This window comes from Paenibacillus sp. DMB5 (assembly GCF_001517085.1).
In the GTDB taxonomy this organism is placed as follows: Bacteria; Bacillota; Bacilli; order Paenibacillales; family Paenibacillaceae; genus Paenibacillus_AQ.
In genome coordinates this window covers 1-50,003 of sequence record NZ_LRAC01000150.1, presented here as the reverse complement: position 1 = coordinate 50,003, position 50,003 = coordinate 1, and the positions used below count along the sequence as shown (strand labels likewise).

General features: G+C 53.6%; 48 protein-coding genes and 1 pseudogene. 13 read left to right on the top strand and 36 right to left on the bottom strand.

Translation table 11 applies throughout. The features are described 5' to 3' along the window. Positions 1-313: 313 nt before the first annotated feature. The 3 genes from AWJ19_RS27025 to AWJ19_RS27015 all read right to left on the bottom strand — a co-directional run bounded on the left by AWJ19_RS27025 (position 314) and on the right by AWJ19_RS27015 (position 2,956). Positions 314-1,294 carry a zinc-binding dehydrogenase gene (locus tag AWJ19_RS27025; protein ID WP_068728308.1) on the bottom strand — a complete coding sequence of 327 codons (981 nt, stop codon included), beginning with the start codon at positions 1,292-1,294 and terminating at the stop codon, positions 314-316. A 124-nt stretch (positions 1,295-1,418) separates the two neighbouring features. Beyond that, positions 1,419-1,670 carry a hypothetical protein gene (locus AWJ19_RS27020; protein ID WP_068728307.1) on the bottom strand — a complete coding sequence of 84 codons (252 nt, stop codon included), beginning with the start codon at positions 1,668-1,670 and terminating at the stop codon, positions 1,419-1,421. Positions 1,671-2,098: 428 nt separating this feature from the next. Next, positions 2,099-2,956, bottom strand: coding sequence for an AraC family transcriptional regulator (locus tag AWJ19_RS27015; RefSeq protein WP_068720640.1), 858 nt, complete (start codon positions 2,954-2,956; stop codon positions 2,099-2,101). Between the two features lie 82 nt (positions 2,957-3,038). On the opposite strand from AWJ19_RS27015, the gene AWJ19_RS27010 reads away from it, so the two are divergent. Next, positions 3,039-4,979, top strand: a complete 1,941-nt coding sequence (locus tag AWJ19_RS27010) for a family 20 glycosylhydrolase (RefSeq protein ID WP_068720638.1) — start codon at positions 3,039-3,041, stop codon at positions 4,977-4,979. A gap of 12 nt (positions 4,980-4,991) precedes the next feature. Here AWJ19_RS27010 and AWJ19_RS27005 read toward each other — a convergent pair whose 3' ends face one another. Beyond that, a complete protein-coding gene (locus AWJ19_RS27005; RefSeq protein WP_068720636.1) occupies positions 4,992-5,315 on the bottom strand; it encodes a hypothetical protein in 324 nt (107 codons plus the stop codon). 117 nt (positions 5,316-5,432) lie between these two features. On the opposite strand from AWJ19_RS27005, the gene AWJ19_RS27000 reads away from it, so the two are divergent. Both AWJ19_RS27000 and AWJ19_RS26995 read left to right on the top strand, forming a co-directional pair. Next, positions 5,433-6,410: a hypothetical protein gene (locus AWJ19_RS27000; RefSeq protein WP_068720634.1), complete on the top strand. Its 978-nt coding sequence runs from the start codon at positions 5,433-5,435 to the stop codon at positions 6,408-6,410. 68 nt (positions 6,411-6,478) lie between these two features. Next, a complete protein-coding gene (locus AWJ19_RS26995) occupies positions 6,479-6,721 on the top strand; it encodes an NHLP leader peptide family RiPP precursor (protein ID WP_068720800.1) in 243 nt (80 codons plus the stop codon). Between the two features lie 21 nt (positions 6,722-6,742). Here AWJ19_RS26995 and AWJ19_RS26990 read toward each other — a convergent pair whose 3' ends face one another. The 3 genes from AWJ19_RS26990 to AWJ19_RS34335 all read right to left on the bottom strand — a co-directional run bounded on the left by AWJ19_RS26990 (position 6,743) and on the right by AWJ19_RS34335 (position 10,668). Further along, positions 6,743-8,659, bottom strand: a complete 1,917-nt coding sequence (locus AWJ19_RS26990) for a HAMP domain-containing sensor histidine kinase (RefSeq protein ID WP_068720633.1) — start codon at positions 8,657-8,659, stop codon at positions 6,743-6,745. Positions 8,660-8,770: 111 nt separating this feature from the next. After that, positions 8,771-9,808 carry a HAMP domain-containing sensor histidine kinase gene (locus AWJ19_RS34340; protein WP_128083710.1) on the bottom strand — a complete coding sequence of 346 codons (1,038 nt, stop codon included), beginning with the start codon at positions 9,806-9,808 and terminating at the stop codon, positions 8,771-8,773. Further along, positions 9,793-10,668 (bottom strand): hypothetical protein, encoded by an 876-nt coding sequence (locus AWJ19_RS34335; RefSeq protein WP_128083709.1) that lies wholly within the window; start codon positions 10,666-10,668, stop codon positions 9,793-9,795. Before AWJ19_RS34335 ends, AWJ19_RS34340 begins: the two co-directional genes overlap by 16 nt. A gap of 246 nt (positions 10,669-10,914) precedes the next feature. On the opposite strand from AWJ19_RS34335, the gene AWJ19_RS26980 reads away from it, so the two are divergent. Together AWJ19_RS26980 and AWJ19_RS26975 are read left to right on the top strand one after the other, a co-directional pair. Next, on the top strand, positions 10,915-11,094 hold the full coding sequence (locus tag AWJ19_RS26980) for a hypothetical protein (RefSeq protein ID WP_068720629.1): 180 nt from the start codon (positions 10,915-10,917) through the stop codon (positions 11,092-11,094). 20 nt (positions 11,095-11,114) lie between these two features. Beyond that, on the top strand, positions 11,115-11,717 hold the full coding sequence (locus AWJ19_RS26975) for a hypothetical protein (protein WP_068720627.1): 603 nt from the start codon (positions 11,115-11,117) through the stop codon (positions 11,715-11,717). Positions 11,718-11,819: 102 nt separating this feature from the next. Here AWJ19_RS26975 and AWJ19_RS26970 read toward each other — a convergent pair whose 3' ends face one another. Continuing rightward, positions 11,820-13,058, bottom strand: a complete 1,239-nt coding sequence (locus tag AWJ19_RS26970; RefSeq protein ID WP_068720625.1) for an MFS transporter — start codon at positions 13,056-13,058, stop codon at positions 11,820-11,822. Between the two features lie 146 nt (positions 13,059-13,204). Between AWJ19_RS26970 and AWJ19_RS26965 the strand changes: the two genes are divergently transcribed. Next, positions 13,205-13,936, top strand: coding sequence for a peptidylprolyl isomerase (locus AWJ19_RS26965; protein ID WP_068720798.1), 732 nt, complete (start codon positions 13,205-13,207; stop codon positions 13,934-13,936). Positions 13,937-14,060: 124 nt separating this feature from the next. Here the strand turns inward: AWJ19_RS26965 and AWJ19_RS26960 are convergent, their stop codons facing one another. The 8 genes from AWJ19_RS26960 to AWJ19_RS26920 form a co-directional block, all read right to left on the bottom strand. Next, the gene (locus AWJ19_RS26960; protein ID WP_068720623.1) at positions 14,061-15,155 is read right to left on the bottom strand and encodes a Glu/Leu/Phe/Val dehydrogenase; all 1,095 of its coding nucleotides are present in this window, start codon (positions 15,153-15,155) and stop codon (positions 14,061-14,063) included. A gap of 213 nt (positions 15,156-15,368) precedes the next feature. Next, entirely contained in the window at positions 15,369-15,698 is a 330-nt protein-coding gene (locus AWJ19_RS26955) for a hypothetical protein (RefSeq protein ID WP_068720621.1), read from the bottom strand. Positions 15,699-15,737: 39 nt separating this feature from the next. Then, complete coding sequence (locus AWJ19_RS26950; protein ID WP_068720619.1) at positions 15,738-16,439, bottom strand: pirin-like bicupin family protein; 702 nt, start codon at positions 16,437-16,439, stop codon at positions 15,738-15,740. 223 nt (positions 16,440-16,662) lie between these two features. After that, positions 16,663-17,310, bottom strand: a complete 648-nt coding sequence (locus AWJ19_RS26940) for a nitroreductase family protein (RefSeq protein WP_068720615.1) — start codon at positions 17,308-17,310, stop codon at positions 16,663-16,665. A 147-nt stretch (positions 17,311-17,457) separates the two neighbouring features. Further along, positions 17,458-17,895 (bottom strand): Rrf2 family transcriptional regulator, encoded by a 438-nt coding sequence (locus AWJ19_RS26935; protein ID WP_068720613.1) that lies wholly within the window; start codon positions 17,893-17,895, stop codon positions 17,458-17,460. A 161-nt stretch (positions 17,896-18,056) separates the two neighbouring features. Continuing rightward, positions 18,057-18,989 carry a manganese-dependent inorganic pyrophosphatase gene (locus tag AWJ19_RS26930; protein WP_068720611.1) on the bottom strand — a complete coding sequence of 311 codons (933 nt, stop codon included), beginning with the start codon at positions 18,987-18,989 and terminating at the stop codon, positions 18,057-18,059. Between the two features lie 115 nt (positions 18,990-19,104). Beyond that, positions 19,105-20,523: an RtcB family protein gene (locus AWJ19_RS26925; protein WP_068720609.1), complete on the bottom strand. Its 1,419-nt coding sequence runs from the start codon at positions 20,521-20,523 to the stop codon at positions 19,105-19,107. Between the two features lie 1,383 nt (positions 20,524-21,906). Beyond that, positions 21,907-22,734 (bottom strand): AAC(3) family N-acetyltransferase, encoded by an 828-nt coding sequence (locus AWJ19_RS26920; RefSeq protein ID WP_068728306.1) that lies wholly within the window; start codon positions 22,732-22,734, stop codon positions 21,907-21,909. Positions 22,735-22,976: 242 nt separating this feature from the next. Between AWJ19_RS26920 and AWJ19_RS26915 the strand changes: the two genes are divergently transcribed. Continuing rightward, the gene (locus AWJ19_RS26915) at positions 22,977-23,963 is read left to right on the top strand and encodes a ring-cleaving dioxygenase (RefSeq protein WP_068728305.1); all 987 of its coding nucleotides are present in this window, start codon (positions 22,977-22,979) and stop codon (positions 23,961-23,963) included. A 118-nt stretch (positions 23,964-24,081) separates the two neighbouring features. Here the strand turns inward: AWJ19_RS26915 and AWJ19_RS26910 are convergent, their stop codons facing one another. Both AWJ19_RS26910 and AWJ19_RS26905 read right to left on the bottom strand, forming a co-directional pair. Beyond that, positions 24,082-24,765, bottom strand: a complete 684-nt coding sequence (locus tag AWJ19_RS26910) for a hypothetical protein (protein ID WP_068728304.1) — start codon at positions 24,763-24,765, stop codon at positions 24,082-24,084. A 125-nt stretch (positions 24,766-24,890) separates the two neighbouring features. After that, complete coding sequence (locus AWJ19_RS26905) at positions 24,891-25,574, bottom strand: YjjG family noncanonical pyrimidine nucleotidase (RefSeq protein WP_068728303.1); 684 nt, start codon at positions 25,572-25,574, stop codon at positions 24,891-24,893. Between the two features lie 128 nt (positions 25,575-25,702). Between AWJ19_RS26905 and AWJ19_RS26900 the strand changes: the two genes are divergently transcribed. Continuing rightward, a complete protein-coding gene (locus AWJ19_RS26900) occupies positions 25,703-26,671 on the top strand; it encodes an MraY family glycosyltransferase (protein WP_082708148.1) in 969 nt (322 codons plus the stop codon). Between the two features lie 74 nt (positions 26,672-26,745). Here AWJ19_RS26900 and AWJ19_RS26895 read toward each other — a convergent pair whose 3' ends face one another. The 12 genes from AWJ19_RS26895 to AWJ19_RS26845 form a co-directional block, all read right to left on the bottom strand. Next, the gene (locus AWJ19_RS26895) at positions 26,746-27,261 is read right to left on the bottom strand and encodes a mismatch-specific DNA-glycosylase (RefSeq protein ID WP_068728302.1); all 516 of its coding nucleotides are present in this window, start codon (positions 27,259-27,261) and stop codon (positions 26,746-26,748) included. A 107-nt stretch (positions 27,262-27,368) separates the two neighbouring features. After that, positions 27,369-27,845, bottom strand: a complete 477-nt coding sequence (locus tag AWJ19_RS26890; RefSeq protein ID WP_347231167.1) for an RNA 2'-phosphotransferase — start codon at positions 27,843-27,845, stop codon at positions 27,369-27,371. Between the two features lie 23 nt (positions 27,846-27,868). Further along, complete coding sequence (locus AWJ19_RS26885) at positions 27,869-30,484, bottom strand: polynucleotide kinase-phosphatase (protein ID WP_068728301.1); 2,616 nt, start codon at positions 30,482-30,484, stop codon at positions 27,869-27,871. Continuing rightward, the gene (locus tag AWJ19_RS26880; protein WP_068728300.1) at positions 30,481-31,926 is read right to left on the bottom strand and encodes a 3' terminal RNA ribose 2'-O-methyltransferase Hen1; all 1,446 of its coding nucleotides are present in this window, start codon (positions 31,924-31,926) and stop codon (positions 30,481-30,483) included. Before AWJ19_RS26880 ends, AWJ19_RS26885 begins: the two co-directional genes overlap by 4 nt. Before the next feature lie 2 nt (positions 31,927-31,928). Then, positions 31,929-32,780, bottom strand: a complete 852-nt coding sequence (locus AWJ19_RS26875) for a nucleotidyltransferase domain-containing protein (RefSeq protein WP_068728299.1) — start codon at positions 32,778-32,780, stop codon at positions 31,929-31,931. 91 nt (positions 32,781-32,871) lie between these two features. Then, positions 32,872-33,042 (bottom strand): hypothetical protein, encoded by a 171-nt coding sequence (locus tag AWJ19_RS35430; RefSeq protein ID WP_157890096.1) that lies wholly within the window; start codon positions 33,040-33,042, stop codon positions 32,872-32,874. 154 nt (positions 33,043-33,196) lie between these two features. Then, the gene (locus tag AWJ19_RS26870; RefSeq protein WP_068728298.1) at positions 33,197-35,206 is read right to left on the bottom strand and encodes a DUF6449 domain-containing protein; all 2,010 of its coding nucleotides are present in this window, start codon (positions 35,204-35,206) and stop codon (positions 33,197-33,199) included. Then, the gene (locus AWJ19_RS26865; RefSeq protein ID WP_068728297.1) at positions 35,160-36,062 is read right to left on the bottom strand and encodes an ABC transporter ATP-binding protein; all 903 of its coding nucleotides are present in this window, start codon (positions 36,060-36,062) and stop codon (positions 35,160-35,162) included. Before AWJ19_RS26865 ends, AWJ19_RS26870 begins: the two co-directional genes overlap by 47 nt. Next, a complete protein-coding gene (locus tag AWJ19_RS26860; protein ID WP_068728296.1) occupies positions 36,055-36,441 on the bottom strand; it encodes a GntR family transcriptional regulator in 387 nt (128 codons plus the stop codon). The genes AWJ19_RS26865 and AWJ19_RS26860 overlap by 8 nt, the downstream gene beginning before the upstream one ends. Positions 36,442-37,036: 595 nt before the next feature. Next, positions 37,037-37,627: a polysaccharide deacetylase family protein gene (locus tag AWJ19_RS26855; RefSeq protein ID WP_068728295.1), complete on the bottom strand. Its 591-nt coding sequence runs from the start codon at positions 37,625-37,627 to the stop codon at positions 37,037-37,039. Beyond that, positions 37,578-37,871: a hypothetical protein gene (locus tag AWJ19_RS34945; protein WP_068728294.1), complete on the bottom strand. Its 294-nt coding sequence runs from the start codon at positions 37,869-37,871 to the stop codon at positions 37,578-37,580. Before AWJ19_RS34945 ends, AWJ19_RS26855 begins: the two co-directional genes overlap by 50 nt. A gap of 20 nt (positions 37,872-37,891) precedes the next feature. Continuing rightward, positions 37,892-38,167 carry a hypothetical protein gene (locus AWJ19_RS26845; RefSeq protein WP_068728293.1) on the bottom strand — a complete coding sequence of 92 codons (276 nt, stop codon included), beginning with the start codon at positions 38,165-38,167 and terminating at the stop codon, positions 37,892-37,894. Between the two features lie 509 nt (positions 38,168-38,676). On the opposite strand from AWJ19_RS26845, the gene qoxA reads away from it, so the two are divergent. The 5 genes from qoxA (at position 38,677) to AWJ19_RS26820 (ending at position 44,390) form a co-directional block, all read left to right on the top strand. Further along, entirely contained in the window at positions 38,677-39,687 is a 1,011-nt protein-coding gene (gene qoxA, locus AWJ19_RS26840; RefSeq protein WP_068728292.1) for a cytochrome aa3 quinol oxidase subunit II, read from the top strand. 75 nt (positions 39,688-39,762) lie between these two features. Beyond that, complete coding sequence (gene qoxB / locus AWJ19_RS26835; RefSeq protein ID WP_068728291.1) at positions 39,763-41,706, top strand: cytochrome aa3 quinol oxidase subunit I; 1,944 nt, start codon at positions 39,763-39,765, stop codon at positions 41,704-41,706. Beyond that, entirely contained in the window at positions 41,703-42,299 is a 597-nt protein-coding gene (gene qoxC, locus AWJ19_RS26830; RefSeq protein ID WP_068728290.1) for a cytochrome aa3 quinol oxidase subunit III, read from the top strand. The genes qoxB and qoxC overlap by 4 nt, the downstream gene beginning before the upstream one ends. Before the next feature lies 1 nt (position 42,300). Beyond that, positions 42,301-42,594 carry a cytochrome aa3 quinol oxidase subunit IV gene (gene qoxD / locus AWJ19_RS26825; RefSeq protein WP_068728289.1) on the top strand — a complete coding sequence of 98 codons (294 nt, stop codon included), beginning with the start codon at positions 42,301-42,303 and terminating at the stop codon, positions 42,592-42,594. A gap of 251 nt (positions 42,595-42,845) precedes the next feature. Beyond that, positions 42,846-44,390: a stalk domain-containing protein gene (locus AWJ19_RS26820; protein WP_068728288.1), complete on the top strand. Its 1,545-nt coding sequence runs from the start codon at positions 42,846-42,848 to the stop codon at positions 44,388-44,390. A gap of 99 nt (positions 44,391-44,489) precedes the next feature. On the opposite strand, the gene AWJ19_RS26815 is transcribed toward AWJ19_RS26820, so the two are convergent. The 6 genes and pseudogenes from AWJ19_RS26815 to AWJ19_RS26795 form a co-directional block, all read right to left on the bottom strand. Next, on the bottom strand, positions 44,490-46,199 hold the full coding sequence (locus tag AWJ19_RS26815) for a methyl-accepting chemotaxis protein (RefSeq protein WP_068728287.1): 1,710 nt from the start codon (positions 46,197-46,199) through the stop codon (positions 44,490-44,492). A gap of 136 nt (positions 46,200-46,335) precedes the next feature. Beyond that, positions 46,336-47,022: an ECF transporter S component gene (locus tag AWJ19_RS26810; RefSeq protein WP_068728286.1), complete on the bottom strand. Its 687-nt coding sequence runs from the start codon at positions 47,020-47,022 to the stop codon at positions 46,336-46,338. Continuing rightward, positions 46,986-48,038, bottom strand: coding sequence for an ABC transporter ATP-binding protein (locus tag AWJ19_RS37770; RefSeq protein WP_347231168.1), 1,053 nt, complete (start codon positions 48,036-48,038; stop codon positions 46,986-46,988). Before AWJ19_RS37770 ends, AWJ19_RS26810 begins: the two co-directional genes overlap by 37 nt. Before the next feature lie 147 nt (positions 48,039-48,185). Continuing rightward, positions 48,186-48,583, bottom strand: a pseudogene (locus AWJ19_RS37765) (ABC transporter ATP-binding protein); the annotation flags it as partial. Positions 48,584-48,606: 23 nt separating this feature from the next. Next, the gene (locus AWJ19_RS26800) at positions 48,607-49,551 is read right to left on the bottom strand and encodes an energy-coupling factor transporter transmembrane component T (RefSeq protein WP_068728285.1); all 945 of its coding nucleotides are present in this window, start codon (positions 49,549-49,551) and stop codon (positions 48,607-48,609) included. Further along, positions 49,548-50,003: DUF4430 domain-containing protein (locus AWJ19_RS26795; protein WP_157890093.1), on the bottom strand; the 456-nt coding region annotated here is incomplete at its 5' end. The genes AWJ19_RS26800 and AWJ19_RS26795, both read right to left, overlap by 4 nt.

The following is a 50,003-nucleotide window of genomic DNA, read 5'->3' as shown; positions in this document are numbered from 1 at the left end:
GGTGCTGGTGCTGGTGCTGGTGCTGGTGCTGGTGCTGGTGCTGTTCATTACAACTAGTTGGATTTTTGCCATTTAGTTTGGGCATTTTCCGATAGTTACGTCTTTTAGTTGAAAAACGTCATCTATTTCTGCCCACTAGCCGGATTAGGGGGAATTTCGGCGATATTAAGTGACGTTTTTCCAATTAGTTTACTGATAGCAGCTTTTACTAGTTCAGATACAACAACAACCAAATTCACGTAGACCTGAGATGTTTTCCCGCAAGGATAGCTGTGACTTTAAAGAAAGTTTAAGTTACCGTATGCTTACCACCTTATTTCAGCTTTGCTACGATCTTGCCCCGGATATGCCGCTCTGACAGGCGCACCAAGGCTGCCGGAACCTCCTCCAGAGGGATGACCTCCTCCAGCAGTGAGGAGATTTCACCTGCAGCGAGCAGCGCGAGCATCTCGTCTCCGATTACGGACAATTGCCGCAGCGCCTCCGGATCACCGGACTGATGTGCAGCGCCAAGCGCAACCTCATGGACGGAAAAAGCTTTGGTGAACGGCTTCACCGACGCATAGTCCGGCGCACCGGCAATATGTACTACATGCCCGAAAAAGGAAATCAGCTCCAGCCCCTGGGTTGCGCTCTGTCTGCTGATCGAATCAATTACCGCATCCACACCTCTGCCGTCTGTCAGGCGGAGCACCTCGGCGGCTACATCTGCCTCGCGGTAGTCAATGACATGGTCCGCTCCCAGGCTCATCACATACTCATGGTTATGCCGCGATGCGGTGGAAATAACCCGCTTGCCGGCCAGCTTCGCCAATTGCACGGCAAATCCGCCGACGCCTCCCGCGCCGCCGTGGATCAGCAGTGTGTTCAGCTGCGTAAGCGGCAGCTTTCCGTGCACTGCCTGGTAAGCCGTATAACCGGCTGTCGGGAGGGCAGCAGCATCCTCAAAAGCCACTGTATCCGGTATCCGCGAGAGGGTGCTGGCCTTGGCCAGGGCAAATTCCGCGAACCCGCCCGTCCGGGTAAGGTCTCCGTGATACAAGACACGATCGCCGGTCTTCCATTGCTCCACACCTTCACCCACCGCCGCGATGATTCCGGCAACATCAAGCCCCAGCACATGCGGGTAATTCCAGTTAGGGTTGCCGCCGGTTGCGGTTTTATAGTCCACCGGGTTAAGCCCGGCTGCATGCACCTCTACCAGCACTTCGCCGGCTGCCGGCTCAGGTGCGCTGATGTCGCTAACATTCATCTCATTCCATTTTCCTTTTTCCTGCAGTAACAGAGCTTTCATCTGTGTATCCTCCTCGGGTGGTATTCTAATGAATTTATTGTATCAGAAATTTCCACCGGTATCCTGTCGCCTGGCTGATCTGCCTGGGAGTGTGGCTATGCTGTATGCTGACAGGAGCGTTCAGCTAGGGGCATAGGCGAGTCGCGCTGCCGGCTGACAAGGAATCTAGGGCCGTGGCCAGGGCCGGCGGAGCAAGGGCATTTTTGCCCTTCATTTCGCGTATATGGCCGTGGCGGCCGGAATCAAGGGCATTTTTGCCTTTGATTTCGCTCATTCCGCCAAGTGAGCCGGATTCAAGGGCATTTTTGCCTTTGATTTCGCTCTTTCCGGCGCCTGGGCCGGAATCAAGGGCATTTTTGCCCTTGATTTTGCTCATTCCGCCGCTTGATTTTGCTTAACCGGCCGTATTCCGCCAAACAGCAGGAGCTGCGGCAAGCAAAAGAGCCTGTCCGCAAAGCGGACAGGCTGTTACAGAAACATTATTGGTTACGGGCATTCAGGGCGGCTCGGCTTGACAGATTCCGGGTCTAGGACGGCTGCGGCTGTTTATTATTACAAATACAAATCTGATAGCGCTGCTCCCCAACGATATGATAGCCGGTGGAGAGAACTCGAATAGTATGATTATTACGAACATCAACCTTATGGAGACTACGGCAAGCAATGCAATAAAACTCTCTCATGGTTTCATCTCCGGCAAACGCATAGTCAAAAAGCACTAAAAAAGGGCTAATATCATCTAAAATAATAGCATCCTGTTTTTATGAGTGTCAACATAAATCCGCATAATCCGACAAAATTCTGCTACTGGACATTGCTGCGGCAGAGCTGCGGGGAGAGCCCCATATATTTCTTGAACAGCCTCGAAAAATAAAACGGGTCGCTGTAATGCAGCATGCCGGAAATTTCCTTGACCTGCAGCGATGTATTAAGCAGCAGATGCTTTGCTTCCGCCATTTTCAGCCTGTGCATGTATTCATGCAGCGGATAGCCGCTGCTGCTGCGGACCAGCCTGCGCAGGGTGGACATGGAGATATGGTGCTTCGCAGCAATCCCCGGCAGATCAGGCTGCTCATATATGCAGGCTTCCAGATCGCCGCGTATGTCCGTCATTATCCCCTGCCGGCGGAACCGCGGATGATCAGGAAACAGGCAGGAGCATTCCAGCAGCGTGGACTCCAGCCGCAGAGCTGCCCGGTCGGCATCGGCGGGAACGCCCCCGTCCATCAGGCTCAAAACCTCCTCAAAGAAAGGGACCAGCTCCTCCGGACTGCCGGTCTGAAAGACACTTCCGTCTGCTATGAGCCCGCCTTCCAGCCACTCATCCGCCCGGCTTCCCATAAAGTTGATGTAATATTCATCCCAGCTCCCGCCGGGGGGCGGACCAAAGCTGTAGCTGCAGCCCGGCCGGAAGAAGAACAGGCTTCCCGCGCGTACCTGCTGCGTGGGCCCCCCGTTCTCGGATATACTGCCGGAGCCCGCTGCAATATAGACCAGCGCCCAATGCCCGAACACTACCCCGCTGCGGAACAGCGTTCTTCCGGGCAGATGTCCGGCCTGCCCGATCCGGATGGCTGTCAGCCGGAGCATGGAAGCATCCAGCTTGGGGTCAATAATTCTGACAGGATACGGGCTGATCATATAATCCATGATCTTGGGCATACCCTCTATTCCTCCCTTAATTGCCGAATGGTATCGTTATTGCAGGTGAACATATTCTACATGAACAAGAGGTGTATAAGCTATGCCTGAAACCTGTAATCTGCAGCTTTTGCCCGGTCCGCAGACCCTTACAATGTCTGAAGGGCTATTCCGTATTCCGCTAAAGAGCTGCATCATTCTCCCTGCATCACAAAACCGGGACATTCTGCCCGCTGCCCGCAGGCTTCAAGAGGCAATCGGCCGAATTCTTCAGCTCAGCCTGCCCCTGTCAGCCGGCATCCGCTCATCTGTCCGGCCCGCAGCCAGCTTCTGCTGCAATCCCCTGCTCCCTGCGCAAGGTTACGAGATCACAATTGCAGCAGACGGCATTACCGTAACGTACAGTACACCGGAAGGCGCTTACTACGCCGTTGCAACACTTCAGCAGATTCTGGAACAATGCGGCAGGGAATTGCCCTGCCTGTTCATCCGCGATCAGCCGGACTTTGCCGCCCGCGGCCTGATGCTCGATATTAGCCGTAACAAGATCCCCAAGATGGAAACCCTGTATAAGATTATTGATCTGATGGCCGACCTTAAACTCAATCAGCTGCAGTTATATATAGAAGGTTCTCCCTTTGCCTATGAATCCTTTCCGCAGGTCTGGGAGCTGGAGACGCCTATAACCGGTGACGAAATTCTGCTGCTGGATGCCTACTGCCGCGAGCGGTATATTGAGCTCGTACCGAACCAGAACAGCTTCGGCCATATGGAACACTGGCTGACCCGCCCGGAATTCAACCGTCTGGCAGAAATTCCGGAAGGCTTCATGCTGCCTGATAATATGTACGACCACGACCTGTATCCGGACGGCCTGTTCATGCAGCCGGGAACCTTCCACACAGGAAACCCCGAAGTCCTGAAGCTGCTGGAAACCATGTACGATGATCTCCTGCCCTACTTCACTTCAGACCATTTCAATGTCGGCTGCGATGAAACCTATGAACTGGGACTTGGCAAAAGCAAAGCACTGGCCGATTCAGCAGGCAAAGGCCGGCTGTACCTGTCATTCCTGCTTGAAATTCATAAACTTGTCACTGCCCGGGGCAAAAAAATGCAGTTCTGGGGCGATATCATTATCCAGCACCCCGAGCTGATTCCGCAGCTTCCGAAGGATATCATTGCCATGGAATGGGGCTACAGTGCGGAGCATCCGTTCGAAGCAGATACCCTGAAGTTCCGTGAGGCGCAGATTCCGTTCTATGTCTGCCCGGGAACAAGCTCCTGGAATTCCGTAACCGGCCGCACCGACAATATGCTGGCCAATCTGCGCAGTGCGGCTGTTCATGGCAAGGATAACGGTGCAATCGGCTATCTCATTACCGACTGGGGCGATTTCGGCCATTGGCAGCATCTGCCGGTCAGCTATGCCGGATACGTATACGGGGCCGCGCTGGCCTGGAATGTCCGGAACAACCTGGATGCCGATGTGGCCGGATACCTGAACCGCTCAGTCTTCCGGGACCGCTCGGATAAGACCGGGCAACTGCTGCTTGATCTAGGCAATTATTACAAGCTGGAATCCGGCGCCCTGAGGCCAAATGATTCCGAGCTGTCGATGCTGCTGCGCAGCCGGCTGGATAACATGGGCATTGCCCGGAAGCTCAGCCCGGTCCAGCTTGACCAGCTTGAAGCCTATATCTTTGGCATAGAGAACCGCCTGGAGGAGCTGTCACCCGGCTGCAGTGATGCCGGGCTTGTCCTGCAGGAGCTGGCGAACGGCATCCATTTCCTGAAGCATGCCGTGCAGCTGGCCCGGATCAAGCTGCAGCTGGCCGGAGAGCCGGATGTCCTTGATCCGGCCGTTATCCGCAGGCTGATCAAGGATCTTGACCTGCTGCTTCACGATTACCGCGGGCTATGGATCCGCCGCAACCGCCCCGGCGGACTGGAGCAGAGTGTCAGCCGGCTGCTGCGGCTTAGAGGTGAATATGAGGACCTGCTGCAGTCGCTTCCGGAGCGTCCGGCAGCCCAATCTGAATAAAAGCAGAACCGCTTAAGGCCCGGCTTCTTCTGCCGGGTCTTTCCTTCTCTCAAGAAACATCTGCCGCGCTTCCTCATACTGGTTCACCAGCATTTCACGCTCCCTGCGTTCATGCGTCTCCCGGTCCGCGGCCTCCAGCCCGCTTTCTTCATCCCGGGTTATCGTCCAGATGTCGGAGAACAGGTAATCCCTGATTTCAACCACAGCACCGGCGAGCCTGCCCTCCTGCCAGACCAGTCCGCCGGAAGTGCGGATTACGGTGCGTCCGTCAGGTGTGACTGCCTTCTGCCCGAGGCGGATCTGCATCAGCATTTGCCCGAATGTATACCATTCCATCCAGCTTCATTCCCCCTCTCAAGTTCTAATTGAAAAAGACGTTATTGCGGCATACAATCAGATTAACCTACAGCTAATGATTTACATACAATCCTTATAGTGACAGGGGACAAACCTATGGATTGGCTTAACGATTATGAACAGGAGCTCCGGGCGGTATTTCAGGAATGCAAGGCGATCATTTCCGGATTTCCGGAGCCGCTGGACTCCCGCGGGCTGGCCTATCTTGAACAGTTCGATGTCTTTGAGGCCCGCAGCAAAAAGAATTATATCTGCTATCTCCTCCCGTTCTGGCTCCGCAGTGAATACGGGCTTGATGCAGGGCAGACGCATAGTATGTCCTCAGGCAATGTTCTTCTGATGCTCTACTTCTTCCTGCAGGATGATCTGATGGACAACCGGCGCAGCTCTGCAGCAGAACTGCTGCCGCTTGCGAATCTGCTGTATGCGGAGTTTCTGGAGCTTTACCGTCCGCTCTTCCCTGCAGAATCGCCCTTCTGGACGCATTTCAAACGTTATCTCTTCGAGTGGTCAGACAGCGTCAGCGGAGAAATCGGAGGAGATTATTACTTTAACGACCGGAGCCGGATTGCCGGCAAAGCAGCCCCTCTAAAGCTGTCTGCCATAGCCGCCCTGCTGCTCGCCGGCAAGGAGTCCTCTATTGCCGCTGCAGAAGAAGCAGTGCAGGAAGTGCTGATCACCCTGCAGATGCTCGACGATTATGAGGACTGGGAAGAGGATCTGGCTGATGGCAGCTATAACTGCCTGTTGTCTCTGGTCCGCCACCGCCTGCACCCGCAGGATGACAGAGCCGTTCTTACTCCGGACGAAGTAAGGGCATTTATCTATACATCCGGCGGACTTATGGAGTATGCAGCAACGGCAGCAGCCAACCATGAACGGCTGACCTCGGGCGTTTTCCGCATTCACGGACTCACTGCATTCCATCAGATGCTTGCGGGCAACCTCCGGCAGATTGCCGCAGCGATTGAAGCGGAAAAGGCACTTCTGCAGCAAGGCGGGTTACAGTACTGGATTTCCAGGCATATGAATGAAAATCCGCGCCCCATTAATTCGGATAACAACCAAAAATAGTCATAGATTCAAATAAAATGCTATGGTATGCTTACGGGGTAATATTACCATTTCGGGGAAGGGTGATTATTGTGTCAGAGGCGATTTTTAAGAATCAAGTGATTCAGAAGGCATGGGAAGATCCGGGTTTCAAAGCTAAGCTGCTTACCGATCCGAAAGAAGCTCTCAGAGAAGCACTAGGTATCAATCTGCCTGATCATATTACACTCAAAACGGTCGAGGAAGGCTCCAATGAGTTCTATCTGGTTATTCCTCCAAATCCGTCCTCCGGTGTTATGAAAACGGATGTCACAACCCTCGGTTCCTGGTAAGCATACATCACGCCTCTGACTTCACAGGGAGCCTGAACCTTCCGGAGGCTTTGCCAATGGCAAAGTCGTAACGGATTCGGTTCCGGCTCCTTTTTGGCTTTCAAAACGGATTTCGCCCGCCATCGCTTCAATGATCCGGAAGGTCACCATAAGGCCAAGGCCCGTTCCCTTCGTTTTATTCGAGAAATACGGCTCACCAAGCCGGTTCAGCACCTCGCTGTCCATTCCCTCTCCGTCGTCCTGAATATGAATATACACATAATCACCGACACCGTAAGCGATCATCTGTATGGTGCCTTCATCTCCGAGCGATTCAATGCTGTTCTTGATAATATTGATAAAAGCCTGCTTGAACTTGGAGGAGTTGCCTTTGACCCACAAGCCTTCTCCGGCCTGCATGAGCATTTTACCCCCGTTCAGATGGCATAGCGGCAGCATAATGCTTTCGATATGCTTGAACTCCTCCCTGACATTCAGTATCGAAATCTGCTCGAATTCAGGTTTGGCAAAGGTCAGAAAATCCGTAATGATATTAGCTGCACGGTCCAGCTCACTCAGCGCCATGGATAAATACTGTTCCTCACTGCCGCTTGCCTTCTCACTGAGAAGCTGCAGAAATCCTCTTGTCACCTGCAGCGGATTACGCACCTCATGAGCTACTGAGGCTGCAAGCTCACTGATGATTTCCATTTTTTCGGAACGCTGCAGCTCGTTATTGAACAGCTCCAGCTCCCTTGAATATTTGACTACCTGCCGGTGGTTCAAAGCCAGCCTGCGGCCCAGAATGACAATCAGTGAAAGAATGAACACAACCAGCGCCCATTTCCAGTAGAACAGATCGTAGTCACCATTGTTGATATAATACCAGACCAGTTCGGCTACCCCTGTTAAGGCGGCTGTACCGAAGCCTATCGCAAAGGTAATCGCGTCCTTGTTCTTTTTTAGCGAAAAGAAGATTACACAGGCAATGAGCAGGACAAACTGGGCAATCATAATAAAACCGATTACCGTAGTAGAGACAAAATAATAGAACTCCACAAAGCGGTTGTCTGCCAGTGTATTAATGATCAGGCACAGAATGCAGAACGCGGAGTAGGCCGTCTGAAAAATGCGGAACCGCCGGATGATGGCGAAGCGGCCGCTGCCGAATATTTTCTCAAACAAAAACGTAAGCGCCGGCAGCAGTGACAGCAGCCCCAGATCCAGAAAGATGATACTTAACGCTCCGTATTGACTGTAAAACGTATAAATAAAGGGCGAATAGGTAATTGCCAATATACCCGTGGCCGCAATGACAATGGATAAAGACACGGCAATCGAAAAATGCTCCCTGTCCAGAAAAAAACCGCACATAAACAGAACCAGCGCCACAAAAATAAAAGAGCCGCCGAGAATGACATCAATGAGCCCGTTTTTGACAAAATTGCGGATCAGCTCGCTATGCTCGCCAATCACGATTGAATCTTTGATTCCGATCCGGTCCTGGAGCGTCGAAGTCCAGATATACATGGTTTTACCGTTATCCTCGCCCCTGAGCGGTACAAGCAGGGAATAGTTGTCCTTAATGTAGCTGCGGTCCCCCTCCAGCACAAGCCGGTCCTCTACAAATACCTTGATATGCAAGGCATAGAGCTTTTCGATGTAAACGGCAGGCGATACATAGTGAAAGGCCGGAAGCTGGATACGGGTCCACGCGGAGGATAGCCCGTCCGGAAGATCGCCTGCAGGATTGGCCGTTCCGCTGTTGAACCAAGCTCCCTGATCCCCGTCCGGGACTTCAAGGCCTGTATCGCCCAGGCTCTTGTTCCACTGCATCTGCCATTCTGTTATTTTATTTGCAGCATAATGCCCTTCCCCGGAGGCTGACAATGAGACGAACGTCAACATCATCAGCAGCAGCATCGCTGTAATATGTACACTTTTACCGATCAAGCGCATGCAAGCACCCCAAGAGAATGTATTGGTATAAATGCGGGACAGATCACAGCTAGTATTTCGCCCAGCAATGCCCTTATCCCTTTAAAATACCCATTTTTTATCAAATCTTTTCTATTTACTGTGATCCGCTGGTAATTTTACGATAACCTCGGTTCCCTGGCCTTTTTTACTGTGAAAATGAATGGTGCCGTTCATCGCTTCGACGATCCGGAAGGTAACCATCAGCCCCAGGCCTGTTCCCTTGGTTTTATTGGAATAATACGGCTCGCCCAGGCGGGACAGCTCGCTCGGCTTCATGCCCTCCCCGTTATCCTTCACACTAATGATGATATGCTGGCCCGATTTCCAGGCTGACACCGTAATCAGCCCTTCTTCGTGCAGCGATTCCACACTGTTCTTGATCAGATTAATGAAGGCCTGCTTGAACTTGGCGGGACTGCCCAGCACATAAAGCCCTTCCTGCAGCTTTAGTTCAATGGTACCGCCCTGCAGATTAGCCAGCGGCACCAGGATGCCGGCCACATGCCGCAGCTCCCCGGACAGCTCGAATACATCCACTTCCTCCAGTCCGGGCTTGGCAAAGGTGAGGAAGTCTGTAATGATCAGGGAGGCCCGGTCCAGCTCCTGTACCGCCATATCGAGATATTCCTTCTCTTTACGACCGGAGCGTTCACCCAGAATCTGCAGGAACCCGCGCGTCACCTGCAGCGGATTGCGTACCTCATGTGCTACAGAGGCAGCAAGCTCGCTGATGATCTCCATTTTTTCCGAGCGCTGTGCAGTATTGTTGAACTGCTCCAGTTCACGGGAATAGGCGAGCGCCTGCTCGTAGTTTCTGGCAAAGCCCCGGCCGAGAATGATGATCAGAGAGAGGATAAACGCCACCACGCCCCACTTCCACCAAAAAAGATGGAAAGAGTCTGCGGATGTAAAATACAATACCAGCTCGCTGAGCGAAATGACCGCAAAGATGGCGAAACCGGTGGAGAAAATAGCTGCATCCTTATTTCCTCTATAAGCATATACCACAGCCAGCCCCAGCAGATATGCCAGCTGAACAATCATCAGCACCCCTAGCACATTCACCGTCATGATCACATACAGCTTGTCCAGCCGGAAGGACAGCAGGGCATTCACCAGCAAAAACACAAAGCAAAAACATGAGTACCCCAGCTGAATATTGCGGAAGCGGACAAGATGCCGGCCTTTGCCGGGTCCGAAAATCCGTTCGAAATATAAGGTAAAGGCGGCAGCAGGATAAATAATGCCGTATCAAAGCTGGCTTCGACCAGCCGCTCCCTGCTGCCCAGAACAAGCGACAGAAACGGGGAGTACGTAATAAACAGCACGCCGAAAGCAAGAATCACCAGCACCAGGTAGTACCCGCCGGACAATGTCTGCACCCGTATAAAAAATAAACATACCAGCAGGACAGCAGCCATAAAAATGAGTGAGGTCCCCAGGATCACATCCACCAGGTCATGTTTGACATAAAGAGACATTAGACCATCATAATCTCCCGCTCTGATCTGCCCCCCTACCCCGAAGCCCCTGTCCCCTCCGCTGCTCCACAGATACAGCGGTCCGTCACCCGGCGTTGCTGTTAACGGAATCAGCACTTTACTGCCGCTAAAATTAACGTTCTGCCTCGAATCGTAGATGAGCGTATTATTGCGGTAAGCCTTAAGCGTTGTTCCGTATACTTTATCAATAAGCAGCGCTGAATCTGTCTGCATTGGCGGTATTTCAAAGCGCAGCCAGGCTGCGTCAACATCTGCGGGAGGCAGCGGTCTTGCTGTATCCGCAGAACATTTCATCCATTCCTCCTGCGGGGCAGCTGCTGCTTCAGCAACAGTCTCCTCCCCGGATTGCGCCCATTTCAGCTCCCATTCCGGCAGGACGATATCCTGTTCACCGCTCCGCCCGATCGCGATCCCTGCAGTCACCAGAACGGTCAAGAGCAGAAGCATGAATATGGCGGCCACTCTCTTTGGTGATGACAGCTTCATTAGACACCTCAATAAATCATAAGTTGGATTTTAATAGTTCGTATGATTCTTACTTTCGACAACCTTCGCACTTTCCCTGCCTCTATCGGCAAAATTCAGTGAAAACCCTGTTTTTATTATCGGCACGGTTAATCATTCTGGAGAATGAATATATTAAGAATGCCCTGCCAAGCCCGGGAGGCGCAGATTCGCAGCCAATTAATCGGGTATAGAATTACTATAGATCACGGGTAAGGAGGTCCGGCTATGACTGACAAAAGGAAATCTGATGCCAGCGCGGAACGGGATGACGACGGGCTCGTAACCGAGCGGGATATAGATGAGGATTTCGGCTTGTTTCAGGAAGGCTCTTATCCCGGTGCACTACGGGATGAGGAGCAGAAAGCTGCCATTAATCACGCTGTCCCCAAAGAGGGGCAGACTTAAATCTAAGGAGCTGAACGGCTATGGGTAATGAGTTCAACAAAACTGAAGCCGATTTTGCATATGAGCGCTATCAGAAAATGGGCGACGCCCCCCCGGAACAGGATATTCCGCTTGAGGACCGGCGCCCTCTCGGCACTATTACGGAGCAGGGCGTAAGCGGTGTAACTCTGGATGTGGAGCGCCAGCCGCTGGAGTCATCACTGGCCAGCCATGAGCCTATTCATGAAAGACCTGTTGATTATGTTGACGGCATAGCGGATGAAGGAGCTGATCCGGCGCTTGAAGGCGACTCCATCCTCGCCGCCGATATCGGTGTAAACGAGCCTCAGCCGGCGCTTGGCCGCAGGGCCGACCGGGATAACAGCATCATTGCTTCTCCTGCCCCGCAGCGGGACGAGCTGCTGGAATCCGACTCACTTTTCGCCGCAGGAGCAGCCGGTTTAACCGGCAGTGTAATCGACTATGCCGATGACGAGGAGAGCGATGAGGAAGTGCAGCCGCTGGAGGATGTTCCGGATGCCGATGAGCTGCAGCCCGGCACTGCGGTAGACCCGGCCGCCCCTCCGGTTGATGTTATGCCCGGAACCGATCTGCTGAACGGCTCTACAGGTGAAGAGGATTAGTCAAGGAGCTTCAATTAAAGATGTTTAAACGTTAATGTGCAAAGGCCAAAAGCAAATCCGGAAACGTTTTCCCGGTGCTTTTGGCCTTTTGTTATCTTTATTTTAGATATTTCCGCTTGCCTGCGCATCTGCTGCTTCCCCGTGGGCACGTGCTTCACCAACCTTGGCCTCCAGGTTCTGCAGCTTGACCAGCAGCGCTGCCGCAAGCAGCATCATCCCGTTAATAACGAATACCCAGCGGATCGGAATGAACGCACCCAGCAGCCCTCCGATGATCGGCCCGGCCATGGTCGCAAGCTGCGAGGCTGCCTGATTCAGGCCGAACGCGCGGCCGCGGAAGCCCGGTTCAATCGTCTGGACAATCATTGCATTGACTGAAGGCAGCACTCCCGCATAGAACAGGCCGTAGACAAACCGCAGAATGGCAAACTCCACATAGCCGGACACGAAATATTGCAGGATGTTGCCGATCCCGCCGCCGATCAGGCCGATGAACAAAATAAACCCGAAGCCCTTACGGCTGCCGATCCGCCCCCACTGCGGAGCCATTATTACCGTCGCTATGCCGACAGCAGAGAAAACAATCCCCGAGCTAAGCGATGCCGTGTTCCTTGAAATCCCCATATCCAGCAGATAAATCGGCAGCAGCGGCTCCAGAATCATAACCGAGAAGGTGCTGATTCCCGCAAGTGACAGCAGCGTAATGAACGCTTTATTTTTAACTGCCTCCCTGATGTCATCGCTGACACGCGATCTTGCCGCGGAACGGTTAAAGTTCTCCTCCCTGGCAAAAAAGGTGGCGATCAGCGCTGACACGAGCACAATGGCCGCCGAGAACAGAAACGCATCGCGGTTGCTCGAATAATAGCTCACCACCCCGCCGATCAGCGGGCCGATAATGCTGCCTGTTGCTCCCGCTGTTGACATAATGCTCAGCGCATAGCCGGTCTTTTCCTCCGGCGTATTGGTCGCCACCATCGCAATTGCCGCCGGAACAAATCCGGCCAGCAGCCCCTGAAGCACACGCACAATCAGAAACACATACGGGTCATGAACAAAGTAATTAATCAGATAAAGTGCAGCCAGACTGAAGCCCGAGCGGATCAGCATCGGCTTGCGCCCGTATTTGTCAGCCAGAGACCCCCAGTAAGGCGAGATCAGCGCGCTCGCGAGAAAGGTAATCCCGAAGCTCACTCCCGACCAGATTTCCAGATGACTGGTAACTCCGAGCTGGTCACTAAGAAAAATCGAGAGGAACGGAATCGAAATCGAGTAGGCGGTGCTGCAGAAAAACACCCCTATCCAGAGCACGATCAGATTCCTTTTCCATGAAAATGCCAAGACAACCACCGTCCCTTCTGTTAAACCCTGAAGTATCTACCATTCTAGACCTCTTTTCCCGCGATGCCAAATCACTGTTATTCCAGAGGCTTTGCATCAGGCGGGACAAACCATGTATGATGAGTGATGAGCAACCCAGCCTACTCATGATTAAAGGAGAGATTTACAACGTGAAGCGCATTAGAAGAACCCCTGTCATTCTGCTGCTGATGATGACCCTGCTGATGGTCTTTGCCGCAGGCTGCGGCAACAAGCCGGCAGACAACAATGCAGCAGGCAATACTGCCGGCAACCAGGCCAGCCCGGCTCCCCAGGAGGGTGCAGCTGCCGCCACCGAAGGCGTGCCGTCGGCCACGGCCAGCCATCCTGTCGTTACCATTGAGATGGATAACGGCGGCATTATCAAGGCTGAGCTCTACCCTGAGGTTGCACCGAATACCGTAAACAACTTCATTTCACTGATTCATAAGGGCTTCTACGACGGAACCATTTTCCACCGTGTTATCCCGGGCTTTATGATTCAGGGCGGTGATCCCGACGGCACCGGCATGGGCGGTCCGGATTATAGCATTGCTGGCGAATTCTCGGCCAACGGCTTCACGAATAACCTGCTGCACACCGAGGGTGTGCTGTCCATGGCCAGAAGCCAGGATATGAATTCCGGCGGCTCCCAGTTCTTCATTATGGCTGCAGATTACCCTAGCCTTGACGGCAGCTATGCCGCTTTCGGCAAGGTAACGGAAGGCCTCGATGTCGTGCAAGCCATCGTTAACCTGCCGCGTGACAGCTCGGACCGGCCGGACACGCCTCCTGTCATGACCAAGGTTACGGTAGACACGCTGGGCGTTACTTATCCGGAACCGGAAAAAGTAGAATAGCTCCATCCCTCACCGGGGGAGCTTCAATCAGTACAGCATAGAAGCCCGTCTCGGGGTTATCCGGAGACGGGCTTCTTCACGTTACAGCAGTCTGCACCGGATGGCTTCCGGTCCAGGCTGGCTGTTATCTTCTGCTGATGGCATGATGCGGATTGCGCAGGAAGGTGCTGCGGCTGTTGCGCAGCAGGGCAATCCGTTCCTCGGCCAGCCGGTCTGCTGCGGCATACGCAGGAATGCCGCTGGTGCGCGAGATCTCCAGCACGCGGGTGATGCTGTCATAGATCTTGCTGATCTGCTTGAAGGCGCGGTCCTTATTGTAGCCGTTCAGTTCGTCGGCAATATTAATGACGCCGCCGGCGTTAATGACATAATCAGGTGCATAGACGATGCCCATCTCATGCAGGGCGTCCCCGTGGCGCGGCTCCTTCAGCTGGTTGTTGGCTGCGCCTGCAACCACCTTGGCCTTAAGCAGCGGCAGCGACTCGTCGTTGATGGTCGCTCCAAGCGCGCAAGGTGCGTAAATATGGCACTGTACACTGATAATATCCGCCGGATCAACCGCCTTGGCGCCATAGGCTTCAACCGCCCGGGCTACCGCTTCCTTATTGATATCCGTTACAATCAGCTCTGCGCCTTCCTCATGCAGATATTTGCACAGCGTAAACGAGACATTCCCGACGCCCTGCACGGCAACCGTTCTGCCGGCCAGCGAGTCACTGCCAAAGGCCGCTTTGGCTGCTGCCTTCATCCCTTGATAAACCCCGTAGGCTGTCGCTGGTGACGGGTTACCGGAAGAACCGTAAGTAGCCGAAATCCCGGTTACAAAATCGGTCTCCTGATGAATAATGTCCATATCCGCTTCTGTGGTTCCAACATCCTCAGCTGTAATATAACGTCCGTTAAGTCCTTGTATGTATCTGCCGAAAGCACGGAACATGGCTTCATTTTTATCCTTCTTCGGATCGCCGATGATTACGGTTTTACCGCCGCCCAGGTTCAGGCCGGCCACGGCATTTTTGTAGGTCATCCCTTTGGCAAGCCGGAGCGCATCGGTTATAGCGGCCTCTTCAGTAGCGTAGGTCCACATTCTCGTCCCGCCCAGCGCCGGCCCCAGTGTAGTATCGTGAATCGCAATAATGGCCTTGAGGCCCGATGCTTTATCCTGGCAAAACAACAGTTCCTCGTAATCGTCACGTTCCATTGCTGCAAACAATTCCATTATGTCCATATCCCCTGTCTTATCGCATTATGCGTGTTACGTTTCATAACAAAGCTAGTATACTCAACTTTTCTTGTCAAGTTCATTTGTCCTTTTCTTAGGAAAAAACGCAAAATAAACCCAATAACATACATCAATATAACGTATGATGTAACCCCTAAGTTGAACCGGCTATACCTTCCTGACGACTAAAAAAGAAGCGCAGGCGCGCCTCTATTCCCAGTATTCATCCGGCCGGTATTCAATTTCCGATTGTACAGTGATGCTCAGACATTCAGCATCCGCATCATATACCACAGGATTATCCCCGACATAATACCAGTGCTTGATCACCTGGCCCTCCGCCGGCTCTTCAAACCGGAACACATTCAGCTCCGGGCTTAGCTCCACTACGGCCGCCCCCTGTGCAGCCTTTACTCCGCAGAGCTTAATCAGCGTAAGCTCCCCTTGCGGGCTAAACGTGTAGGTCAGTCCGTCCGTGCTGCTGACAAGCATACGCCCGGTTACGGAGTGCTTCACCAGCACCCTCTCCTGCTGCTGCATTTTTGGCTCCTCCTTCATAATGGGATTGTACGTACCTGACTATGGCAGATCAATAACCATGAGCAGAGCGTCAGCTCCGCTGGCGAGCGCAAGCCTGCTGATTCCCTCAATCCGGGCTGAATCTCCCGGCTGCAGGAGCTGACCGTCCGGCAGCTTAACCTGTCCTTCAATTAAATAAATGAAAATACGGCGGCCTGCCTCCTGCTCAAACGTTAGCTCCCGGCCTGCCTCGGCCCGGCCGAGATAAATCGTCATATCCTGGGCGATGTCTACAATTTCCGGTGTGCGCTCCGGGCCTACCACTGGCAGCAGTCTGCCTTCAAGCCTGGCGGGATCAAACCGCCCGGTTGTGTATGAGGGGGCTGTACCGCGTGTGCGCGGCATGAACCAGAGCTGCAGCAGCCTAACTGGTTCTGTGTCCGAAGGATTATGTTCGGTATGGATCGCCCCGGTACCGGCCGACATCCGCTGAACGCCGCCGAACTCCGTCTCGGCCACATTGCCCAGATTGTCCTCATGGCGCAGCCGGCCGGACAATACAATGGAGACGATCTCCATGTCGCTATGCGGATGGGCGCCGAAGCCTCTGCCCGGTGCAATGGTATCATCGTTACAGACGCGCATAGGACCAAAAGCCGTATTATCCGGATCATAGAAATCCCCGAACGAGAAGCTGTGGCTGCCCTTCAGCCAGCCATGATCAAACTGGTGCGCGGATGCCGCGGGATAAACCTTGATCATATCGATCCCTCCTGATTGTCTGATGCGTTTTAAGTTAATCATTCAGTGATGGCTGGAAGCATAAATTCTGCTGTAGAAAGCCTGCATTGTTGCAGGGCACTAACAATAGTTTAGCAGAAAGCCCGGCAAAACCAAAAAAGACGGCTGGAGGCCGGAGAAGGCACTCCATCTGCCAAAAGAAAAAGAAGCAGCCAGCATACGCCGGCCGCTTCATCATTTTCAATTACCCCTCGAACCCGTTCCACTGGACTACTTCTTCCAGCGGCAGTCTGGCGGTGGAGCGTCCTTCTGCTGCAGCTTTGCCCAGAGCAATCAGCATTACAGTCTCGTAACGTTCAGGAATGCTGAACAGCTCACGGAACTTATCGGGATGGAAGCCGCCCATAGGAACCGTGTCGTAGCCCTTCGCCTTGGCTGCAAGCATCAGCTGCATGGATACAAGGCCGCCGTCAATGAGGGCAATTTCCTTCAGCTTCTGGACCGGCATGCTGGAGTAGCCGTCTCTGCTGCGCTTAGCCATTGCCGCTCCCACCTCTGCAGTGACATATCCGGCTGCTTCAGCGTACTCATATATTTTCTCTGCATTGCGGTAAGCCTCGATGTCGCCGATTACAGCAATCGTAGCCGAAGCATCGACAACCTGCTGCTGGTTATTGGCAATCGGAAGCAGCTGCTCCTTCAGCGCCGGATCTGTAATGACAATAAAGCGCCAAGGCTGCAGATTGGATGAGGACGGGGCCAGAATGGCGTCACTCAGAATCGCTTTGATTTCCTCCTCGGAAATGCTCCAGGACGGATCATATTTCCGCACCGAATGCCGCTCCCGGATCACCTTACTGAACTCTACTTCCGTCTTCAATTCTGTTGTCATTGTCTAACTCCTCCTCTTCCTGATCCCAATTCTGTGATTATAAAAGCACAGTTAATGTCAAAAAAAATCTGTGTCTTCATACCCTATGCTGCCCAACATTTAACTGTAATTAATTATGCACAGTATAGTTCACAAAAAAGCCTTCTGTCAACAGCCAGCCTTGCGCACCATTTCAGCTAGCGTATATTTTTCAAGCACAAGCACGATACTGCGGTCCATTTCGGCAAAGAGTTCACCGCAGGCGTCCATCATCTGCTCACCTAGCGCATTACCGCACATCGTCTCATTCACCGCTTTGCTGCAAGCTTCGCCTGCCTCTAGTGCCTGATAAATGTCGGCAAGGGTCAGCTTTTCCGGGTCACAGTTAAGCGCGTAGCCGCCGTCCCGGCCTTCTTTGGTCACCAGAATCTGCGCACGCGTCAGCTTGGCCATCGTTTTTCTCAGCAGAGTAGCCTCGGAGGAGAGCAGCTCGGCCATTTCACAGCTTGAACAGGTATCACCTTTCCGGGCCAGCACCACCATTGCCTGCAATACCAGTCCGAAGGATTTATATTGGGAAGCGCTACTGCTGCGTGTTTTTGTCATACGGGCTCCTTTCTGACTCATTGATGTATGTTAAGTATAGAACGCCGGACCTTTTTTGGCAAAAAGAAAGCCCCCGCCCTAACGACCACAGGTCCAGGGCAGAGGCTTGCTTCTATAAACACGGGCCTCAGCTGGTAAGCTTCCTCGCCCTTATATATTGACTACAGCTTGGCGATCGTTTCTGTGAGTACCGGTACGATCTGTGATTTGCGGGATACAACGCCTCTGAGCAGCGCTTTGTTGTCATCCAGCTTCACATTGTAAGCCTGCTCTACTGCTCCGGCGAGACGGCCGAGCGCCAGACCTACGGAGTCGTTGTTCAAGATGTCTGTTACTACGAACAGGAACAGATCCAGTTCTTTTTCAGCAATAATGGCTGTAAGCGCCGCTTCCAGCTCTGCCTGCTTGGAGAGCACATCGTTCACGTCAACCGCATTGACCTGGGCGATTTCAACCTTGTAGTCACCCATTTTGAATTCCTTGGCATCCAGGGAGATCAGCTGGGCAATGCTCTTGTCACTGAGGTCAGCACCGGCTTTAAGCATAGCCAGACCGTATTCTTCGGCATTTACACCGGCGATTTCAGCCAGCTCACGCGCAGCAGCTACGTCCTGCTCGGTGCAGGTCGGCGATTTGAACAGCAAAGAATCGGAAATGATTGCAGACAGCATCAGACCAGCGATTTCTTTCGGAATCGCTACACCGTTTTCTTTGTACAGCTTGTTCAGGATAGTCGCTGTGCAGCCTACTGGCTCAGCACGGTAGTAGAGCGGGTGCGCTGTTTCGAAGTTGGCGATCCGGTGGTGGTCGATTACTTCAACTACACGGACCTGCTCAATTCCGTCTGCACTCTGCTGGCGTTCGTTATGGTCAACCAGAATCACCTGAGCGGCTTCTCCGGCAACATTTGTAACGAGACGGGGTGCAGCTGCGCCAAATTGATCCAGTGCAAACTGGGTTTCCCCGCTTACTTCTCCCAAACGTACAGCTTCAGCATCCCAGCCCAGTTCCTTCTTGAGTGCCGCATAAGCAATTGCTGAACAAATTGTATCCGTGTCCGGATTTTTGTGTCCAAAGACAAGTGTTTTTTCCATTTCCAATCTCCTTACTTTGTTTTTTGTGAGAATAATATACCATACATTGATAGGGACAAGCCAGAAAAGGAAGAGGAAGTCTTTGTTGTCCTTGCATTCAGGAATTTCCACGCGGCTAAATGCCTTTAATCACCGCCATCGGTTTGCACTTGGCTACAACATCGGCCAGCCCTGCACCTGTGATGCTGTCAATAATCTGATCCACATCCTTGTAGGCCTGCGGGCATTCATCGAGAATCGTATCCAGGGAACGGTGGTTAACAATGATCTCCTCGTCTGTGCCAACCTGCAGCGACTGGCTGAACTCATCCACTGTCACCGTAAGGCGGGTTGCTCTTCTTGAACGTACCCGTCCGGCACCATGGCAGATGGAGTAAAAGTTCTTCAGGCCCTCCTCGCGTCCGAGCATAATGTAAGACGAGGTGCCCATGGAGCCGGGAATGAGCGCCGGATGCCCGGTAGCTTTGTACACCGGCGTGTTCAAAAAATGCCCCGGCGGAAGCGCCCGTGTAGCCCCTTTGCGGTGCACCAGCATCGGCTGCCCGCGGTGGAACTCTTTTAACGCATAGTTATGCATCAGGTCATACAGCACCGGCATTTCAAACTGCGGCCCGTACAGCTCCCGGAAAGCCTCCTGCACCCCGAACGCAATCATATGCCGGTTCGTCACGGCAAAGTTCAGCGCAGAGTACATCAGATTCAGATAGGTCTGGCCCTCGCGGCTGCTGATCGGCGCATAATTCAGGTTCGGATCAGGGTTCGTTACGCCCCAGAGATGCATCGCTTCCTTGATCGTTTTTGTGTGTTCACGGCCGACCATCGCCCCCCAGGCACGCGAGCCGGAATGGATCATGACGACAACACCGCCGTCGAAGAGCCCCCACTTCGCCGCCTGCTCCTTATGCTCCTCGGCAATTTCCAGATACTGAATCTCGCAAAAGTGATTACCGCTCCCCAGGGTTCCGAGCTGGCCGTGGGCGTTTTTGCGGATTTTTGGGGGCAGGTTTTCCAGCGCAGTATGGTCATAGCTGAAGTTGCTCTCCTCCACATGGGTAATCCATTGCGGGGAAGGGATATATTTGTCCGGCAGACCGTTCAGGCCGCTGCGCACAATCTCCATAATATCAATGTCGGCATAATTGCTGTTGACCCGCTCGTTCGTTGGCACATATTTTTCAATCGCTTCGATCAGTCTGCGGCGGACCTCCTTATCCTGCAGATCCCGCTTATGCAGCGGCGTCGTGTGCACGCGCATCCCGCAGCCGATATCCACTCCGACAATCGAAGGCGAGACCATCCCGTCCTTCATGTTCCACACCGCCGTTGTGCCGATGCAGGTTCCCACACCGACATGCGCATCCGGAGTATAAGCCATATATTTATTGCGTGGAATCCGCAGATTGTTGTCAGCCATCTCAAACACTTTGTCTTCGAATGACTCGTAGATCTCCTGATTGGCGAACACATGCAGCGACCCGTGCGGAAGCTCCAGCTGATAGTGGTTGCTGCCGTGCGATTTGATGTTTCTGTTCATTGTTACTCCTCCTGTAGTTTTGTTTATATAAAAAAGCTGCCGGCTGCGCCGTCTCTGCTCTCCCTGTAATCAGGTATAGCGAAACCTTGCACAATCCGGCAGCCTCATTCAACGTCTAGTGCTGCAGCACGGCTATGACGTGTTGCTGCTACTGTAGATCGGCCTGCACCTCAGCCCCGTGCAGGAGGGAGAGAGGGCTGAATGAGCTGGATAACAGCCGGATGGATAGAGCCCGCGCTCCCCGCTCTGCCGTCTGAAGGCGGCGGAACGGAAGGATTGCGGGTAGAAGCCTGGCTCGAGATCGGATGCCGGGTTTAGAGCCGGGGCTGGCGATAGAGCTGGCGTTAGCGCTGGCGTTATGTCAAAAACTGAATCGGATTCCAGGGTCACAGCTAGAGCCGGATCCAAAGCTGTAGCTAGAAACGGATCGGATTCTACAGCCAGAACTAGAGCTGGGGCTGATTGCGGAGCAGTATCTTGTTCCAGATTAAAACCTGTGTGCCCCTGTATGCCCAGCGCTGCCGCCCGCTCTATGTGCTGCTCATTCCATCTGATTAGTTTGCTCATTCTTCTCTCTCCTTTCAGGGATGTGGGATAAGGTGCTGGCTAGGTGTGGGTTCAAAGGGACTTTTCCCTTTGATTTCAGCATTTGGCCCGCCTGCACCTCGATCAAAGGGATTTTTCCCTTTGATTTCAGTATTTGGCCCACTTGCACCTCGGTTCAAAGGGATTTTCCCCCTACTTCGGCTCTATAGCTCAAGTCTCAGTACCATTAGTGGGATTTTTCCCCTAAAGCCTTGTATACTCAACATCTAAGAACAACAAAAAGGCTGCGTCGCGCCGCCCTTCTCTCCGTCCTTTGCATAAGGTCAAAGAAAAAGGCTGCGGTGCACGCAGCCTGAAATCCCGGTATTGCCATAAATTTGGCGGCAGAATCAAATCTGCCTGATCCAAGGCAAGGGAGTGCTGCGTGAATCCTGAGTTTCCTCTGGATAGGAATATGCCGGACGTGCGAAAGGTATGGTTAGCTCACGGTCAAATAGTTGGCTAACTTGTTCATCCCTGTTCAATGTCTGCATTGTTCCTGCTCCTCCCTAAGCCATCTGCGGCGTAAATTTGTAGCCAGCTTACCATGGTTTTCCAGAAGCTGTCAACCTCCAGAATTGTTAGTACACATCAATATCATACCCCTACTGCCTCCGTTTTCCATACCTCTAACTAATGTGGCACTTAAACCACTCGTTAGTTCCCGGGCTGAGCTGGGAAGGAGAATTCTGCGTTAGCATCCAGATATGATCACCTAGCCCTGCATTCTGCGTTAGCATCCAGATATGATCACCTAGCCCTGCATTCTGCGCCAGCCTCCAACCCGACTAACACTACCTAGTCCTGCCCGGCACCCGTTCGCGGTAATCCCCGCAGAGTCTTGGGCAGGGGATCAGGTACGGCCTGGCCATCCAGCGGCTCGTTGTCCCCGAACAAATCCGGGTTCCCGGCCAGCAAGCCGCTTATGATGTCTGTAGTCCCCGCTGCACTGCAGATCATTACAGGAGCAGCGCCGAAATGCCCCCTGCGCAGCGCTCCGCCGTCCTCCAGCACATGCTCAACCTTCCAGAAATGCTGGGACCAAGACAGCCCGCAGTGTCTGCGCGACGGTACAGGGATCTCGGTTCCGTCCGGCGTAATCGTGTACAGCTGCTCCGGTTCATCGGTCATTCTGCCCGGAATGTCCACCCATTCCTCAATGCCGTGAATGAACGTGTTCCGCCGCAGATCCACGCCAAGCAGCATGATCTCCGCCTTCCGGTCCAGCAGCTTGCCGTAGACCGATCCGCGGGCACAGGGAGTATCCCAGCGGTGATCCCCGGCGGTAAAAGCTTCGGCATCTCGCCCAAGGGCAGCCACCGAGTGGGTCGGATGCCAGGAACGGATAACACCCGGACGCCCCCGGAACAGCTCAGGCAGAATTCCTACGCAGGATGGTGAATCCTGGACGGAGAAGCACGGATTCGCCGCATCAATATACGACCAGGTATGTGTCGGCAGGACAAGCAGCCCGTCCTTCATATATTCGGACAGCACATCCAGTACGGTATCTGCGCCGCCTTCTACAGGTCCAATACTTTTTAATGAGGAATGGACCAGCAGCGTTCCTTGGGGATTAATATGAAGCTCCTTCAGCTGTTCGAGCAGGCTGGCTTTCGTATACATTGCAGTCCTCTCCTTTTTACGGTCGGTATGTAGTTTCCGCTTGCAATTCAACCAACTTACTATTAAAATTATAGTAACTTAAATATTTTCACCAATAAACTTAATATTGGCCCTGCAACATTGTGTAAATAATGAGAAAAGTATTTGCGAACCCTTTCTACTCCAGTTGTCCCTTCACTCACAACATTCTAAAAATACGCTTACACACTTCTGTAACATCACAAATCCAAGGAGGATCTACCATGAGTTTAACACTAAAAGGCCTTCACCATGTATCCGCTATTACAGCCAAAGCTCCGGAAAACTACAAATTCTACACCGAAGTTCTGGGACTCCGGCTGATCAAAAAAACAGTCAACCAGGATGACATTTCCGTCTATCACCTGTTCTACGGCGATGAAGCCGGCAATCCGGGCACAGAGCTGACCTTCTTTGAGCTTCCGAACGCCGGACGCAACCGGGACGGCAATAACAGTATCTCCGCCCTGTCGCTGCGTGTGCCGGACGATAAGGCGCTGGATTACTGGAAAAAACGGTTTACAGCCTTCAATGTAGACCACGACAGCACCATCACTGACCGCGGCGGCCGCCTTACCCTTGGCTTCCGCGACCATGAAGGCCAGCGGTTTCTGCTGGTCTCCGACCAGAACAACCAGGGAGTTGCCGGCGGCAAGCCATGGCCGGCCAGTCCTGTACCGGCTGAATATGGCATCACCGGTCTCGGCCCGGCTCATCTGACCGTCGAGGACGCCGAGCCGACAACACTCGTCCTGCAGGATCTGATGGGTTTCCGCCGCAAAGCAAGCTATCCTTCACCGGCTGCTGGACAGCCGGACATCGTCGTATTTGAAACCGGAGAAGGCGGCTCCGGTGCCGAGATCCATCTGGAGGAGCGCAGCGATCTGCCGCAGGAGCGCCTGGGCCGTGGCGGCGTGCATCACGTCGCCTTCCGGGTGGATAATGAGACGGAACTCAAACTATGGATCGAGCGTATCCGCACAGTCCAGCTGCCCAATTCCGGCTTTGTGGACCGCTTTTACTTCCGGTCCCTGTACTTCCGTGAGCCGAACGGCATCCTGTTCGAGCTGGCTACGGACGGACCCGGCTTCGCTACCGATGAGCCGCTGGAGCATCTCGGCGAATCCCTCGCCCTGCCTCCATTCCTGGAAGGGAAGCGGGAGCAGATCGAAGCTTATCTTAAGCCGCTCGACACCCGACAGCAGCAATGATATAGAATCAGGCTGTAGTCCAGCCCCAGCCCAAACAGCTGCGTTCCGCACAGGAACGCAGCTGTTTCTGTTGCACCTATTCCCGGTCCGCTCCAGCTGCAGACAGCCGGAGAAGCCGTCAGCTCTCCGACCAGGTAATGGTGAAGATATTAAAGCCGGGACGGGCCGTAGACGGCTTGCCCGTAATCGAGACCGGACTTGTGCCGCCCAACCGGCCGGTAATCTTCACCGTTGTTGCCGACACGGTCTGCGAGGCATTGTCGAGCCGCTTGATTTTGGCATATTCACTGTATACGAAGCCCATCGTCTCCAGCGATTCCTGTGTGGAGTAGCTGAAGGCAGCCTTCTTCACGCCGTCCGCATCCGTATCCAGCGTCGTTGCGATGATAGCATCACTCGGTATCGGAAAATCCTGCGGCAGGTTGACCGGCCGCACCGTGCTCTCCACAGGCGCAGCATTGCCTGAACCTGAACCGGAGCCAGAGCCGGCAGAGGCTCCCGCATCCGCACCAGTACCGATCCGGACTTTGTAATTAACGGCATCATACGTAATCGGCACATCCAGCGCCTCCGCAACCGAGCGGACCGGCAAATACGTAAGGCCCTCGTAGGTAATCGGCCTTAAGGTTTTGCCGTTGCCGTCTCTAAGCCAGTATGGCGTGCCGTCAACAACTACTCCAATGCTGTTGTTCAGATAGGCCTTAATCTCCTGAAGCTTGGCTCCGGCATATACACCGGCTGATCCGGTCAGCGCCATACCGGCGGCAACCGCGGCGATCAGCCATTTCCGGTTCATTTTCATGAGAAATCCTCTCCTGTTCACTGGGATGATGTAGCTATAAATACTGCGTCCTAATATATTTAACACCGGAAGAAGTCTTCCAACCTTTTATCAGGGGAAAACACCTGCCGCTTACGTCTATATAATCACTTAACAATATCGAGCAGCTCCGCCAGTTCACGGATTTCATAGGTCGGCTCAACACCGGAACTGTTAGTCTTCCCTAAAGGATTGAACCAGCAGGTATCAATTCCATAGTTAACCCCGCCGCGGATATCGGAGGTCAGTGAATCCCCCACAATCAGCACCCTGCTTTTATCGGAAATGCCCAGCTTGTCAAAAGCATAATCAAATATTCCCGCCGCCGGCTTCTGATAACCCGCTTCCTCCGAAATAATGATCTGCTCAAAGGTACCCGCAAGCGGCGAGCCTTTGATTCTCGACAGCTGCACATCCTTGATTCCGTTCGTAATAATCGCCAGCCTGCAGCCTTCAAGCGCCCCGCACAGCTCGGCAGCCCCCTGGATCAGAAACGTGCCTTCCCCCAGAAAACGCAAATAAGCCTCGCTGAATTCCTCCGGATTGTACTCCAGATTATGCCGGACAAACAGCTGGTTAAAACGCTCCACCCGCAGCGCTGCAGAGGTAATCTGACCCGCCTCCAGATCGGCCCACAGCGCACGGTTAATCTCCTGATAGCTTGCAGCATACTCCTCTGCCCCAGCCGGCAGCCCGAAGTGGGTGAACACATTCAAAAACGCCTGGCCCTCGGCCATTCCATAATCAAACAGCGTATCGTCAGCATCAAACAGAATTACGTCGTATTTCATCATCCGCCTCCAAAATGGTTGTACAATCGACAAGTTATTGCACTCTGAGATATAATCTAGACAGCCCTGCTCATAAGACAATTTATCGTGGTACATCTTAAGCTTATCTTTTTAAAAAATCAACGGTGGTGATTGTCATTTTTTACGTTTTGGCGTTTCTGGTATCGTTTTGTATCGTTTATCTACTCATTCCTCCGCTCGGCAGGCTTGCGTTCCGGCTTGATTTTGTGGACAGGCCCCGGGAGGATGTGGAGCGCAAAATCCACAGGGAGCCCATCCCTCTGACAGCCAGCTATGCGATATTTATCGGCTTTTTCATTACATACCTGCTGTTCGCCCGTGATTTCTCGCTGGAGACGCTCGCCCTCTTTATCGGCGGGGTGCTTCTGCTCACTATAGGTACTATTGATGACTGGTACAAGACCAAAGGCAAGGATTTTCCGGCCCTGCCCAAATTCATCGTACAGATTGCGGCAGCCATTCTTGTCTTCTTGTCCGGCAATGCTTTTACCGGCTTCATCAACCCGTTCTCGGGAGATTACGTTTCCCTGCCGTTCATCCTGCAGTTCATACTTACGATCGTCTGGATCTTCGGTGTGACTACAGTAATTAACTTCTCTGACGGCATGGACGGGCTGGCCGGCGGGCTTACAGCAATTTCAGCCGTTACACTGTTCATCGTTGCGCTAACCAAGGGTCAATCCGCTTCCGCAATCATGGCGATTTCCCTTGTGGGTGTCACACTGGCTTATCTGCGATTCAACAAAGCCCCGGCCAAAATCTTCATGGGCGACGCAGGCGCTACCTTCATGGGCTTCATTCTGGCAGTCATCGCGCTGGACGGTGCCTTCAAGCAGGCTACGGTGCTTTCGCTGTTCATCCCGATCCTGGCGCTCGGCGTGCCGATCTTCGACAATCTGTTTGTCGTGATCAAGCGGTTCCTTCAGGGCAAAGCCATTTATCAGGCGGATGCCAGCCAGGTCCACTACCGGCTGCTTAAGGCCGGCCTGAACCAGAAGCAGGTCGTTGCCGTGCTCTATCTGGTCAGCGTCTGCCTGTCGCTGTCCTCCATAATTCTGCTGCTAATTGAAACATAACGGACTTTGCAGCAGCGTGCTGCCCCAAACAGTAACACCTCCTTCACTAATGTGAGGGAGGTGTTTTTTTGCCTTCAGCCCTTCTCCTGAATGAAGTCGTATAACTGCCGGTAAATGCCTACAATCTCTGACATCGGCATCCGGACCAGGCCGCTGGAGGATGGGGCAACGAACTCGCGAACGCCGTCAACAACGGGCTCTGCTGTCTGGAACCCCCATTCCGCCTTGGGCCTGCGGCTGAATTCCGTATAGACCCCCTTGCCCACAAAGCAGGCAATCTGCGGCCGGTACTGCTCAAGCTTCCCGCGCAGCAGCTCCCGCCCGGCATTATATTCCTCGCGCGTGATATCCTCCGCGCCTACTGTAGGCCGGGCCACAATATTTGTGAAGCCGTACCCAAGCTTCAGCAGCTCGCCATCCTCAGCAGCCTCATACAAGCGCGGCGTCAGGCCGGACTGCTGAAGAATCCGCCAGAAATTGTTGCGCGGATTCGCATAATGATGCCCCAGCTCCCCGGAGCGGATGCTCGGGTTAAAGCCGATAAATACGATCTGCAAGCCGTTCTCCAGGTGATCCGGCACTTCCTCCATGAACATCCCTCCTGCTATCCGTTATTCCTCCGCATTCTCATACTCAGCTATGCAGTCCGCAGGAACAGCTCCTGCGAGCCACACCTCATTGCCTGCGTAATAGAAGGTTACACCGGAATCCGCCGCCTTAACCGTATCAATCGCAAGAAGCACAAGCTCTCCCCGGCGGCGCCGGCCAGAGCGGCAAAATGCAGCCCCTCCGACAGATGGACATACTGCCGGCCCATAGGCTTCAGACCCTCCTTCAGGATGACGGATAGCGCACTCTTGTGTGTCCCATGATAGAGCAATGCCGGAGGCTCTCCCGGCGGATATGCCACCTTAGTGTGACTGTGCCCGTACCGCGCCCGGATCCGCTCTCCTTCAATGGCAAAGCGCTGCTTCTCACAGTTCGCTGCCGTCTGCCGGACATCCGCCTCTGTAATCCCTGACCACTTGGGGGTTGCCGTAATAACGTCAAGCAGCTCTTCCAGCAGGCAGGAGCCGTCCTCCGGATCAAGAATTAATCCGTACTGCTCAGGCGTATGCCGCAGCATCTTGGTCATAAATTTGCTGAGGGAAACCTCAGCTTTAGCATCTAACATTCTATAAAACTCCCCTCATTCCGCTACAGCCGGGGATCAACCGGGTCAGACTCCAGCGCAAGAGCAGCCAGCACACATTCATGCACGCGCTCCAGCGGCTCCTTGCGGATGAACCGGTTCACGGATTCCACGCTGAGCGCGCATTCCATCAGGGCGTGGCGCTCTTTTTTGGAGGTCCTGCGCTGCTTGAGGCGTTTCAGGTTATCCGGCTGCAGATAGTCGATACCGTATATAATGTGCAGGTATTTCCGTCCCCGCACCTTGATGGCCGGCTGGACCATGTGCCTGCCGTTCTTCGTAATAAAGGTTTCCGGCTTGATGACGATGCCTTCATGGCCGTCCTCCGTCATGCCCTGCCACCATTTGATCGTATCCGCCTCATCAGCCCCGCTGCGGATGACCCGGTATTCCGTCTCCAGGAAGAGCGGCGAAATCCCGGCCAGCAGGCGGGCCTGCTCCATATGCCAGATATGGCTGTGGTCAAAAAAGCTCTGACCGCTGTGGGCCAGTATATGAAACGGGGCGATCCGGATGCCCTCAAGCCCGCTTACATCCCAGCAGTACTGCTGGAAGGCCTGGCGGAAGACCTGGACACTCTGCAGCTTCGCTTCCATCTCCTGCACCCAGCCGGAGACATCGCGGCCCGCCGCTTCTGCCTGACGGAGCTTAATCAGAAGATGCTCACGGTCCATTTTCGCCGCTTCTGCAACATGGGCATATTGGGTGGCAATCAGCTCCCGCGCCTTGAGGTTCCAGGGAATAATCTCCGCATCGAGCAGCAGCATTTCCGTATTATATCTGGTAAAATAACCGGCCTGCACCAGATCGGCATTCAGCCGGGCCAGCACCTGCGCTTCCGTCTCCCGGTCAAAAAACGCCCGGCCTGTACGGCTATAAATGGTGCCCAGCGCCGGCCGCCCGATATAGGACACGGCCGCCTGCTCGTCGCGGAAGAGGAGCAGCACGGCACGGCTGCCCATATGCTTTTTCTCGGCAACCATCGTGGTAACTCCCTGCGAACGGAAATAGTCGAAAGCCTCCTGCGGATGCTCCAGGTAAGACTCATCTGCGGATACAGACGGAGTCGGACTCATGGTCGGCGGAATGTACACCAGCTCCTCCAGCGGAACTGTATAGTGGGAGACACTGTCGACCGCCGCCTTCACATAATCCCCGCGCACCGCGACCTCTCCGTATGCATCTGTAAAGACAGAATAGCCGTTTACTAGCTTGCCGAGGTTAGGTGGAGCAAACCGCCCACGCTCCCAGCGGACCAGCGGGCTGTCCGGATCTTCCGCATAATCGCGGCGTGCCTTGACGCTGACAAATTCCTGCTCCGGGTAGCGGTAAGCCGTAAGTGCTCCGCCGAATACCGCCCCCTGGTCGATGTTGATTGTATTTTTTACCACTGCCGGATACGGACGCGGATCATGGCCCCAGATAATCAGCTCGCCCGATTCATGTCCGGTATACCACTCTTTGCGTACCGGTGCTCCTGCAGCGTCCGTCCCGTCGGTGTCACCGTAACGGCAGAAATCCTGAATCCGGCGGGACTGCCTGCCGATATATTCGTCACGGATGCCCGCATGGGCGATCACAAGCCGCCGCACCCCGTCCCGGCACATGACCAGATGGCTGGGGGCAGATAGAAGAAACTGCTTCAGCTCTTCTTTTAAGGCTGCAGCCGCTTCAGGTCCGGCTTCCTCTTCCAATAACCTGAGCTCTGCAGCAATATTTTCGTCACCGTGGCTCAGGGTGACGTTGCGTCCGCTGAGGTAACGGGCGATTTTCCAGCCGTGGTTGCTGTCGGTCATCCGGGCGATCCCGGCGTCAACGTGCCGCTTCCAGAAGATCATCGTGTCCAGCGATCTCGGTCCGCGGCTCATGACATCCCCGACCGAGACCAGTGTCCGGCCGGCGGGATGCCTGTACAGCCCGGCTTCATCGGCAGCATAGCCAAGCTCTCCGAGCAGCTCCAGCATTTCATCATAGCAGCCGTGGATATCACCGATCACATCTATTCCGGCACCGATATCAGCCAGCAGCGGATTGTCCCGGCGCACAAACTGCACAGCCTCAGGCTCCTTCAGCATGTATGTAAAGTCAAAGCCCTCCTCGCGCAGCCCGCGCAGTGAGCGCTTGAACTGGCTGTACTGGCTTTTGACCCGCTGACGGCCGCGCGGCTGCTCCCGCGTCTTGTCCCGTGCAAGCAGTGTCTGCTCCGGCACATCAAGTACCCAGGCCACGCAGGGCAGATCATGCCCGGCAGCGATCTCAATATATTTGCGGCGGTATTCCGGCTGCAGATGCGTAGCGTCCACCACCGTCAGCTTGCCCAGCCTGCTGCGCATCGACACCACGGTGTTCATCGCCTCAAAGGCCAGGCCGGAGAGCTTCTGATAATCACTATAAAGAATATCAGCCTCCTCACGCGGCCGCCCCTTCCAGTCCAGGTACTCGACATCACCAACAAGTGTACGGTAGGTATCGGAGGATACCATTTCCGTCTCCAGCAGCACACCTTCCTCTACCAGTCTGCGGAGCAGAGTGGTTTTACCGCTGTTTGACGGCCCGACCAGCACGATAATGCCTCCGTGCGGAAACGGAATGGTCCGCTGTGCTTCATTTTTTTCCGTCATTGCAGGTGTTCTCCTCTCGTAAATACCGCCATCTGTGTCGGGTATCCATACTCCGCAGAACCTTCGCCGATTCCTGTAATCTCAGCTGTATAAGGAAAAGCTCCAGTCCAGCGGCTGCACCAGGCCGAGAAGGCTTCACGACCCCACTCAAACCGGTGGTCGCCATGCCGGATCTCCTCCTGCTCCATCCCGTAAACGGTGTTGTAATCCTTGTTCGGCGTTGTCACAATCAGGGTCTTGGGGGCATACTGGCTAAAAATAGTATCCATCACCCGGTCCAGCCGGTGTTCATCAATATGCTCAATAACCTCACACAAAATCATAACATCCCTGTCCCGCAGCGACTCATCGAAATAGAACAGTGAGCCGGTCACGGGCTCGGGAACAACCACTCCCGGCCTGCCCTCCAGCTTGGCGAAGCGTTCCATCGCCCGCAGCTGTGAAGCAGCCGAAGGCTCAACTGCCCTGATCTCGCGGACGCCCGGCACACTGCTGAGCCTGGCCGACAGCTTGCCTTCACCGGAGCCGAAGTCCACGATGCTGGCTCTGGCGTCCAGCTCCCCGACCGTCCGGGCAATCGCCTCATAGCGCAGATCGTTAAGCCGGACTTTCGGCTCTTCCTGAACTCCGGATGGTTCTGCGGAACCGCCCGGAGAGGACTCTTCCAGTACGGGGATGTCCGCCGGTGCTCCAGGGCCGCGGCCGGCTTCCTGCAGCTCTTTTGCCGCCATCTCCTCATACTGCCTGATCGCTCCGGCAAAACGCAGCGTGCGCTTCAGAATCAGTGCCCGCTGCGGATGCTGCTCCAGCCAGCCTGAGCCGTAACGCCGGATTTTGTCCACTTCATCATCACTGATGTAATAGTGCTTGTAATCATCCAGGGCGGGGATCAGTACAAACAGCTGCTGCAACGCTGTCTGCAGTGTCTGCTTCCCTTTTAGCCGGATATACCTCGCCGAGCTGCGTGCCTTTAACGCAAAGGTATATTCCGCATCGCCGCGTTCCAGAGAAACCTCATAGCCGAGAGCACCAAACAGCTCTTCCACCGTGCGGTCAGGCAAATTGGATGCCACAGGCCCGAAGCTCAGCACAAGCTCCAGCGGCTCCTTCACCCGGGGCACATAGGCTTCCTTCGGTTTGCCGTTCAATGCCGTACCAAGCGCCGCCCGGATGTAAGTGCAGAACAGGCTGCTGGTCACAAATTCCCGGTCATTGATATATTGCGTAATATCATTGTGCGCCTGTGAGTCTCCCTTTACAAGCTCCACCGGATCAGGCGTCACATAAATAACCGCTTCGGTCAGCTCTTCGGAGGAGGCGGTAAAAACAATGCGGACCCTTGCCTCTTTTTCAGTCCGGTCATACAGGTTATTCGGATTTTTGGCCAGCAGATGGGACAGCATGCCTGCTCCCGCTCCCGTCGCCCTGATGATTAAATGCATCTCTAGTTCCCTCCATAAGCGTTGCCTGACGGCCTCCTGACCTCTTTTAATCCTGCAGTCCAGGAGCTTTCGTTACCCCAAACCTCCGCCAGTGCGCTGTAAAATAGTACGTCCAGTTGTTCATCCGTTACTCCGTCAGCTGCTTCAAACAGGGAAGCCGACTCTTCAAAATGGGCAATTGACTGCTCCAGATAATTATTTATAACCTCAAGCCGGGGCTCCACCTTCAGCTCATCGCCGGACATTTTACGAATCAGCAGCTGATTTACGGCTTCCCGCAGCAGAGTTCCCTCCGGAATCAGTGTTTCTACGAGCACGGAGAACTCCAGCGGCGGAACCCCGTTATATTTCTCAATCCAGGCACAGGCGAGCAGCGGGCGGAGCACATAGAAGTATTTCTTGATCTTGACCTCGCTGCCTTGAAGATAGCTGCGATAGTTCCCCCTGGCCATGTTTAGATAATGATAAATGCAGGACTTCGGTGAAAAGCCGAGCGGTGAAAGCGCGCGGATACTCTCGGCTACCGTGTAATTTTCCTCATATCGGATCCCGGACTGCAGCCATTCCAGCAGAGGCGGATTCGATTTGCGGAACAGCAGCAGCGCTTTTTTCAGATCCCAGCCGTTAATGTCCAGCAGATTGCTGATCGGCCGTTCAATGACATCCCTCGGTTCAAAAATGGACAGATAGGCTTCAGGCCGGCGCACGTACAGGAAACGCACATCGTAATCACTGTCCCTGGACGGAAAACCCCAGGCCCGGCTGCCTGATTCGCAGGCATACAGGATACGCACATCTTCTTCCGCCTCAATCATGCGCAGCTGGTGTATAATCTCAAGCTCGATTTCAGACATTCTGTTCATGCTCCTTTCCGCTCAAAAAAATATAAAAAGGCCATGGACTCCGTCGTCCATGGCCTTACCCGGGTCTGCAGCTGAATGCCGGTTACGTATCGCGGCTCCCGGTAAATACCGGTACCGTCAATAAATTACCTGCTGCTGAGAACGGATTATGATCCAGGGAGGCCAGAGAGATGGAATACATGCGAGGATTCTCGGAATGCATAAGATTTTCATAGCTATTATTGTTGTTGAATTCATTCTTGTAAGTATTCATCTGCAGCTGACCTCCTTTAACATTTTGTTTGATAATTTGAATTTGAAAACATATGCTTTTCCTGATGTTAGCATTTTCCAACAGCATAATTCACAGGCCCAGTTTCTGTCAACCCGCCGGCATTGGCAGGCCGATGCCCGGTACACTGTAGAGGCTAGGGAAGAACCGCCCTGATTTCCGGCGTCAGATCCTCTTCCCGCAGGGTTATAAAGTCCTCTCTGCCCTCATTATAGACCAGCTTCACCAGATAGCCCCCGTCAGAGTTAGTATAATAACGTCCCCGGTCAAGGATATCCTTGATAGCTGCAGCATCATTAACTGAAGCGGAGCGGTTCTCTTTGCGGGCCAGCTCCAGATGGCGTTCAAGATCATAACGGTCACTTCCGGTGAACCTGCCGGAATATTCGTTCGGAATTACTTCTGCCGACTTCACATCCCCCGGTGTCACACGGATTTTGTCGGCATAACCCAGCTGCTCAAGCCGCTCCGTCAGCTTACTGAAGGAATGCATCCACTCATAGCTTGAGAAGTAAGGATATCCTTCATCATCAGGCTTGCCTATAATCTGAATGGTTGCGTAAGAACGCTGCCGCCCGGTCTGGTCATCATAGCTCATATTCATAATTTCCTGTTTCAATAATTCTTTCAGCTCATCAATTTCCTGCGGGTCCGAAATAATAAGAGCCTTGTTGTAATCACTGAAACGCAGGCCTTCTATTTCTTCATCCAGCTGATAAAGCCTGTACAATGTACGTTTATACCCGTCGCTCTCCATTACGGCCCGCAGCTCCGGTTCAAAACCGGCAACGGGAACCCGGTAGCTCCGGTTCAAAATCCGTCCGTTGTCCAGTTTATACATGAGATAAAAATCACGGTATTCCACATTCTGCGGATGAGGCCGCATGGTTGCCATTGCCTGATGCAGCTTGCGGACAGCTTCAACATAGTCCTTATCCCCGATGAAGGGGTCCTGTTTGTCTGTAAAAGGATATGCATTGTTCCAGTAGGCATCGTATGTGGAATAATTATCTGAAGCATATACACCCGCTATCTTATCCGCAGCCGGAACCCTGTTCTCATAGCCGGTGAGCCCGGATACCGGAATATACAGCACAAGTCCCAGCAGCGCTGCATATCCGGCAAACTCGAGTGCCGCCTTGCGGGTCAGAATCAGCCAGGTTTTGCGGATAATCATCTCTACGGCAATATAGCCGATCAGTGCGCCGATCAGATGGCCGCCGATAATCCAGCCAAGCTGCTGGTACCGGAGATGAGCGAAGTAAGTACCCGATAACAGCATGGCACAGAGCATAATCCCCGCTTTGAACAGCGGGTTAAAGTAAGTAAAGGCAATCGCCTGGCCCGCCTTCTCCCCGTGGCGTTTACGGTACAGCAGGAAGGACAGCACAAACAAAAGGACAGTCAATGCCGAATAGAACCAGAGATAGCCGGCGGTGAACGGATTGGTTTTGACATAGATCATATGCATCAGCGGAGACCAGACTTCACTCCGGCCCCTTAATCCGTACCATGCCGGGTAACCATACAGATACATGCTGAAATGTTCATTCACCAGCATCAGCAGCGCGGCAGGCAGAACCAGCAGAATGTAGATCACCACCCCCTGAAGCACGGATTGCCCGGTACAGATGCCGACAAACACACTGAATACAAACAGGAACAGCGTAAGGATCGTCAGCGTCAGGCACCATTGCCCCACGTCTGCCCAGGAGTAAATATACATGTTGCCGGCCATTGGCCGCACTATTGCGGTCACGGCGGCAGTCAGCCAGACCGGTCCGAGCACCAGAATCAGCCCGCTTGCCGTATGGGACACCAGCAGGTGTTCCCGGCGCAGCGGCAGGCTGTGCCAGAGATCGGATGGCGCTTTGGCCTGAAGATAACGGAACAGGAACAAGGCTGCCGCGACCGGCACCGTAACAGAGAACAGCATCTGAATCTCTCCGCCGATGAAGAACAGGTTGTCTATAGTCCTGCGCTCCGGGTTGGGGTCATTGTTCAGGAACAGCTGCAGCGGCAGCGCGAATAAAAGAACGAGCGAATAAATAATTCCGATCCAGCCATGCTGGCGCAGGTTCTGGCGGATGACACTGCTGTTAAAGAAGAATCGGCTGCGCATCATATCCGGCATCCCCCATTTCATAAATAAAGATTTCCTCCAGCGTCAGCGGCAGCAGGTCGAATACATAAGGCTCGTACACATGAAAAGCCTGCGTGATCCGCTCACGATCACCTTTTACAATATACAGGCTTACGCTGCCCCGCTGCTCCTGGTGAAGGATCTGCAGCTTGGCGGCAAGCGCACCGGCGTGGCGTTGATCGCGGAAAGCCACCTGGATTTTATGCGTGTCCGCCTTCAGGTCATCCAGCTCCTTCTCCACCAGCATCCGGCCGCCGTGCATAATGCCGACATGGTCGCACAGATCTTCAATCTCGCGCAGATTGTGGGAGGAAATCAGGACGGTCAGCCCCCGGTCGGCCACTTCCTGGAACAGCAGATTCTTGATCTGCCGGCGCATTACCGGATCAAGCCCGTCGATCGGCTCGTCCATGATCAGCACCTCCGGCGTACAGCTCAGTGCAAGCCACAGTGCAGCCTGACGCTGCATCCCTTTGGAGAACCTGCTGAGCTTCCGCTTCCGGTCCAGCTTAAAAGCTGCACCCAGCTCCTCGAACCGCTTCTCACTCCATGAAGGATAGATCGACCTGTAAAATGCAGCCATACTCCGCACCGACGCCTGCGGGAAAAAATACGGGCTGTCCGGCATGAAAATAATCCTCCGCTTTACATCCGGAGCTTCAAAAACCGGCTCGCCGCCAACCGTAACGGTCCCTTCCTCTGGCCGGTAAATTCCGGCTAGTGTTTTCAGCAGGGTGGTTTTGCCTGCGCCGTTTGATCCGAGCAGGCCGTAGATCGTCCCTTTCGGCACAGTCAGCGAGAGGCTGTCCACCGCCTTTTCGCCCTGAAACACTTTGCTTACCCCGCGCATCTCAATCATGCTTCTCCCCCTCTCTCTGCTCCATAACCTGCCGGTACAATGCGCTTATCTCACTTTCGGTGAAGCCAAGGTATACCGCCTCGGCCATCAGCCTCAGCAGCTGTCCGCGCAGCTCTGTCCGCTGGTTCTCACTGCGCTCCTGCGCAAGCGGTGCCACAAAGCTCCCTTTTCCGGGCAGGGAATAAATAAAGCCTTCCCGCTCCAGCTCCCGGTACGCCTTTTGAATCGTATTGGGATTGACTGTAAGCTGGGAGGACAATGTTCTTACTGATGGCAGCTGCTCGTCGGCCTGAAGGATGCCATGCATAATCATCTCTTTAACCTTGTCAGTCAGCTGCTCGTAAATCGGCTTGCGGCTGCGGACATCCAGTTCGAACATAGGCGCCCTCCTTTACTAAGCTACAAATATGGAAAACTTAGGTGTATTAACTGTACTACTATTATTAATACAGTTGAATTAAATTGTCAACGCAAAGAAACGGTCTGCCCGCTTTTAGCATATTGGCCGTTGTTGTGGGATAGCTATTCGGGGGCTACTGTAGTCGGTTTTCCAATCAGATTCCGGGGAGCGGGGGTATCGGAGAATGTTAGCAAACTTCCACTATGCTTGATTCAGCCCCTAGCATAATTGCTACCTTTGGGCAGCCACCGGATAACTGCATTTTGTGCAACTAAAAAGGGCAATTTTGAGTCTCGGTCGGCTTTAACTGCACTTTGTACACCTATATCGCGGTAATTTCAGCTAAATCAGGCTATCCGCCGGTTTTAGTTGCACGTAATACACTTATTCCTGAAAAAGCAGCTCTACAGGCCACTTTAGTTGCACCAAATACACTTATTTCAACTTCGCAGTTCCGCCACTAGTAACGTTTATACGAAAGCAGCCCATGCACAGCAAAAAAAGCCGGACAGACTAAGTCTGCCGGACTCTTTTCACATAACATAATGCTTCCGCTCCATACTCCTTTTGCTGTTTACCGCTCATCATTCCAGAAGTTCAGCGGCTTCAGATCTTTGGTGATTACAGCAAAGCTGTAGCCTTCCTTCTTGAAGGTCTCCAGCAGGCGCGGCAGCACCTTCAATGTTGCCTTCTGGTCATGCATCAGGATAACCGGGTTAGTCTTGGATGACTGCAGCTTGTGCACCTGATCCATAACCGAGTTATAGATTTTAACGCTGTCTTCCTTGTATCTCCAGTCCTCCGAATCGACATTCCAGTCCCACAGGTGATAGCCCTGGGCCAGCACCTTGTCCCGGAAGCCTTTGGTGAAGTACGGCTTGCTTCCGTATGGCGGACGGATCAGCGTCGTTTCCGTCCCGCTGATTCTCTTCAGCACCGCGTTATCCGCCGTCATTTCAGCCAGCGCTGCCGCAGGCGAAGCATAAAATTTCTCCTTGCGGTGGGTCATACCATGCAGCCCAAGCCCGTTCCCTGCCTTCACAATCCGCTTCACCTGGGCGGGATAACGGTTCATGTTCGGGCCAAGCATAAAGAACGTTGCTTTGGCTTCATACTTATCCAGTATATCCAGCAGCTGTGCCGTTGTCGCCGACGGCGTCGTCAAAGGTCAGATATAGGGTCCGCCCTTTAACGGCCCCTTCTCCGGAAGGTTTAGCCGGACTTACGGCCTGCGGCTTCAGCTCGTCCGCATACTGCTTCACAAAAGCCTCATCGCTCATGGCCGCCGACCCGTCCCGGACTCTCAGTAAATATTTATCTCCCTGAAAGGTTATGCTATATCCGAGGTATCCGCTGATCTTCACCGGAACCATCAGATTCCCGTTCTGCAAAAAGCTGTCCATCGGCACAACCGTACCGTCCTGCAGCTTCAGTCCGCCGTTATTCTTAAGCAGGCGTACGGATTTGCGCCGGCGGCAACCGCGATTCCGTCAGACAGCCCGGTAATTGTCCACTTCAGCTCTGCAGCTACAGTACGCAGCGGCACATAATAGCTGCCCTTAACCGGCACAGCTTCAATTGCGGTCAGCTTGTCATTCACACCAAGCTTCAGACTTGAGCCCGCACCGGCAGCACTTGCTGCTGTCTGCAGCACTCCAAAAGTTAAAAATAAGGACATAAGGACAAGCAATACTTTTTTAAACACAAGCAAGAGCTCCAATCTATGTATATTTGCCTCTAACTCTATCATACATAGATATAACGTAATTTGAGAGATTGTAACCGGGCGCCTAAAATATTGTTACTTTTTCACGCTGTGATAAATTGCACAATGGCTCCTCACGCCAGAATATGTGCAACTTTCGTCGAATGCTGTCAGACCAACAAATAAAGCGTTTAATTTCCGTTCCTTTCACACATTCTAATTGTGACGAAATTAGCAACAATACGGTAATTTTGAACAAAGTTTGAACAACCTTAAATTTAGCTTAAAGCCCGCCGCTACAGTGATCTTTGTCATACATAACGACACTTGTAACAAATTGATCACATATCTTTAACTTTATCGCCATTTTTGAGGACGATTATAGATTTTCTTACAAAATATGTATTTTGCAATCCGGGTAAGTAATTCTTACTATAGATACAGGTTATTATTTTGCCCTTCAGCAACGAACGGCTAATGAAAAGAATTATTGAAGGAAGGAGTTCTATATGAAAAAAAAGGGACCGTTATACGCTTTGTTTCTCAGCCTGCTCTTTATTCTGCCGGGATGCAGTTCGTTAACCGTACTGAATCCTAAGGGCCCGGCTGCACGGACGCTGTCTGACACCATTATCCTCTCCATTGCGGTGATGGCCTTTGTCCTGGCAGTTGTCTACATCTTATATATCTTCGTCCTGGTGAAATACCGGGCAAAGAAGAGCAATGAAGGCTACATTCCGGAACATGAGGAGGGCAATAAGGTACTTGAGGCCATCTGGATTATCATCCCGATCATCATTGTAGCCTTCCTGTCCGTTGTGACTGTAAAGTCCACCCATGCCGTTGAGAATGTGGCTAATGAGTACAAGGATCAGGATCCGCTCGTTATTTATGCTTCCTCCTCCAACTGGAAATGGCATTTCAGCTATCCTGAGGAAGGCATCGAAACAGTAAACTATGTGAACATCCCGGTTCACCGTGCAGTTGAATTCAGACTGTATTCCTTCGGAACGATCACCAGTTTCTGGGTTCCGCAGCTGGCCGGACAGAAATACGCAATGAGCGATATGCTCACCTATCTTAACCTCTCTGGTGATACCGTAGGCTCTTATATCGGTAAGAATTCTAATTTCAGCGGGAAAGGCTTTGCCCACATGGAATTTGAAACGCTGGTTATGACTGACGAGGATTATCAGGACTGGGTTAAGGAAGTTAAGGATACTGCGCCTGCGCTGACAGAAGACGAATTCCAGGGACTTCTGGCTGCCGAGCATCTTGGACGCAAGACTTATTCTTCTACCCATCTGGAATTCAGCCCGCCTCCTGGCGATCACAGCGAGCATATGAGCGGTGACGGCACGGAAATGGATATGCACAACGGCGGTGAAGAACACGAGGATAACAAGGAGATCCATCCTTCCCCGGCACCTTCCAGCCAGACCGAGTTCGACGGCAACCCTGCCCCTGAGGTAGAAGAGCCGCTGCCGAGCTCACCTGTTGAAGAGCACACGCACCAATAAAACCAACCATGAGAGCTATCCGCTCTTAGATAGCATGAATCATGCATCAGCAACAACCTGAAAGGAGCCACCCTAATGGATTTAGAGAAATTTAAGGTTCACGGCGAACCCCTCATTTATGGAGCCATGGTCAGTATTGCACTTGCCACCATCGGGATTCTCGTCGGGTTGACCTACTTCAAGAAGTGGGGCTATCTCTGGCGCGAATGGCTTACCACTGTGGACCACAAGAAAATCGGGGTCATGTATATCCTGGCTGCCCTCCTGATGCTCTTCCGCGGCGGCGTGGACGCCATGATGATGCGTCTGCAGACTGCAGCGCCTGAAATGAAGTTCCTTGATGCACAGCACTATAATGAGGTCTTTACCACTCACGGTCTGATCATGATCCTCTTTATGGCCATGCCGTTTATCATCGGTCTGATGAATGTCATCATTCCGCTGCAGATCGGCGCAAGAGACGTTGCTTTCCCGCGCCTCAACGCCGTCAGCTTCTGGCTCTTCTTTTTCGGGGCCATGCTGCTTAACATCTCCTTCGTCATCGGCGGTTCTCCGGATGCAGGCTGGTCCGCTTACTTCCCGCTGGCGAGTCTGGAATTCAGCCCGACTGTAGGGAACAACTACTACTCTCTGGCGCTGCAGATTTCAGGTATCGGTACGCTCATTACAGGGGTTAACTTCATTGTTACCATCCTCAAAATGCGCGCTCCGGGCATGACACTGATGAAGATGCCAATGTTCACCTGGTCTGTTCTGATTACCAACATCATTATCGTCTTCGCTTTCCCTGTGCTTACCGTAGCACTGGCACTGATGATGTTCGACCGCCTGTTCGGCTCGCAGTTCTTCACGATGGCCAACGGCGGGATGGATATGCTCTGGGCCAACCTGTTCTGGGTATGGGGACATCCTGAAGTATATATCGTTATTTTGCCGGCATTCGGTATTTATAGTGAGATTATCGCCACCTTCTCCAAAAAGAACCTGTACGGATATACCTCGATGGTATTCAGTATGGTTATCATCTCCCTCCTGTCCTTCCTGGTATGGGCGCACCATTTCTATACCATGGGTCAGGGCGTAATGGTCAACAGCTTCTTCTCCATCACTACGATGGCGATTGCTGTACCGACAGGGGTCAAAATATTCAACTGGCTGTTCACCCTGCGTAAGGGCCGGATAACCTTTACTACACCGATGCTGTACACACTGGCCTTTATTCCGATCTTCACCATCGGCGGTGTTACCGGCGTCATGCTGGCGATGGCCAGTGCCGATTACCAGTACCATAACACGATGTTCCTGGTAGCGCATTTCCACTACGTTCTGATTCCGGGCGCTGTGTTCGCCGTTATTGCCGGGTTCCACTACTGGTTCCCGAAAGTATTCGGCTTCCGTCTGAACGAACGTCTCGGCAAGCACGCCTTCTGGTGGATCATCATTTCCTTTAACGTAACCTTCTTCCCGCTGTTCTTCCTCGGTCTGATGGGGATGACACGCCGTATGTACACCTATTCGGAAGAGACCGGCTTCGGTCCGCTGAATATGCTGTCGTTCGTCGGAGCGGTAGGTCTGGCTATCGGTTTCGTTCTGCTGGTGTACAACATCTACTGGAGTACCCGCTACATGCCGAGAGACACAACAAGCGATCCTTGGGATGGTCGTACCCTGGAATGGGCTACACCAAGTCCGATCCCTGCCTACAACTTCGCTGTTGTACCTAAGGTTAAATCCCTGGATCCGTTCTGGGAATCCAAGCAGAAAAAAGTATCGCTGTTTGAAGACAAAATCACCAAGATTCACTTGCCAAACAACACCGGGAAGCCGTTTATCCTGGGTGTAATCTTCTTCTTCCTGGGCTTCTTCCTCGTATTCAGCATGTGGATTCCGGCAATTGTTGCCGGTGTCGGTGTTATCGTTATGCTGGCTGCAATGTCCTTTGACCAGGATCATGGCTTCTATGTAAGTGCAGAAGAAGTTATCGCTACTGAAAAGAAACTGCGGGGTGAGACTGTATGAAGATAGATGCGTCGAAGCCGCTGGAATATTCAACAGAAGAGAACAGTAATAAGATCTTCGGCTTCTGGGTTTTCCTCGGAGCTGAAATTCCGCTCTTTGCTACATTGTTCACTGTATACTTCGTTATGGTTAACCGTTTTGCCGACGGTCCAAGCGGCCCTGAGCTGTTCGAAATCGGACCGGTTCTGGCTGAGACCTTCCTGCTCCTGACCAGTTCATTTACAATCGGTCTGGCTGTGCATGCGATGCGCCTCGGCCACAAGAAAGCCATGATGATCTTTATGGGTATCACTTTGCTCATGGGTCTCGGCTTTATCGGGATTGAGATTGATGAATTTTTCACCTATGTTCATGAAGGTGCTACTCTGCAGACCAGCGGCTTCCTCTCCAGTCTCTTTGTACTGCTGGGAACGCACGGTGCCCACGTCAGCTTCGGCTTCCTGTGGGGAGTAGGCATCATGATCCAGCTGTGGCGCCGGGGAATCACACCCGCTACAGCCAACAAAACATTTATCTTCTCACTGTTCTGGCATTTCTTAGACGTTGTCTGGATCTTCATCTTCAGCTTCGTCTATCTGAAAGGACTGATGTGACATGATAAAGCAACTGTTTCCAATCCGCCATGTAATGGGCTATCTGGCCTCACTGGTCCTTTCAGCCGCTGCGCTGATTGTCATTTACGGGGATCTGTCCCATGCAGCCAATGTGGTGGTTCTGACGGTCACTGCAATTATCCAGGCTTCCCTGCAACTGTTCGTGTTCATGCACATCGGCGAATCGGCAGATACCAAAAAGGAACTCTACATCAACATTGCCTATGCTTTGTTCGTAGGTTTGATCACTCTATTCGGTACCCTCTTCATCTTCGTATGGGGCTGGTACGCGTAAGCTTTACAGCTTTATAATCGTCTTAACAGAAACAGCCCGCTTCCGGTATATGCTCCGGTTGCGGGCTTTTTTTTCGTGATGAGACACCCTACCTTCAGCATTTTCAACAAACATTCAGCCCGGGTTCAACCAACATTCAGCGCAGGCTCAGATGGTTCTCAGTTAGCGGTTCTACAATGTAGTTATTCACAGCACAGATATTTGGATCTACATAGCAGTACCTACACTAACAGCAAAGGATGAGAACAAGTATGAGTAAAAAAAGTGGAATGAAGGGTTTTGTCGTCGGAGCCGCCGTAACCGCCTCACTAGCCATGTCAGTATCAGCTTATGCCGACACCATTACGAAGAAGATTGCCGTCACCTACGATGATATTATCGTTGAACTGAACGGCCAGGAAACCGCACTGAAGGATGCCACAGGCGCGACTGTAGAACCGTTCATCTATAACGGCACCGTCTACCTTCCGGCCAGAGCGATCTCGGAAGCGGTCGGATTAACGGCCAGTTATGATAAAACCACCAAAACCGTCAGCCTGACCGGGGCCGTTGAGACGGGCTCAGCGCCGGAAGAAACAGCCGGCACTGCAGATGCAGCCAGCTTAGGGAGTGCAACTTACCTGCTGGATGGCAGTACTGCCAGCAAAACAGATGAATCCTACACCGCTGTGACAACAGATACCTCCGCAGTCAAAGTTACAGCCGGCGGTGCCCTCACGCTAAATGGAGTGACTTTGAGTAAAACCGGCGGCACCTCCTCTGAGGACAACAGTAACTTTTACGGGCTAAATGCCGCGCTCCTTGCAGCCGGGGGCAGCACGGTGTCCCTGAATGACTCAACCATAACCACCAGTGCAAACGGAGCAAATGCCGTATTTGCAACCGGTGCCGGGTCAACCGTCAATGTATCCGGCGCAACCATTACAACTATCGAGGATTCATCCCGCGGACTGGATGCCACCTATGCAGGAACCGTCAATGCCACCAACACCAATATCACAACAGCCGGAACCCATTCCGCCAGTATTGCCACTGACCGCGGCAACGGTACGGTAAAGGTTACCGGAGGCACGATGCTGACAACCGGCACAGATTCGCCGGGGATTTACTCCACCGGTACGATCTCCGTCACCGATGCGCTGATTACAGCACAAGGATCGGAAGCAGCCGTAATTGAAGGTAAGAACTCCATCACACTGACAAATACTCACCTGTCCGGTGCCAAAAAAAGCGGGATTATGCTCTATCAGAGCTTTTCGGGTGATGCCGAGACCGGAACCGGCACTCTGGCAATGACCGGCGGCTCGCTGACCGCTTACGAAGGACCGCTGTTCTATGTCACCAACACCGATGCGGTTATCAACCTTAAGAACGTTGGACTTACAAATAACTCCGGCATCCTGCTGGCTGCCAGTGCTGATAAATGGGGCACAACGGGCGCAAACGGCGCTACAGTGACGCTTAATGCCGATGCCCAGCCTTTGACCGGAGATGTCACTGCCGACAGCATCAGCTCGGCTCAGCTTGTTCTCTCGGACGGCAGCTCCCTGACCGGTGCGCTCGACACGGCCAATGCAGCCAAGTCTGTTTCACTTACGCTTGATGCAACCAGTGTCTGGAACGTTACCGCAGATTCCTACCTGAGTACTCTGACTGACGGCGACACCACCCTGTCCAATATCAAGGATAACGGATACACCATCTACTATGATGCGTCAGCAAGCGCCAACAGCTGGCTGGCCGGGGCTACTATTACACTTAGCGGCGGCGGCCGTCTGACTCCATTCACCAGTTAAGCCATTTTGAATAACAGGACAGATCAGGCTTAAAAACAAGACAGCCCCTGGAACCTAAGCGTTCCAGGGGCTGCCTGCGGTTAGAATCTGTATACTCTGCTATAGCTTGAACCTTGCCAGCTCCTTCTGCAAATTTTCAGCCAGCGTCGCCAGGTACTGGGCGGACATGGACATCTCACCCATGGCGGACAGCTGCTCTCTGGTCGCAGCGCTGGCGTCCTGGACATCCTCCGCACCTTTGCGGGAGGCTTCGCCCACCTGTTCCATTGCTTCTGTCACCGACTGTGATTCTTCGGCGACATGCTCCACCGCGATTCTGATCCGTTCTGTCTGCCGGACAGCTGACTCGATAGCCGACTGGATTTCCGCAAAGGCCAGTGACACGGCTTCACTCTGTTCGACACCCCGCGCTACAAGCTCCGATCCGGCCGTCATTGAAGCGACTGCACTGCCCGTCTGCTGCTGGATATCCGTAATGATCTCCGTAACCTTCAGTGAGCTGTGCCCTGTCGCTTCAGCCAGCTTGCGGATCTCCTCCGCAACCACTGCGAACCCCCGTCCGTGTTCGCCTGCTCTGGCTGCTTCAATAGAGGCATTCAGCGAGAGCAGATTCGTCTGGTTCGCGATATCGTTTATTGTAGTAATGATAGTGTTGATCTCTTCCGAGAGGCTGCCCAGATTGCCGACAATGGCTTGTGTAGCAGCAACGCTCGCATTGATTTCACTCATGCGGGCGATAATGCCGTTTACCGCCTCGGCACCGTATCCGGTGGAAGCCGCTGCCCCGGTCATCAGTTCAGCCATGTCATTGCTGCTGTGCTCGACTGCTGCAATATCCTCTGCCATGGTCTGCACGGATGCAGTGGTGCGGATGATGCTGTCAGCCTGAGCCTCGAATCCGGCCGCAATATCTCCCGAGGCCTCGGCGATCAGCTGCGAAGCGCGCGCCGTCTGCTCTGCGCTTGCACTCATCTCCTGTGAAGACGCGGACAGCATTTCCGTACTCTCCGATATCCCCTGCATCATCCGTTTCAGGCTGGTGAGCATCGAATTGAAGGACTGGTTGATCTGGCCGATCTCATCACTGGAGGCATAAGCCGCGGTTACGGTCAGGTCACCTTCTTCTGCCCGTTTCATAAGTATCTGGAGCTCTTTAAGCGGCCTCGTGATCAGCCGGGAAATGATGATACTGATGGCAATGCACAGCACCCAGGCAGCGGTTATCAGCAGGGTGCTGATTGTCCGGGAGGTCTTGGCATTGGCCAGCGTCAGCTCATTATGCGTTTCGGCTTCTGCAATCAGTGAAGCAGCGGCCTCGTCCAGCAAGCCGACCATTTTGGTCCGCGAATCGCTGAAGGCACTTCCGGAAAATACCTGATAGCCTTCCTCACTCAGGTTTTTGTCTGCCAGATGAATGATATTATCACGCTGAGTCCGATAATCCTCAAGCAGCGACAGGTACTCATCGATTAAGCTGCTGATCTGCGTATCATTGAAGTCAATGGATTTCAGCTGGTTCATCAGCTCATTATTCTGCTCAATCTTGCCCTGAATATCAGCGGTGAGCTGCTTGCTTCGCTCCGATTCCCGGGTCAGCAGATCCTCCAGGAGAAAAGACTCGATCGCCCGGTTATTGGCGCGAATTTCAGTAACCAGATAAATGGGAATCAGATTCTGATTGTAAGTCTCCTGGGACCGGTCAGCAAGCTTATCCGTAAACAGAATTCCTACAGTTCCAACACCAACCACCAGGATTACTGCAACAGCTACCAGAACTGCCATTTTGAATTTTACTTTTAAGTTCCTCATTAGCCTTATTCCCGCCTTTTCCCTATCGTGCTATAAAATCTATATCGGCGAAAAAAGTCGAAAAATGATGCATCTCGAAAATTTTGTCGAATACTATGATATCTGCTGAATGTTACGACAGGGATAATGAATCCGTTCAATCCTGCAGCAGCCCGTATTTCCGGCGGAAACGCTCTAGTACACCGGTCCAGCTCCCGGCAAGTATGGCCAAAAAGAACACATTGGACAAGGCATGGGCCAGGTCAAAATAAAAGCTGGAAGCGTAGGCGGTCATAACCAGCCCCCAGCTGAAGGCCTCCGGCAGACTGATAATGTACCAGATGTTCATGATCCATCCGAACAGGAAGCCCCATAGAAAGCCGAACAGCAGCATTCCTCCGCGCTTTTTCATCCACCAGGAGTTCCGCAGCCAGCCTGCGCTTAGACCGGCCATTCCCCAGGCGAACATTTGCCACGGTGTCCACGGCCCTTGTCCGAAATAAATATTGGATACCAGCGCAGCTACGGCCCCGATGATAAACCCCGCCTCCGCCCCAAACACATAGGCCGACAGGATCACAAGGGCAGATACAGGCTTCACGCTCGGCAAAGCTGCGAACGGAATCCGGCTGACTGCGGCAATAGCCGATAACACAGCCAGCAGCACCAGCTCCCTGGACTCCAGCTTCCGCCGTTCCAGCCGGAGAAAAACAGGCAGCAGTGCCGCCCCGAGCAGCAGAAGGCTCAAAAGCATATAATGGCGGTCCTTCAGCGCCGCCGTAAGCGCCAGACCGGCCAGAAACAGGGCTACAGCAACGATGAGCGGAAAGCGTAACCTTGCCATGCTGTCATCACATCCTCTATTGTCAGTGCCTGGGGCAGTATATCCCGCACTATGCGGTTAACTGCAGTTGTATAAAAATAGTTGCTGCTGAAAAAATCCGCCGGAGTCCCCTCCGCCGTGATGCTCCCGTCAAACAGCAGCGCACAGCGGGAAGCATACCGTGCAGCAAACTCTACATCATGTGTTACTACAGCGATACTCATCCCCTGCTCCAGCAGCTGCCGGAGCAGCCCGGCAAAGCGCACCTTCGCGTCAGGGTCGAGGCCTTTGGTCGGCTCATCCAGCAGCAGCACCGCCGGCTTCAGCAGCATTACCATGGCAAGCGCCAGCTTCTGCTGCTGGCCGCCGCTGAGATCATGCGGATGGCTCTGCAGCACCTGCTGAAGCTCAAACGCCTCTGTCAGCCGGGCAATCTCCGATGTGGCTTCATCCGGTGCCAGACGGGCAAACGCAGCCATGTGCTGCAGCTCTTCCAGTGCGGTATCATAGCTGAAATAGAGCAGCGGGTTCTGGGCAAGAAAACCTGCTGTCATCCCCCTGGCCAGCTCCACCTTGCCGCGCTGCGGCTTGGCCAGCCCGCTCAGCACATGCAGCAGCGTGGACTTACCGGCGCCGTTGCCGCCCAGAATGGCAAGCAGCTCCCCCCGGTGCAGCGCCAGACTGAGCTTGCGCAGTACCTCCCGGCCTTCCTTCTCGTAACGGAAGGTAACCTCTCTCGCACTTAACAGCGGAGCGGAATCAGCCTTACGCGATAAGGCAGCAGCGTTATTGCCGGAAGCGGCAGCAGAATTGCCGCCAGGCGGTTCGCCGGCCGCAGCAGACGCAAGGTTATGCAGCCAGCGTTTACCTTCCCGCACCGTCAGGGGGATGGACTCCGTCAGAGCATCCGCCTTCCCCTGTGCAGGCAGGGCAAGGTACAGGCGCGCTGCGGTAGGCAAATACGATTGAACCGCGGCAAACGTGCCCTCTGCTGCTTTGGAAACAAGCTCCCGCGGAGGACAGGCTGCCCGCAGCATTCCGCCCTCCATAAGCAGCACACGGTCAGCCAGCGGCAGCACCTCCTCCAGACGATGCTCGCTGATGATAATAGTCATCGACATTTCCTCATTCAGCCTGTGCAGGGTCTGGATGAATTCACGCGCTGCAACCGGATCAAGCTGTGAGGTCGGCTCGTCCAGCAGCAGCAGCTTTGGCTGAAGCAGCAGGACGGAGGCCAGATTAAGAAGCTGCTTCTGGCCGCCCGAAAGCTCATGCACCGGCTTGTACAGCAGCGGCTCCAGGCCGAACAGGCCGGCCATCTCCGCCAGTCTGCTCCGCATCACCTGCGGCGATAGGCCCAGATTCTCCATCCCGAAGGCCAGCTCATGCCAGACGGTATCCATGACAATCTGCGCCTCCGGATTCTGGAATACCATCCCGATCTCCCCGGCAGCCTGTTCATCCGCAGCTCAGCCAGCGGCAATCCTGCATAACGGATTATGCCGCTTCCCGTCCCTACAGGGGTGAGCTCACGCTTCAGCTGGCGCAGCAGCGTCGTTTTGCCGCCGCCTGACGGGCCCATCAGTACTACAAACTCCCCTTCCTCTACCGTAAAGGTGAGCTCATGGAGCGAGTCCCGTTCGGCTCCGGGGTAACGGAAGGATAGGCCTTCCGCCGCGATGATCTCCATAGCCAAATCTCCTTTCCTTCCAAGCCCGGCGGTATCAGCACGAACAGGCAGAAGCTGATGTACATCACTGCTTCCCTGCCGCCGAATACTAAAGGCTTCATACGCGGATAGATTTCAAATGTTCCATAGCCCTGCAGCCAGAGAATCAGCGGAATCAGTCCGCTGAGCCCCAGCAGCAGGAGCACGGCTTTGTCCAACCAGTCCATTTTGTATATCGAATACGTACTGCGTCTGCGGATACCGTACCCCCTTGCTTTCATGGAGTCCCCCGTCTGCAGCGCCTCCTCCAGTGACCAGGTCAGCAGCACCTTCAGCAGCGTCATGCCGTCACGCATTCTTTTGCGCAGGCTCCCTTCGCCGACATCAATTCCCCGAAACCGCTGGATCATGGTGATTTCGCGCAGCCTTCTCTGGAACAAGGGTACAAACCGGATGGCCATCAGCGTCAGCAGGGCCGTCTTTGGCGCAGCCGCAGCAAAGGCATACATAAATTTATCCGTTGTTACGGTGTAGTTGTAAGAGATGAATAACAGAAAGATCGTAAGCAGCACCAGCATCATGATCAGCCCGTACAGCACAGCTTCCAGCGTAATCGGCTGGTCCCACAGGTAGAACAGGATATGCGCTCCCCTGTGCGAGAACAACGGGTTCAGCACAGCCACGGAACCGGCCATCAGCAGATAGAAGGGCAGCCCGCGCAGCAGCTGCCGGCCCTGCCCCTGCAACAGCAGCAGGAGGATCAGCCCCCCAAGCTCGGTAATCAGAAAGAGCGGATGCGTGATCAGTGCGGCGAACAGCAGCAGCCCGGCATAATAGAGCAGCGCTACTGCCGGATGCATGGCCCGGAAGCCGCTGCTCATGGCGCCTTGGCTCCGATGTCCTTGCCAAGGTCAAGTGTATACAGCCATTCTATCGTATCCCCGGGCTGTACGGTGTAGCTTCCGGCACTCTTGTCCGGGAACTCCCCGTTCACCCGGTACATCCAGCCGCTCTCCGCTCCATGATCCAATTCATACAGATTGTCTATGCCTTCAACATAGGCAAAGCCTTTGGCTCCCTGGAATTCCATCTGGATTTTGTGCTGGCGGGTAATCCGCTTCAGCAGGTCCAGCGCACTTTCGCCTTCCTTGATCTCGAACGCCGCCGGCGCAAGAATCACCCCATGCTCCGCATCTCCTGTGATGGAGATGACGGCTGTATCGGCCACGGCGGCAGGCTGCTCAGCGCCGTGGGTTTGGCCGCCGCTGGCGGCGGCGTTTCTGCCGGCTTCGCAGTGCCGGCAGAAGGGCTTGCGGCAGCGGACGGCTTCGCC

Bases quoted from the DNA above. Each gene is read 5' to 3' on its own strand.
- AWJ19_RS27025 (WP_068728308.1), bottom strand. From the start codon at position 1,294: ATGAAAGCTCTGTTACTGCAGGAAAAAGGAAAATGGAATGAGATGAAT.
- AWJ19_RS27020 (WP_068728307.1), bottom strand. From the start codon at position 1,670: ATGAGCAAAATCAAGGGCAAAAATGCCCTTGATTCCGGCCCAGGCGCC.
- AWJ19_RS27015 (WP_068720640.1), bottom strand. From the start codon at position 2,956: ATGCCCAAGATCATGGATTATATGATCAGCCCGTATCCTGTCAGAATT.
- AWJ19_RS27010 (WP_068720638.1), top strand. From the start codon at position 3,039: ATGCCTGAAACCTGTAATCTGCAGCTTTTGCCCGGTCCGCAGACCCTT.
- AWJ19_RS27005 (WP_068720636.1), bottom strand. From the start codon at position 5,315: ATGGAATGGTATACATTCGGGCAAATGCTGATGCAGATCCGCCTCGGG.
- AWJ19_RS27000 (WP_068720634.1), top strand. From the start codon at position 5,433: ATGGATTGGCTTAACGATTATGAACAGGAGCTCCGGGCGGTATTTCAG.
- AWJ19_RS26990 (WP_068720633.1), bottom strand. From the start codon at position 8,659: ATGCGCTTGATCGGTAAAAGTGTACATATTACAGCGATGCTGCTGCTG.
- AWJ19_RS34335 (WP_128083709.1), bottom strand. From the start codon at position 10,668: ATGAAGCTGTCATCACCAAAGAGAGTGGCCGCCATATTCATGCTTCTG.
- AWJ19_RS26980 (WP_068720629.1), top strand. From the start codon at position 10,915: ATGACTGACAAAAGGAAATCTGATGCCAGCGCGGAACGGGATGACGAC.
- AWJ19_RS26975 (WP_068720627.1), top strand. From the start codon at position 11,115: ATGGGTAATGAGTTCAACAAAACTGAAGCCGATTTTGCATATGAGCGC.
- AWJ19_RS26965 (WP_068720798.1), top strand. From the start codon at position 13,205: ATGATTAAAGGAGAGATTTACAACGTGAAGCGCATTAGAAGAACCCCT.
- AWJ19_RS26960 (WP_068720623.1), bottom strand. From the start codon at position 15,155: ATGGAATTGTTTGCAGCAATGGAACGTGACGATTACGAGGAACTGTTG.
- AWJ19_RS26955 (WP_068720621.1), bottom strand. From the start codon at position 15,698: ATGCAGCAGCAGGAGAGGGTGCTGGTGAAGCACTCCGTAACCGGGCGT.
- AWJ19_RS26950 (WP_068720619.1), bottom strand. From the start codon at position 16,439: ATGATCAAGGTTTATCCCGCGGCATCCGCGCACCAGTTTGATCATGGC.
- AWJ19_RS26940 (WP_068720615.1), bottom strand. From the start codon at position 17,310: ATGACAACAGAATTGAAGACGGAAGTAGAGTTCAGTAAGGTGATCCGG.
- AWJ19_RS26935 (WP_068720613.1), bottom strand. From the start codon at position 17,895: ATGACAAAAACACGCAGCAGTAGCGCTTCCCAATATAAATCCTTCGGA.
- AWJ19_RS26930 (WP_068720611.1), bottom strand. From the start codon at position 18,989: ATGGAAAAAACACTTGTCTTTGGACACAAAAATCCGGACACGGATACA.
- AWJ19_RS26925 (WP_068720609.1), bottom strand. From the start codon at position 20,523: ATGAACAGAAACATCAAATCGCACGGCAGCAACCACTATCAGCTGGAG.
- AWJ19_RS26920 (WP_068728306.1), bottom strand. From the start codon at position 22,734: ATGTATACGAAAGCCAGCCTGCTCGAACAGCTGAAGGAGCTTCATATT.
- AWJ19_RS26915 (WP_068728305.1), top strand. From the start codon at position 22,977: ATGAGTTTAACACTAAAAGGCCTTCACCATGTATCCGCTATTACAGCC.
- AWJ19_RS26910 (WP_068728304.1), bottom strand. From the start codon at position 24,765: ATGAAAATGAACCGGAAATGGCTGATCGCCGCGGTTGCCGCCGGTATG.
- AWJ19_RS26905 (WP_068728303.1), bottom strand. From the start codon at position 25,574: ATGAAATACGACGTAATTCTGTTTGATGCTGACGATACGCTGTTTGAT.
- AWJ19_RS26895 (WP_068728302.1), bottom strand. From the start codon at position 27,261: ATGGAGGAAGTGCCGGATCACCTGGAGAACGGCTTGCAGATCGTATTT.
- AWJ19_RS26890 (WP_347231167.1), bottom strand. From the start codon at position 27,845: ATGTTAGATGCTAAAGCTGAGGTTTCCCTCAGCAAATTTATGACCAAG.
- AWJ19_RS26885 (WP_068728301.1), bottom strand. From the start codon at position 30,484: ATGACGGAAAAAAATGAAGCACAGCGGACCATTCCGTTTCCGCACGGA.
- AWJ19_RS26880 (WP_068728300.1), bottom strand. From the start codon at position 31,926: ATGCATTTAATCATCAGGGCGACGGGAGCGGGAGCAGGCATGCTGTCC.
- AWJ19_RS26875 (WP_068728299.1), bottom strand. From the start codon at position 32,780: ATGTCTGAAATCGAGCTTGAGATTATACACCAGCTGCGCATGATTGAG.
- AWJ19_RS35430 (WP_157890096.1), bottom strand. From the start codon at position 33,042: ATGAATACTTACAAGAATGAATTCAACAACAATAATAGCTATGAAAAT.
- AWJ19_RS26870 (WP_068728298.1), bottom strand. From the start codon at position 35,206: ATGAAATGGGGGATGCCGGATATGATGCGCAGCCGATTCTTCTTTAAC.
- AWJ19_RS26865 (WP_068728297.1), bottom strand. From the start codon at position 36,062: ATGATTGAGATGCGCGGGGTAAGCAAAGTGTTTCAGGGCGAAAAGGCG.
- AWJ19_RS26860 (WP_068728296.1), bottom strand. From the start codon at position 36,441: ATGTTCGAACTGGATGTCCGCAGCCGCAAGCCGATTTACGAGCAGCTG.
- qoxA (WP_068728292.1), top strand. From the start codon at position 38,677: ATGAAAAAAAAGGGACCGTTATACGCTTTGTTTCTCAGCCTGCTCTTT.
- qoxB (WP_068728291.1), top strand. From the start codon at position 39,763: ATGGATTTAGAGAAATTTAAGGTTCACGGCGAACCCCTCATTTATGGA.
- qoxC (WP_068728290.1), top strand. From the start codon at position 41,703: ATGAAGATAGATGCGTCGAAGCCGCTGGAATATTCAACAGAAGAGAAC.
- qoxD (WP_068728289.1), top strand. From the start codon at position 42,301: ATGATAAAGCAACTGTTTCCAATCCGCCATGTAATGGGCTATCTGGCC.
- AWJ19_RS26820 (WP_068728288.1), top strand. From the start codon at position 42,846: ATGAGTAAAAAAAGTGGAATGAAGGGTTTTGTCGTCGGAGCCGCCGTA.
- AWJ19_RS26815 (WP_068728287.1), bottom strand. From the start codon at position 46,199: ATGAGGAACTTAAAAGTAAAATTCAAAATGGCAGTTCTGGTAGCTGTT.
- AWJ19_RS26810 (WP_068728286.1), bottom strand. From the start codon at position 47,022: ATGGCAAGGTTACGCTTTCCGCTCATCGTTGCTGTAGCCCTGTTTCTG.
- AWJ19_RS37770 (WP_347231168.1), bottom strand. From the start codon at position 48,038: ATGCTGCGGGCAGCCTGTCCTCCGCGGGAGCTTGTTTCCAAAGCAGCA.
- AWJ19_RS26800 (WP_068728285.1), bottom strand. From the start codon at position 49,551: ATGAGCAGCGGCTTCCGGGCCATGCATCCGGCAGTAGCGCTGCTCTAT.